The following is a 57671-nucleotide window of genomic DNA, read 5'->3' as shown; positions in this document are numbered from 1 at the left end:
AATTATTAAAGCATTATTTTTTGCATCTACTGAAACTGTTCCTGGAAAATCGGCATGAACAGAATCGTTTCTTAAAAGAGAAGCTCTTTTTTCTAACACCGTTTGATCTATTTCTCCGCGTGTTACTATGGCTCTTAAACGAAGTTGATTACCTGCTCCTGTTCGAGTCATGAGTTCTCTAGCGACTAGACGGCCAATTCTACCAAAACCATAAAGCACAACGTCTTTAGGGGTAATAGTTCCATTTTTTTTAGCATTTTTAAGCTTATTAACAATGAATGCAGTCGCATTAAGTTCCTTTAAATCATTAGACTGAAATTCGTAAGTTAATTTTCCGATATCTAACTTTGCAGGTGGTAAATCTAATTTCTTAATCGCTTGAGCAATATCTACAGAATCGAAAATAGAAATTGGTTTTTGTACAAATTTACCAGCATATTCGTGTAAGTTTAGAATCTGACTTACGTTTCGATCTATCAATTGATTTCTAAACAGGACCAGTTCTATGGCTTTATCGTACCAAAGGTCGCTTACAATTTTAATAAATTTTACAGTAGCTCTTCTTCTATCGGCTTGGAAGGCTAGTTCTTTTTCATAAGTTTCGTTAAAACTCATTAGTTATAGTTTTAGTTTGTAAAACCAAAAGTAATAGATTTCAAACGTTTTCGTAGTCTGTTTTTTAAAAAAAAATAAAACCCTCAAGAATATCTAAAGGGTTTTATTAAAATTGTTTAAAGATGTTTATGTTTTATCTAAAGTTATAACGTTCTTTTTCACCTTTAGCATTAATTAATTCGATTTGTAAAGGTTCGTAAGGTGATTTTGTTTTAAGTATGTTTTGAACATCATCAATAGTGTTTACTTTTTGTGCGTTAATGGCCGTTATAATGGTCCCTTCTAAAATGCCGTTTTGTTTCCAATATTGAGCATATTCGTCATTAAGTCTTATAATTTTTACACCGTTATTTAAGTTAAATTTCTTTAAGTCTTTTTTATCTGTGTTTTTAATCACACCAACAAGAGGCATTGTGAATGTTTGATTTTTTATTAGAGTTACTGGGATTTCTTTTAAATCTCCATCTCTTAAAATGGTTATATTTACAACATCGTCTGGACGCTTTGTGTTTAAATGACCTCTTAGATCTGCAAATTTTCTAATTTTAACTTGATCTATTTTTTTTATAATATCACCTTTCTCAATACCCGCAACTTGTGCACCAGAGCCTTCTTCAACATTATCTACATAAAAACCTTCTGTATCTTGAATATTTAATTTTTCTGCGAAAGCATTATTTAAAGCACCCCCTGTAACGCCTAAAATACCATTTTGTACGTTACCGTATTCCATAATATCTTCAATTACTTTTCTTGCTATATTACTAGGTACAGCAAAAGAATACCCTATGTAAGAACCCGTTTGAGAAGATATTGCTGTATTTATTCCTATTAAATCTCCATTTGCATTTACTAGAGCACCACCAGAATTTCCAGGGTTTACAGCAGCATCTGTTTGTATAAACGATTGGTAACTATCTCCTGATAAATCTCTGGATTTTGCACTTATAATACCTGCAGTTACTGTAGATGTTAGATTAAATGGATTACCTACAGCAAGTACCCATTCCCCAAGTTTGGCTTGATCACTATCACCAAAAGCAGTATACGGTAAATCTTCACCTGCTTCAATTTTTAATAAGGCGATATCAGTTTTTTCATCGCTACCAATAATTTTAGCATTAAATTCTCTATTATCATTTAAAGTAACTGTTAGTTCTTGAGAATCATCAATCACATGATTGTTCGTAATAATATATCCGTCTGGAGAAATAATTACTCCAGAACCTGTACCTACTTGTGGTCTTGCAGAACTTCTTCCGTAAAACAAGTCTTTATAGGTCATCTGTCCAGAAACAATAGATGTGTTTTTAACGTGAACAACGCTGTGAACTGTGTTTTCTGCTGCGGTTGTAAAGTCGGGCGCGTTGTTAATAGCGTTAGCGACGTTAGATGTTGGTATAAAATTAGTAGGAGTTTGTGTTTTAGTAATTACTAAAGCATTATTGCTTTCTAAAAACATTTTATAAGTGCCAAGAGTTAACATACCTCCTAAGGCAGAAACAAGGACTAAGGTTAATATTTTTTTCATGTTAAAAGTAATTTAGGTTATTGTATAATGATGAATAAAATTACTTCTTTAATGGAATAGATGAAATAGTTTAACGCTATTTAACTTACTATTAAAGAGTTTTTAACACTCGGAATAATAGCTAATATTCCTATATTTGCTCCTAATTATGAAACATACATTTTATAAATATCAAGGAACAGGGAATGATTTTGTGATGATAGATAATCGTCAAAATACATTCAATAAACAAGATACAGCTCTTATTAATCGCTTATGTGATAGACGATTTGGAATTGGCGCAGATGGATTAATTTTACTCGAAAATCATCCAGAAGTCGATTTTAAAATGGTGTATTATAACGCTGATGGTAATGAAAGTACCATGTGCGGAAATGGAGGACGCTGTTTATCTCAGTTTGCAAAAGATTTAAAAGTAATCGATAAAAAAGCCTCTTTTGAAGCTATAGATGGTATGCACCATGTTGTGTTCGATGGTGAATTAATACAATTGCAAATGCAAGATGTGTTGACTGTAGAGAACCATGGATCGTATGTGTTTTTAAATACAGGATCCCCTCATCATGTTCAGTTTGAGGATAATATTGAAACATTCGATATAAAAACCTTAGGACAAACAATTAGAAATGGTGCTCCTTATTATAAGGAAGGAACTAATGTAAATTTTGTTAAGAAAATGTCTAGTGATTCTTTTGAAGTTAGAACTTACGAAAGAGGCGTAGAAGACGAAACTTTATCTTGTGGTACAGGTGTAACTGCTGTTGCTATTGCTATGAATTATTTAGGGGAAACTCCTGGTAATACAGTGCGTTTAAAAGTTAAAGGCGGAGATTTAAAAGTGTCTTTTACTAAAACAGAACAAGGTTATAACAATGTTTGGCTAATTGGTCCTGCAAAACAAGTGTTTAAAGGAGAAATAGAATGGTAACCTTAAAAGGCAAACATATTTATTTACGAGGTTTAGAACCTGAAGATTTAGATTATATTCATAAAGTTGAAAATGATGAATCTATCTGGGAACTAAGCAACACCCAAACACCGTATTCTCGCTATTTAATTAAACAGTATTTAGAGCAGGCACATCTTGATATTTACGAAGTTAAGCAATTACGTTTAGTGATTTCAGATTATGATAATAATACGATTGGTTTAATAGATATTTTCGATTTCGATTTTAAAAATAGAAAAGCCGGTATAGGTATATTAATAAACGATGTCGAGAAACGTGATAAAGGCTATGGTAGCGAAGCATTGTCTTTATTAATAAATTATTGTTTTATTCAACTTCAATTACATCAAGTGTATTGTAATATATCTGAAGACAATAAGGCTAGTCTTAAACTATTTACTAATCAAGGTTTCCAAAATGTTGGGTTAAAAAAAGACTGGAACCTTGTAAACGGAACATATAAAAACGAATTTCTTTTTCAACTAATTAATAACTAATGTATATTAAAAAAATTATTGTAGCCATAGTGCTAATTGGACTTGTAGTTGCTGCATTTTTTGCAAACTATGTATATTCAGCCATGTTTAAGCCAAATACGGCTTTTAATAATGAAAGTGCATACATTTATGTTGCTACCGGAGCATCTTATCAAGATGTACGAGAACAATTAAAACCTCTTTTAAAAGATATTGATAAGTTTGATGCTTTGGCAGAACGTAAACAATATACTACTCATATTAAAGCTGGAAAGTTCCGTATTGCGAAAGATATGAATAATAACGATATTATAAATTCTATACGTATTAATAATATCCCAATTCAAGTTGCTTTTAATAATCAAGAAAATATAGAGAAATTAGCAGGTCGTATCTCAACTCAAATTGAAGCAGATAGTTTAGAGCTATTAACCGCTATGAGAGATACCTTATTTTTAAAAGATAACACATTTAATAAAGCAACGCTGTTAGGGATGTATATTCCTAATAGTTATGAGTTTTTCTGGAATACTTCTGGAGAAGAATTTAGAGACCGTATGCTTACGGAATATAAACGATTTTGGAATGAAACCAGATTAGCAAAAGCAAAAGCAATTGGATTGACTCAAAACGAAGTCATTACTTTAGCCTCTATTGTACATGAAGAATCTAAAGCCGCCGACGAACAGCCTAGAATTGCGGGAGTGTATTTAAACAGATTAAAAGTTGGTATGCCTTTGCAAGCAGATCCTACTTTAAAATTTGCAGCTTATCAATTACCTGAATATAAAAATACTATTATAAAGCGTGTTTTAAATATTCATAAAGCAATTGAATCTCCTTATAATACATATTTAAATGGCGGATTGCCTCCTGGACCAATAGCAATGGCAGATCTTACAGCTATTAAAGCAGTTTTAAATGCAGAGAAGCATGATTATTATTATTTTGCAGCAGATGCAGAGCGTATCGGATATCATAGATTTGCTAAGAATTTAAGTCAACATAACGCCAATGCAAGAGCATATCAAAGCTACTTAAATCGTCAAGGAATCACGCATTAGGTTCCTAAAATAGAATTTTAACAAAAGTTTATGTAATATTTTTCCTTCGCGAAAAGAAACTAAAACACCATCTAAACTCGGTTAAAACGTACGTTTGTAGCATAATAGAAGCACTATATTTCTGTTAATCAATTAGTTTTCAGATTAATAAAAATGTTGTATATTTGCAAGCTGAAATTTTCAGGTAAACATCTATTACCCACCTGAAGAAATTAAATCGTATGATAAAAAATATTGGAAGTTACTTATTCGTAATTCTTGCAATATGTTCTTTGGCTTTCTTTTCGTTTTCAACAGATGAAACTTTTAAAGTCGGGGACAGTTATTTGACAAAAGGCTTGGCCTTAAATTATAACATGGTTAATGATAGTATTAGCTATAACAATGCAGAAGCATTAAAAACAGATATTGCAAGTTCGTTTTCACCTTCTTTAGGAAAAACGTATGTAGGTTTTAAAGAAGCTTTAGGTTTTAAAGAATCTAGAGGTAATTATTTTACAGTGAATACATTGGGGTATTTAGGAAAATACCAATTTGGAAAAGAAACTTTAAAAATTATCGGTATTCATAATCCGGTACAGTTTCTAAAGAATCCAGAGTTACAAGAAAAAGCATTTTTAGCAAATGCAGAACGTAATAAATGGATTTTAAGACGTGACATTAAAAATTATGTAGGTAAAAAAATAAATGGTGTTGTTATTACCGAATCAGGGATATTAGCAGCAGCACATTTATCTGGGCCTGGAAGTGTTAAGAAATATCTGAGAAGTCATGGATCTATCAGTTTTTCTGATGCTTATGGAACAACAATTGAGCATTATATGAAGAAGTTTTCTGGATATGATACATCTTTTGTAAAGCCAAACAAAAAAGCTAAAGTGAATAAAGCTTAAGTTTTAACTTTTATGAATTATAAATATTGAAGGCCTCTTATGGAGGTCTTCAGTGTTTTTAGACCATTCTGAAGCTGGTTTTGTTTTAATAAACTCTGTTGGTAATGTAATATCACATGCTACACAAACCATAGTACCTTTACTTAAGGTGTTAGAAATGTCTTCAAGCATCTTATTATTTCTGTAAGGTGTTTCAATAAAAATTTGTGACTGATTGTGTTCTAAAGATAAACGCTCTAAACGTTTTAATTCATGTTTTCTCTCGCTTTTATCTATAGGTAAATAGCCATTAAAAGAAAACCCTTGACCATTCATTCCAGAACTCATAAGTGCAAGTAGGATGGAAGATGGTCCTACTAAAGGCACAACTTGTATGCCTTGCTGATGAGCGATATTTACAACATCAGAACCTGGATCTGCTACACTTGGGCAACCTGCTTCAGAAAGTAAACCAACATTAGTTCCGTTTAAACACGCTTCTAAAAAGCTTGGTAAATCACTTTCTGAAGTAAATTTATTTAAATGAAAAAAATCTAAATCAGATTGTATCGTTTCAGGACAAATTCGTTTTATAAAACGTCTTGCTGTTTTTTCATTTTCAACAATAAATATATTGGTATTTTCAATGATGGTTTTAACAGAAATAGGAAGTACTTCTAAGGGATCGTTATCGCCTAAAGTGGTTGGAATAAGATAAAGTTTTCCTAAAGAAGTTTTCATAATTGTATAGATTAATTCAGCTTTTAAAGTTAAACTGAATGGTATTATTTTAATTTTTCAGCAATAATATCGCAAGCTTCATCTAGCATTTTGTATACATTTTCAAAACCGTGAGTTCCGCCGTGATACGGATCTGGAACATCGTAATTTTGATCGGGGTAGACTTCATTTAAAATCATCTTCACTTTAGCTTTGTCAGCTTCGTGCCGTGCTAAACGTATAATGTTGTCGAAATTAGAACCATCCATGGCGTATATTATATCAAAATCATCAAAATCGCGAACAGAAAATTGGCGTCCCATTAATTTTGAAATATTGATACCGTATTTATTACCAACAGTTATAGATCTGTTATCAGGATTAGAACCGGTGTGATAATTTGCCGTTCCTGCAGAATCTATAACAAAATCTTCGTAAGGTAATTTAGATCGTAAAATACCTTCTGCCAATGGAGATCGGCAGATGTTGCCTAGGCAAACCATAAGTATTTTAGTCATTGTAAGTGTGTTTTAAACCGAAAGCTTTTTAGTAATATCTTCAACGTACTTTTTAAATTGTTTGTCTGTAGTCGATAAATTATCAACCGTTTTACAGGCATGAAGTACTGTAGCGTGATCACGTTTTCCAATTTGCGATCCAATACTGGCTAGAGATGCTTTGGTGTATTTCTTAGCAAAAAACATAGCCAATTGTCTTGCTTGTACAATATGACGTTTTCTTGTTTTAGATTGAAGTGTGTCTACATTCATTTGGAAATAATCAGACACTACTTTTTGTATGTAATCTATTGATACTTCGCGTTTTGTGTTTTTGACAAATTTTTCAACAATTTGTTTTGCAAGGTCTAAAGTGATTTCTTTTTTATTGAAAGACGATTGTGCGATTAAAGAAATAATGGCACCTTCTAATTCTCTCACATTTGTTTTAATGTGTTTTGCAACATATTCAACAATCTCTTCTGGCATGTCTACACCATCGCGATATAATTTGTTGTTAACAATAGAAACACGAGTTTCAAAATCTGGACTTTGCATTTCTGCAGATAATCCCCATTTAAAACGTGATAATAAACGTTGTTCAATATCCTGCATGTCTACAGGTGCTTTATCACTCGTTAAAATAACTTGCTTACCGTTTTGGTGTAAGTGGTTAAAAATGTGAAAAAACACATCCTGTGTTCCTGTTTTACCAGATAAGAATTGTACATCGTCAATAATTAAAACATCTATTATTTGATAGAAGTGAATAAAGTCATTTCTATTATTTTTCTTAACAGAGTCTATGTATTGTTGCGTAAACTTCTCGGCAGAGATATATAAAACCGTTTTTTCAGGATATTTGTCTTTTATTTCAACACCAATAGCGTGCGCTAAGTGTGTTTTTCCAAGACCAACACCACCAAAAATTAATAACGGATTAAACGATGTTCCTCCCGGTTTTGCAGAAACAGCTAAACCAGCGCTTCGTGCTAAACGGTTAGAATCTCCTTCTAAAAAGTTGTCGAAACTGTAATTTGGATTAAGTTGAGATTCGATCTTAACATTTCTAATACCAGGAATAATAAACGGATTACGTAATTCTGGGTTTTTGTTATTAAGAGGTATATCTACATCTTGTGCTTTTACAGCAGATCTGCTTGAACTAGGAATACGTTCTGTAAACGGTTGCTTATTGCCATAAGTGTTTTCCATTTTAATAATGTAAACCAATTTGGCTTTTTCACCTAATTCTTTAGTTAAAGCTACTTTTAAAATTTTAACATAGTGTTCTTCCAGCCACTCGTAGAAAAATTTGCTCGGTACTTGTATGCTTAAAGCATTGTCCGTTAACTTAACTGCGGCAATAGGTTCAAACCATGTTTTATATGCTTGCGGTTGGATATTATCTTTTATAAATTCGAGACAGTTACTCCATACCGATTGCGCAGTTACACTCATTATAATTTAAAAGATTTTTTAGTTAAAGTTAATGAGAGATATTGAAAATTTCTCTCGTTTTTTGGTTTGACAAATATGTGAACAAAAATCTTAAAAAAAAAATGCTTTGCTATTGAATTTTAAGATTTTTTTCCTCATGTTTATCAGGCATTGTAAGCTACGAAAAAATAATGAAATTTAAGCATGATAATTAACGAAATAGAAATAAGAGTAAGATATGGAGAAACCGATCAAATGGGGGTTGTCCATCATGGTAATTATGCGTTGTACCTAGAAATGGCGCGGACTGAGTGGTTAAGGTCGTTAGGTGTGTCTTATAAAGAGATGGAAGCGCAAGGTATAATGTTACCAGTAATATCAATGACTTTAAATTACAAAAAATCAGCTTTTTACGATGAGGTAATTAAAGTAAAAACAATACTAAAAAAGCAACCAAGTGTTAAGATTGATTTTGACTTTGAAATCACTAATCAAGAGGGGGAATTACTGGTTTTAGCAAATACTGTTTTGGCTTTTATAAATATGGAAACCAGACGTCCTATGAAATGTCCGAAATATATATTAGATCTTATACCCGAATAATCTTACAGTTCTTTTATATCAACTTCAAATAAGATGCTGAAACTATTAAACACAGCTTCAGCATCTTTTTTTCTAACAGAAATGGTGAGCTCGCAATTCAGTTCTAATTTCTGATTAATAACATTTAAATTTTTCTCCTTAATAATACGCATCACCTTATTCATGTTTTTGTAATCAAAAATAATAAGGTAATCTATATTTATGGTGCGTTCTACAATGTTTGATGCTTCTAAACTTAATTGGGCAGATGTTCGGTATGCGCTAATTAATCCTCCAACTCCTAATTTTACACCTCCAAAATATCGAACGACAATAATTAGAACGTTTGTAACATCGAAAGACTGAATTTGCCCATAAATAGGCATGCCTGCAGAATTATTAGGTTCGCCATCGTCGTTTGCACGATATGCAATGTTTTCTGTCCCTAATTGATATGCATAACACCAATGCCTAGCAGAATGATGTTGTTTCTTTATGGCTTCTAGATGTTCTTTTACGTCGTCTTCTGTCTTTACCGGAAAAGCATATCCAAAAAACTTACTGTTTTTTTCTTTAAAGAGTGTTTCTTCAGACGGTTTTAAAATCGTTTTGTATGTGTCTTGTACTTCCAAAAATTAGCTAAATAGTTCTTTTTTAGTTTCAAAAAGGGTTGTGACGTCTTCTTTAGCTGGGTTGATATTCCAAGTGTGGATTCCTAGTTTTTCTGCAGCGGTGGTGTTTTCTTTAAGATCGTCTACAAATAATGTTTCAGAAGCTACAAGGTTGTTTTGCTTTAAAACATATTCGTAGATATCTGGGTTCGGTTTTCTTAAGTTGATTTCATGTGATAGGTAGAACACATCAAAATAACTTTGAAACTCATTAAAAAATGGTACATAACTTTTTACAAATTCGATATGTAAATCGTTAGTATTGCTTAATAATATCAACTTGTATTTCTTACTTTCTGAAAGTGCTTTTAAAAATTCTAACCGATGATGTGGGAAATCTTTTAAGATTGAGTTCCATATTTCTAGAATTTTATCGGACTTTACATCTGGAAAAGACGATTCGTAAAACTCTACAAATTCAGAGGTATCCATCAGGCCCATTTCATATAGACTGTTAATATGAGTTAAGTCTTCAGGAATGCTGTCTAGTTTAAAATTAAGTAAAGCATTTTCAAGAGCACCGACTTTATCTAGGTTGATAAATACGTCTCCAAAATCGAATATTATTGTTTTAATCATTGATGTAATATTTTAAAGTATCGTTTAATAGTTTGGTTTCAGAAGTTAAGCATTCTTTTATTTCAGGTGCTTTTGTGCCTTCTAAAAACTGATTTGTGCCGTAAAAGACACGGGCTTCGTCCCAAAGGTTTTCATTTATAAAGGTTTGAAGGGTTTTGCTTCCGCCTTCAATAATTACAGACGTGATATTGTGCTCGTGTAAACGTTCACAGATTTGAGACGCTAAAGGTTGTGAGGTATTTAATTCAGCATCTGTCAACCTTATGGTTTTAGCTGTAGTATTAAATACGGCAGCTTCTTCCGGTAAGTTATTATGTGTATCAACTACAATGCGTGTAGGGGGTAGTCCCACCCAATCGCGAACGGTTAAACTCGGATTGTCTTGTAAAATGGTGTTTCCTCCAACTAAAATGGCTTGCTCTTCGGCGCGCCATTTATGCACCAGTTGTCTAGAATATATGTTGGTAATCCATACCGGTTTTTGTTCCTTTTTAGTTTTAGGAGCTATAAAGCCATCGACAGATTGTGCCCATTTTAAAATAATATATGGTCGCTTTTTATTGTGAAATGTAAAAAAACGTTTGTGAAGGTCTTTACATGCAGCTTCTAAAACACCAACAATAACCTCGCATCCCGAATTTTGTAATTTTTTTATGCCTTGTCCAGCAACTAACGAATTATCGTCTATAGTGCCAATAACAACTTTTGGAATATTATGTCTTATAATAAGGTCGCTACATGGTGGCGTTTTTCCAAAATGAGAACACGGTTCTAATGTTACATATAGTGTAGCATTTTTTAAAACTGATTTATCTGTAACCGATTGAATCGCATTTACTTCGGCATGAGGTCCGCCATATGGGCTTGTAAATCCTTCACTAATAATGGCGTTGTTAACTACAATTACACAGCCTACCATTGGGTTTGGTCGTGTAGTTCCAAGTCCGTTTTTGGCAATTTCTATACAGCGATTTATGTATTTTTCATGTATCTTCACGGCACAAAAATAAGATTAAAATTGGGTATGAGCCATTTCGAGATCAGAGAAATTCAAACTAAAGATAATCAACAAGTCGCAGAGGTGATTCGAACCGTTTTAATTGGGGCTGGTGCACCAAAAGTTGGTACAGCTTACGAAGACAAAGCTTTAGATGATATGTTTGAGGCTTACAATAAGCCAAAATCGACTTATTTTGTGGTTATTAAAAATAATCGCGTTATTGGAGGTGCAGGAATAGGACCAATAGATGATGAATTGGAAGTATGTGAATTACAAAAAATGTATTTCTTAGATGAAGCTAGAGGGTGTGGTATAGGTAAAACAATGATGGAGATGTGTTTGCAAAAAGGCAGAGATTATGGCTTTAAGCACTGTTATTTAGAAACGTTGCCTTATTTAAAATCGGCAATCCATTTATATGATAAAATCGGATTTAAAAATTTAGATGAACCGATGGGGACAACCGGACATTATTCTTGTAATGTTTGGATGATAAAAGAATTATGAAGTTAAAAGCAATTCAACAGACATTTCACGAAGCTTTAGATGCCGAATATGATAAACGAGAAGTCGATCATTTCTTTTTCATGATATGTGAATATTATTTCAATTTTAAACGTATTACTTTAGCCTTAGAACCAGATTATAGTATTTCAGAAACAGAAGCTATTTCTGTTTTAGATGCTTTAGAATCTTTAAAACAACATAAACCTATTCAGTATGTTTTAAAAACGACTGAGTTTTTTGGGTTAGAATTTCAGGTGAATAATTCGGTGTTAATCCCTAGGCCTGAAACAGAAGAATTGGTGGCATGGATTATTGAGTCTGATTTAGATAAAATTAAAAAACCATTACGTATTTTAGATATTGGAACAGGGAGTGGTTGTATCGCAATTTCTTTAGCAAATAAATTTACAAATGCAGAAGTTTTTGCAGTCGACGTGAGTGAAGATGCTATAATAGTTGCAAAGCAAAATGCAGAAGGTAATAAGGTTAATGTTAGTTTTATACAAGCCGATATCTTATCTGTAGACACATATAAGAATGCTAATTTTAATTTGCCTTTCGATATTATTGTTTCAAACCCGCCGTATGTTCGCGAATTAGAAAAACTTCAAATGAAATCCAATGTCTTAAATCACGAACCGCATTTGGCTTTGTTTGTAGAAGACCATGATCCGCTTAAATTTTATAAGGCCATCACAAAATTGGCTAAAAAGCATTTAGTAAATGACGGTTTGTTGTTTTTTGAAATCAATGAGTTTTTAGGAAATGAAATGGTCGATTTATTGCAAGAACATACATTTACACATGTAGAATTGCGACAAGATATGTTTAAAAGAAATAGAATGATTAAAGGCATAAAAAAACTATGAAATCTATAGCTGTGTTTTGTGGGTCGAGTACAGGTACCGATTCAAAAATAAAATCTGAAGCTTATCAACTTGGTAAAACTTTAGGAGAACAACATATTACATTAGTTTACGGAGCTGCAAAAATTGGAATCATGGGCGAAGTTGCTCGTGGAGTAATAGATCAGGAAGGTGACGTTTTGGGTATTATTCCTGGGTTTTTAGAAACTAAGGAAATTGTACATCCAAAATTATCAGAACTTATTGTTACCGATAATATGCACGAGCGTAAAGTGATTATGTATGAAAAATCGGATGGGTTTATGGTGCTTCCTGGCGGATTTGGAACCATGGACGAATTTTTTGAAATCACGACTTGGGGGCAATTGGGGCTTCATATAAAACCTATTGGGATTTTAAATATTAATGGTTTTTTTGATAATTTATTAGCGCAGTGTAAAACCATGGTAGAGCGTGGTTTTTTAAAACAAGAAAATTTAGAAGCTGTTGTTGTAGATGATACTATAGATGGTTTATTAGAACAGATGAATAATTACAAACCATTGCCTGCCCCGAAATGGTTAAATAAAGATAGATTGTAAGCATGACAATTGAAGCACAAATTCAGCAATTAAGAGACGAATTAAACGATTATAATTATAAATATTACGTTTTAGATCAAAGTGAAATTAGTGATTTTGAGTTCGATATGAAACTAAAATCGCTTCAAGATTTAGAGGCTAAGCATCCCGAATTTCATGATGAAAATTCGCCTACAAATCGAGTTGGAGGTACAATCACTAAAAATTTTAATACTGTAGTTCACGATTACCGCATGTATTCTTTAGATAATTCATATTCTAAAGACGATTTGCTGGCTTGGGAACAACGTGTTAAAAAAATGGTAGATGGCGATGTGTTTTATACGTGTGAATTAAAATACGATGGTGCTTCAATAAGTCTGACTTATGAAAAAGGGGTATTAACTAAGGCTGTAACTCGAGGAGATGGAGTACAAGGCGATGAGGTTACAGCAAATATAAAAACCATTAAGTCGGTGCCTTTAACTTTAAAAGGTGATTTTCCTGAAAAATTCGATATTCGAGGAGAAATTGTATTACCGTTTGAGGGGTTTAATAAAATGAATGAAGATAGAATTGAGATTGGAGAAGAACCTTATCGAAATCCGAGAAATACTGCTTCTGGAAGTTTAAAATTACAAGATAGTAGTGAAGTTGCTAAACGTCCTTTAGAATGTTTATTATATACTATAATAGGACGAAATTTAAATATTCAGTCGCAAATTGAAGGTTTACAAAAAGCACGAGATTGGGGGTTTAAAGTGCCAAGTGCAGCTAAATTGGTTCATTCTATAGATGACGTTTTTGAATTTATAGAATACTGGGATGTACACAGACACGATTTACCTTACGAAACAGATGGTGTTGTTATTAAGGTAAATAGTTTTCAGCATCAAGAGGAGTTAGGGTATACGGCAAAAGCACCACGTTGGGCCATTGCTTATAAATTTAAAGCAGAACGCGTGTCTACCCGATTAAATGAAATTACTTACCAAGTGGGGAGAACGGGGGCAATTACGCCTGTCGCTAATTTAGAACCAGTGGAGTTGGCGGGAACCACTGTTAAACGTGCGTCTTTACATAATGCCGACCAAATAGCAAAGCTCGATATTCGTGAAGGCGATGAAGTGTTTGTTGAAAAGGGAGGCGAGATTATCCCTAAAATTATTGCAGTCGATTTAACGCAACGACCTGCAGATTCTAAACCTACTGAATATATTACGCATTGTCCAGAATGTAATACGGAATTGGTAAGACAAGAAGGTGAAGCACAGCATTATTGTCCGAATTATAACGGTTGTAATCCTCAAATTATTGGTCGTATTCAACATTTTATTTCAAGAAAAGCGATGGATATTGATGGGTTAGGAGGAGAGACAGTTGCGTTGTTGGTAAATAAGGGGTTAATTCATAATTATTCAGATTTATATGAATTAACAAAAGAAATAGTACTTCCGCTAGAGCGTATGGCAGAAAAAAGTGCAGATAATTTAATTAACGGAATAGAGCTATCTAAACAGGTGCCATTTGAACGTGTGTTATATGCGTTAGGAATTCGTTATGTAGGAGAAACAGTTGCTAAAAAACTAGTTAAACATTTTAAATATATAGATGCAATTGCACAAGCTACGGAAGAAACATTAGTTAATGTAGATGAAATTGGCGTGAAAATTGCTAAAAGTGTAGTTGCCTTTTTTCAGTCAGAACAAAATAAGGCTATTATCGATCGTTTGAAAGCGTTTGGGGTTTCTTTAGAGATTTCAGAACAAGTATTAGCCAATCAAACAGATACACTGGCAGGAAAAGTATTTGTAGTGTCAGGTGTATTTACTACAGTTTCTAGAGACGAGCTTAAAAAAATAATTGAAGATAATGGAGGGAAAGTAGGAAGTTCAATTTCTTCAAAAACCAGTTATGTCGTTGCTGGAGATAAAATGGGACCAAGTAAACGTACCAAAGCGGAGCAGTTAGGAATTGAGATTTTGTCGGAAAGTGATTTCTTATTATTGTTAAATGTTTAGTGATTTTTTTAAATTTCAGGTGTTCTTGCTCCAAGTCTGCAAGTTTAATTATTAATAATTACATTTGTTAGCTTGTCTATTATAGATTTATGAGAAAAACATATTTTATATTAATTATATTATTCATTTTAAGTGTATCATATTTGTTTTTACAGTATGCTGAGTTTTATAGTATTTCAAATGTTATTATGGCGTTAGTAGTGCCTTTTATTTGTGTTTTTTATTTGTTAACTCATAAAAATCAACTGTTATATTTTACTGCATTTTTAGTGTTGTTTTCTTTGGCTCATCTTTTAGCCTTTTTTAGTGAAACTAAATATTTGTATGAGAATTTAGTTTACTTTTTAGCAAATTTTTTATATATATCAGCTTATGTGTCTTTAATTTTTGGGATTTTTAAAAGTATGCGTTTTAGAGATATTGTTCCCCGATTTAATGTTACTATAATTATTTTGTTATTGTTAAATTCTTATGTGTTATACTCTTTAATAAATGGTGATTTTTCAATTAATTCTCCTTCTACAGAAACGGTAATAGGGGTTAGTGAAGTTTCTGAATTTATAGGGGCTGCTACTTTAGAGGAAGAAATTATCCCTTTAGGGGATACAATACCATCTATTGTTTTAGAATTTGTATACAATCTGGTAATTTTAATTCTATTAAATGTATCGTTTATTAACTATTTGTATAGAGAAAACACAAGATCTTTGTTTTTGTTTGTTGGATCGATTTGTGTTGTGTTTTCTGAAGTTATTCAATACGCAGTATTGTATCCTTCAGAGAAAGTTGAGTTAAATATTATCTGTTATCTTTTGTTGGTTTCTGGATTTTCTCTCTTTTATTTCTTTGCTATTCAAAGTCCTGATAAGGAATTTAAAGCAATTGAATTGTAAAAAAGATATTTTCGCCTTTTTTTTATATTGCTTTCAGAATGTGTTTCATCGAATTATTACTTTTTTTTCGATAAAGTGTATGATTAATACGATGTATAGTTGTATGTTTGTGAAACCTACTTATGATTGTTTATTTTGAAGAACTGGATTAAATTTAATTATAGTAAGATCTTTGTATCGGTCTTATTTCTTCTTATAGGCGTTAATGTTTTTGCAACTGTGTTTCGTCATGAATTTCTGTTACAATGCGTTAAACCCCTATTTATACCTGTGTTTGTTGTATTCTACTTCTCTAGATGCGACTACATTAACGGGTATCTTATATCGTTTTTTTGTTTTTCTTTTCTTGGAGATTTTTCATCTGTAATCTTTGATCCAAATTCTATTTTAAAATTCAGTAATTTGTTTTATCTGGCGGCACATTTAAGCTTATTAAGTTTAGTGATAACAAAGTTTAAAGGCGTGAAATTTGGAGCTTTCTTGGGTACGTATTTAATAGTAGTGTTTGTTATAAATACATACTTGTTATATCAGTTATACACCGTTTTAGATGATATTATAACGAGTCCTACAGAAGTCTTGTTTTTTGGTTTGCGTAGTGTAACCTTAATAGTACTTGCTTTTGTGTCTTTCGCTGTCTATTTAAATTCAGATACCAAATCGTCTATTTTATATTTAGTAATGGCTTTATGTTTTATCTTTTCTGAAGTATTGTTCTATATTCGGAATTATTATATTTACGATTGGAGTTTAGTACTTGTAGAGCGCTTGTTGTATAGTGGTGGATTGGTTTTTCTTTTTTATTATATGGTCACTAAAAATAAAGCTAAAAAAAGAGCGTTAAAAATACGCTCTTATAATTTTGTGTTTACAAAACATAGAGAAGAACATCTTAAACAAGAATAGAAGTTCCTTCTGCAGCTCTGTTTTTAGTATTATCAAAATAGAAATCTATTTTTCCAAGATTAATACCGTAACATCCTACTTGATTTACAAGCATGTTTTTTCCTTCAATATTCTTTACTATAGTGGGTTTTGCTAGGAAGGTATGAGTGTGTCCTCCGATAATTAAATCTATATCTTTGGTTGTCGCTGCAAGTTTTAAATCATCAATTTTATCTTCAGAATTATATTTATAACCTAAGTGAGATAGGCAAATAATTAAATCACAGTGTTCTTGCTCTTTTAATATGCGAGTCATTTCTTGAGAGGCTTCAACCGGGTCTAAATATTTTGTTTCTTTATACATTGCCGGATCAACTAAGCCTTTTAATTCTATTCCAACTCCAAATACGCCAATTTTTATTCCATCTTTTACAAAAACTTTATAAGGTTTTGTATGGGTATCCATTACTGTATTAGAGAAATCGTAATTAGAAATTAAAAACGGAAATTCTGCATGAGGTAATTGTGCATATAACCCATCTACGCTATTATCGAAATCATGATTTCCTATAGTTGCAGCATCATATTTAAGTTTACTCATTAGTTTAAATTCCAATTCACCTCCATAAAAATTAAAGTATGGTGTGCCTTGAAAAATATCTCCAGCATCTAAAAGTAAGGTGTTTGGGTTATTTAGACGTATAGAGTCTATTAAAGTAGCACGTTTGGCAACACCTCCAAGGTTAGCATTTTTGCCTTCGTTAGGTCCGAAAGGATCTATATGGCTATGCACATCGTTAGTGTGTAAAATGGTTATTTTTTTTGTTTTTGTAGCAGTAGTAAAAGAGGTTAAACCTAGTCCTCCTAAAGCAACTAAAGATGTTGCAACTGTAGATTGTTGTATAAAGTCTCTACGTTTCATAACACGTTAAATTTATTTTATTTGGATAAATCTGTCGTCTATCACCGGGTTAATAGTATCTACTTTAGAAAAGTGATCGATAAGTGCATTTCTTAATTTATAATTTAAAACGTAAACACTATCGCTAGGTTTAAAAAACGTCATATTATCTCCTCCATTATAAAGATAATCGTTTGTAGCTACGTAATACGTTTTGTTCTCGTTTATAGGTTGTCCTTTAACTAAAGCTTCAATAATATTAAAATTAGAATTAATTACGAGTTTTAATCTAGAAATAGGATGTGCTGTTTTAGCCTTACTTAAATATGTTATAGCTTCATTTACATTTCTTCCTTTTATAGCTGCTACAACGATGCTGTTTTCAAAAGGCATAATTTCGTAAGCAGTATTTAATGTAATATTGCCTTTAGCTATTTGAGCTCTAATTCCTCCTTTATTAAGCAAAACAAAATCTATATCATGTCCAGTTCTGCTTTTAAAGATAGGATTAGATTCTTCATAAATAGCATCTGCCATAAAGTTACCTATGGCTGTATTATACTCCCCATTGCTTTTGTTATAAGTGTCTGGAGCGTAAGCTAAAATGCTGTCTAAGGATTTTATAACGTGATCGTGATATGGTTTTATGAAGTTGGATATATCTTCATCAGGTTTTATTGCTTCTGAAATAGGTATTTCTTTACCCTCAATTTTAGCTAAACTAACAGGAGGAGTTTTGCAACTTGCCAAAAATAAAAGGCACATGCAAACAATTAATTGTTTAAAAATCATAATTAAACTTAAAAAAATTACTGAAGTATGGTTATACTTTTTCTACATTTGCAAAAAGGATAAAGATAAATGATTTTAAAAGGTTTTAGGGAAAAATCTAATAAAAAGTATTTTAATAAAATGTTGGTAAATCGTAAGGTTTCTAACACCTCAAAAACTATTGAAAGTTTGGGGGTTATATTAAATATTGACGAGGTTTCTAACATAGAGGCCATAAAATCTATATCTAAACTTTTAAATATTAGACCTAATAGTTTTAAAATAATAACCTATTCAGAGGCAGATCAAGGCATAGAGGCTAGTGAATTTCCATGTTATTCGCCTAAAGATATAGGCTGGAGTGGTAAAATTAAGAATGTAGAATTAGAGATGTTTTTAAACACAAAGTTTGATGCCTTAATTAGTTATTATTTTACAGATAATTTAGATCTAAAAGTCCTTACCGCAGCTGCTAATGTAGATTTTAAAATAGGGGTTTTACAAGAAGAACAACGGTTAAACGATTTAATAATTAATGTAAATCCAGAGGCCATAGAAGTATTTAAAAAGGAACTTTTAAAGTACTTAAGTATATTAAAAAGAATTTAAAAAGATGAATAGTAAATTAATAGGTACTGGAGTTGCTCTTGTTACACCTTTTAAAGCAGATCTTAGTGTAGATCATGATGCTTTAACCCAAATTGTTAATTTCAATATAGAAAACGGTACCAATTATTTAGTTGTAATGGGAACTACTGGAGAGAGTGTAACCGTTACCAAAACCGAAAAAGAGGCTATAATAAAAACTATTACCGAAGCGAACAAAGGACGTGTGCCTTTAGTCTTAGGTATAGGAGGGAATAATACAGCAGCTGTAATAGAAGAAATAAAATCTACAGATTTAAGTCCTTTTGAAGCCATACTTTCTGTGTCTCCATACTATAGTAAGCCAACTCAAGAGGGGGTTTATCAGCATTTTAAGGCGATATCTAAAGTTTGTCCTATTTCTATTATTTTATATAATGTACCAGGAAGAACTGCTTCTAATATGTTACCAGAAACCACATTGAGACTTGCAAACGATTTTAAAAATATTGTAGCAGTTAAAGAAGCCGGTAATAATATTAGTCAATATTTAAAGTTATTAAAAGATAAACCAGAAGACTTTTTAATTATTTCTGGGGACGATGATTTAGCTTTAGGTGTTGTTTTAGCAGGAGGAGCTGGCGTTATTTCTGTAATTGGTCAGGCTGTTCCTGCTCAGTTTTCTAAAATGATTCAGTTAGGTTTAGAAGGGAAAGCTAAAGAGGCTTATGATATTCATTATAAATTAATGGACGTTGTTGGGTATATTTTTGAAGAAAATAATCCGTCAGGAATTAAAGCTGTTTATGAGGCTTTAGGTTTATGTCGCGCAGATGTTAGATTACCGTTGGTAGAGGCTACGACTGGATTAAAGGAGAAAATTAAAGTGTTTGTAGAAGCGTTTTAATGTGTTTGAATACGCATGTATTTGCCTATTAAGTAACTGCATGTTTTTTAGTAACCGTTTTAAAAGTTAAAATATACTTAAAGCTAATTGTAACCTAATTACATCCTTTAATTTAGCTGAAAAATATTATTTTTAAAATCAATTAGAATAGCTTAATTTTGCATTCTGTTAAAAAACTATGGGGAAATATTTATACATTTTATTCGCGTTTATTGTTTTAAGTTCATGTAGTGAATATCAAAAAACACTTAAAGCGACAGATATTGGGAAAAAATTTAAAATGGGAGAGGAGCTTTACGATCAAGGTGAGTTCGCTAAAGCCAATAAATTGTTCTCTCAGATCGTTCCAAGTTACCGAGGAAAACCGCAAGCAGAGAAGTTAATGTACATGTATGCGCAATCGTACTACGGACTGAAAGACTATTTTGTTTCAGGGTACCAATTTGAGCGTTTTGCAGATTCATACCCGAAAAGTGAGAAATTAGAAGAAGCTTCGTTTTTAGCAGCTAAGAGTTACTATAAATTGTCTCCTGTGTATAGTAAAGATCAGTCAGACACAAAAGAAGCAATGGAGAAATTACAATTGTTTATAAATAGATTTCCTAAATCAGAATACGTAAGTGAAGCTAGTGGTTACATTAGAGAATTAGATGAAAAATTAGAACGTAAAGCATTCGAAATTGCAAAACAATATAATACAATTCAAGATTATCAAGCTTCTATTAAATCGTTCGATAATTTTCTATTCGAATTTCCTGGATCTTCTTTAAGAGAAGAGGCTATGTATTATAGATTTGATGCATCTTATAAATTAGCAATATATAGTATTGAACGTAAAAAAGAAGAACGATTGCAATCTGCAGATAGTTATTATAAAGATTTAATGAAAGGGTTCTCTGAAACTCAGTTTTCAGAATCTGCAGTTAAAATGCATGAAGAAATAGTAGAAGGATTAAAAAAATACAGCACTAAAAGTTAATATAATGGATTTAAAAAAAATCAATGCCCCTGTAAATACGATTACGTATAACAAAAATAAAGTTGACGAACCAACAGGAAATATTTATGAAGCAATTTCTATTATTTCTAGACGTGCAGATCAAATTAACACTGAGATTAAAAAGGAACTAATTGAAAAATTAGAGGAATTTGCAACTTATAATGATAGTTTAGAAGAGATTTTTGAAAACAAAGAACAAATTGAAGTTTCAAAATTCTACGAAAAATTACCTAAGCCACACGCTTTAGCAGTACAAGAGTGGTTAGATAACAAAGTATATTACAGAAACACTGACGAAGACGTTCAGTAAATAACATAAGCTATGTCAATATTAAGCGGCAAGAACATACTGTTAGGCATTAGTGCAGGTATAGCTGCTTACAAGACAGCTTCATTAGTAAGATTATTTGTAAAAGCAGGTGCAGACGTAAAAGTTGTCATGTCACCTGCTTCTATAGGTTTTGTTACCCCTTTAACTTTATCTACACTTTCAAAACATCCTGTTGTATCTTCGTTTTATAATGAAGAAGATGAGAGTGCTGTTTGGAATAGTCATGTAGAATTAGGCCTTTGGGCCGATCTTTTAATAATTGCTCCTGCAACAGCAAATACCATGTCTAAAATGGCAAATGGTACCTGTGATAATTTATTACTAGCAACTTATTTGTCGGCTAAATGCCCCGTATATTTTGCTCCTGCAATGGATTTGGATATGTTTAAACATCCATCTACTTCAGAATCTTTTAAAACATTACAAGACTTTGGTAATATTATGATTCCTGCAACATCTGGCGAATTAGCTAGTGGTTTAGTAGGAGAAGGTCGTATGGCTGAACCAGAAGATATTGTAACATTTATAGAACATCATATTTTAGGTAATTTGCCTTTGTATGGTAAAAAAGTAATGATTACTGCCGGACCAACTTATGAAGCTATAGACCCTGTGCGTTTTATAGGAAATCATTCTAGTGGTAAAATGGGATTTGAGTTGGCTAAAACAGCAGCTAACCTTGGTGCTGAGGTAACTTTAATTTCTGGACCAACAAATCAAACACTTCATCATAGTTTCGTTAAAATTATACCTGTTGTTAGTGCTCAAGACATGTACAATCAGGCTCATTTATATTTTAAAGATTCAGATATTGTTATATGTGCTGCAGCAGTAGCCGATTATAAACCAAAAGAAGTTGCAACTCAGAAAATAAAAAAGGACGATAGTACGTTAACATTAGAGTTAGAGAAAACTAAAGATGTTTTAGCATCTTTAGGAGCTATTAAAACAAATCAGTTTTTAGTTGGCTTTGCATTAGAAACGAATAATGAGTTAGAACATGCCAAAGGAAAATTAAAGCGTAAAAATTTAAATTTAATTGTTTTAAATTCTCTTAACGATAAAGGTGCCGGTTTTAAAGAAGATACTAATAAAATTACACTTATCGACACCGAAGAACATATTATAGAATTTAATTTAAAATCTAAAGCAGTCGTTGCTCAAGATATATTCAATGAAATATTAAATCAACTACATGCGTAATATCTTTTTTGCTCTATTTTTTTGTATTTCAATGGGGTATTCTGCTCAAGAATTAAACTGTAAAGTTGTTGTTAATGCAGAACAAACAGGAAGTGAAAATATTCAAGTATTCAAAACTTTAGAGACACAACTTACCGAGTTTGTAAATAATAAGAGGTGGACAACTAGAGGCTTTAAGTTAAATGAACGTATTAATTGTAGTATGTTTATTATTATTAATGAATACGATAATGATAGCTTTAGTGCAAGCATTCAAGTGCAGTCTTCTAGACCTGTTTATGGCTCATCTTATTCCACTCCAATTTATAATTTTAACGATAAGTATTTCACGTTTAAATATGCAGAATTCGAGAATTTAAATTTTAGTGAAACACAATACGAGTCTAATTTAATTTCAGTTATAGCATTTCACGTTTATATGATACTTGGTTTAGATGCAGATTCTTTTGAGTTGAATGGTGGAGACGAATATTTAAATCAAGCACAAACCATTGTTAATTATTCGCAACAAGAAGGTTATAAAGGTTGGAAATTATCAGACGGTTCTCAATCTAGATATGTTTTAATAGACAATATGTTATCGCCTACATATAAAGAATATCGTGAAGTTATGTATGCTTATCACAGAGAAGGTTTAGATAAAATGAGTACAAACGTAAAGGCAGCTAAAGAGGCTTTGGCCTCTTCTGTAACTTCGTTTCAGACCATGAATAATAGGAGACCAAATTCTTTTCTCTTACGTGTTTTTTTCGATGCTAAAAGTGATGAAATAGAAAGTGTATTTTCTGACGGACCAAGTGTTAATGTTTCCAATCTTTTAGACGTATTAAGTAATATTGCTCCTACATATTCTAGTAAATGGAGAAATATTAAGTTTTAATTGATTACAACTTAAATCTAAATTATCTTTGATTTACAAATCTAAAGCACTTAATTACATTGCTAACATCTCTATCTATAAAAAACTATGCCTTAATCGACGATTTACAGGCAGATTTTAACACTGGTTTTACCATAATTACCGGAGAAACCGGAGCAGGTAAATCTATTTTATTAGGTGCATTATCTTTAATTTTAGGTAAGCGCGCCGATTTATCTTCTTTAAAAGACGATTCTCAAAAATGTATTATTGAAGCTGTTTTCGATGTTTCAAACTATAATTTGAAATCAATTTACGAACAAGAAGATTTCGATTACGAAACACAAACTATAATTAGACGTGAGATTTTACCTTCCGGTAAATCGCGTGCCTTTGTAAATGATTCCCCTGTAACCGTAAGTAGTTTACAGGTATTGGGAGAACGTTTAATAGACATTCATTCCCAACATCAAACCATGCAACTTACAGACGATGCGTTTCAGTTTCAAGTTATAGATGCATTGGCTAATATTGACGACCCTTTAGTTGAATATAAAGCCTACTTAAAAACATATAAGTCCCTTCAGAAAGAATTAAAAAAATTAAAAGCTTTTCAAGCCGAAGCAAATAAAGAACACGAGTACAATTCTTTTTTATTACAAGAATTAATCGATGCTAAATTAGTTGAGGGTGAGTTTGAATCTTTAGAAGAAGAATATGAAACTCTTGATAATATTGAAGCGATTAAAGAAAAAATTGCAGCTTCTCATCAATTATTAAATGATGAGCAAATAGGAGGTCTAGCTATACTTACCGAAATAAAATCTAATTTTAATAAGATAGCTTCATTCTCTCAGAAATACAAAGATTTATACGACAGAATTGATAGTAATTTAATTGAATTATACGATATTTTTACTGAAATAGAAGCTTCTGAAGATGCTCTTGAAGCCGATCCTGGCCGATTGGAGGTTGTAAACTTAAGATTACAATTACTTCATAATTTAAAGAATAAACATTTGGTCTCAACGATATCAGAACTAATAGACATTCAGAATACTTTAGACGAAAAAGTAGGGGTAACCGAAAATTTAGATAAAAATATTAAGAAGTTAAATACTGAAATTAATAAACAAGAAAAAGCTTTAAATGCATTAGCAAAAACTATTCATGCAAAACGCATAGAAGTGATACCTTCATTAAAATCACAATTAGAAACATTATTAGCAGATTTAGGTATGCCAAATGCACAGTTTGAAATTACATTAAAAGTAGCTTCAGAATTTCATACGAATGGTAAAGACGATTTACAATTTCTGTTTTCAGCAAATAAAGGCGGTACATTTAAAGCCTTAAATAAAGCAGCTTCTGGAGGAGAATTATCTAGAATTATGTTGGCTATAAAGTCTGTACTTTCAAAATATATGCATTTACCAACTATAATGTTCGATGAGATTGATACAGGTGTATCTGGAGAGATTTCGAATAAAATGGGGGGAATCATGAAACATATGAGTGAAAGCATGCAAGTGTTTGCTATTACGCATTTACCTCAAGTAGCAGCAAAAGGAGATAAACATTTAAAAGTTTACAAAGAAGATGTAAATCAAGTTACTACAACTAATTTAGTGGTTATAAAAGGAGAAGATCGTGTTATAGAAATTGCGCAAATGCTTGGAGGATTAGAATTATCTAGTTCGGCAATTGCACATGCGAAACAACTATTACATTAATAACACTCTTTTATAATTAAGTATTTAATTCCACTCTTAATCATTTTCAATTCATTTCTCACGGTATAAAGTGCAGTTTAAGATTATGATTTTTTATAGGAATTATAACCGAAAATAATATGTATTCTAGATTATATATTTCCTTTAAAAACAAGTATAAAAGTGCTGAGATTATAAATAACAATGAATTATTAATAGAATAAAAAGTTTTCATAACTTTGGCGATTCTAGGAATTTGCCCTAGGCATAGTTAACATAAGAATTAAAAAGATGTCATACAATTTACTAAAAGGAAAAAAAGGAATCATTTTTGGAGCATTAGATGAAAACTCTATAGCTTGGAAAACAGCAGAGCGCGTTCATGAAGAAGGCGGAACGTTTGTTTTAACCAATGCACCAGTTGCAATGCGTATGGGACAAATTAATGAACTTGCAGAAAAAACGGGTTCTCAAATTATTCCTGCTGATGCAACTTCTGTTGAAGATTTACAAAATTTAGTTGAAAAATCTATGGAGATTTTAGGCGGAAAAATTGATTTTGTATTACATTCTATCGGGATGTCTATAAATGTTAGAAAAGGAAATCACTATACGGATCAAAATTACGAATTCACTAAAAAAGGAACAGACGTTTCTGCAATGTCTTTTCATAAAGTAATGCAAACGCTTTACAAAGCAGATGCTATGAATGAGTGGGGAAGTATTGTAGGTTTATCTTATATGGCAGCACAACGTGTGTTTCCAGATTATAACGATATGGCAGACAATAAAGCGTATTTAGAAAGTGTTGCTCGTAGTTTTGGATATTTCTTCGGAAAAGATAAAAAAGTAAGAGTGAATACTATTTCTCAATCTCCAACACCAACAACAGCAGGTAGTGGTGTAAAAGGATTTGATGGTTTTATTGCTTATGCAGATAAAATGTCACCTCTTGGTAATGCAACAGCAGCAGATTGTGCAAATTATACAGTTGCTATGTTTAGTGATTTAACTAAACGCGTTACGTTACAAAATTTATATAACGATGGTGGATTTAGTAATATGGGTGTAAGTAACGAAGTTATGGAAGCCTTTGTTGAATCTGAGAAAAAATAATTTTAGACCTTTATAAGTCTTTTAAAAGCTGCCTTAAATGGCGGCTTTTTTTATGCAATTAATTACATTTGTATATGCATTTACAGTATTCATTTATTATTCCTGTTTATAATCGTCCCGAGGAGATTGAGGAACTTCTAGTTAGTTTTGTAAATTTAAAAACGACTTTAAATTTTGAAATTGTAATTGTAGAAGATGGGTCTTCTAAAACTTCAGAAACTGTTGTAAATACATTTAAAGACCGGTTAAATATTGCTTATTTCTTTAAGATAAATTCAGGGCCTGGAGATTCTAGAAATTTTGGTATGCAAAACGCGAAAGGAAATTATTTTATTATTCTCGATTCTGATTGTGTATTGCCTTCAAATTATTTAAATGAAGTAGATGCTAGTTTAACTTCTGAATTTGTAGATTGTTTTGGCGGTCCAGATGCAGCAGAACAATCGTTTACTAATCTTCAAAAAGCAATTAACTTTTCTATGACGTCTTTTGTTACCACAGGAGGTATTCGTGGACATAAGAATCAGATAGGTAAATTTCAACCCAGAAGTTTTAATATGGGCTTATCTAAAAAAGCTTTTGAAGCCTCTAAAGGATTTGGAACAATTCATCCAGGTGAAGATCCTGATTTATCGATTAGATTATGGGGATTAGGTTTCAAAACAAAATTAATTTCAAAAGCATTTGTTTATCATAAACGTCGTATTTCGTGGTCTAAATTTTATACTCAAGTGAATAAATTTGGAATGGTTCGTCCTATTTTAAATTTATGGCATCCACAAACTGCTAAAATTACGTATTGGTTTCCTACACTTTTTATACTAGGTTTATTATTTTCTATTATAGTTTATATATTTCAGTTTAAATGGTTTTTAATGGGTTACGTTTTGTACTTTATAGTGGCATTTTTATTGTCGTTAATTCAGTCTAAAAATGTAATAGTTGCAGTATTATCTATACCTGCAATTTTTATCCAATTTATAGGGTATGGATATGGCTTTTTAAAATCTTTTATAAAAATTCATGTCTTTAAAAAAGATGCAGAGCGGGTGTTTCCTAAATTATTTTTTAAATTATCTAAATGAAAGATATTAAATCAAGATTTTTAAAATTTGTAAAGAGTAAGAAAATAAATATTTTCACACTGTTTCTTTTACTGTCTTTTACCATTTTAGTATTAAATAAACTGTCTAGAACATTTACTAATACCATTACATTTTCTGTAAAAACTATTAATCTTCCAGAAACATATGTTGTTTTAAACGATAGCAATCAGAAATTAAATATTACGTTTAAAACTTATGGGTTTAAGTTTTTAAGATATTACATCTCAAAGCCAGATTTAATTTTAGATTATAATGATAAACTTCATTTAACAGATTCTTCTTTTGCTTGGAGTTCGCATAGATCATACTCTAAAATTAATGAACAGTTTGATAAAGATATTGATATTGTAAGTGTACTTCCTGATACATTAGTGTTTAAGTATGACGAAAATGCGACTAAAGATGTTCCGGTAGTATTACAGAAAAATATAAAATTTAGTCCTGGTTTTGATGTGTTAAATGGGGTTTCGATGACACCAGATACTGTTCATATTGTTGGTCCTGAAAAAATAGTTAATAATATAAAATCTATTAAAACCTTACCATTAGAACTTGAAGATGTACATTTAGATATAGATCAAAAAATAGGTTTAGAATTACCTAAAGCAAATAAATTAATTACATTCTCACATAATAAAGTACACTTAAGTGCCAAAGTTGAGAAATTTACAGAAGGTACTTTTAATATTCCGGTAACTATAAAAAATGTGCCTCCTAATCTGTCTTTAAAGTTTTATCCGAAATCTGTTTCTGTGTCTTTTTACACAAATTTAAGTGGATTTAACCAAGTGCAAGCCAAAGATTTTAAAGTAGAATGTGACTATGAAAAGCACGTCGATAATCAATCGTATTTAGTTCCCGAACTTGTAGCACAACCGGAAGCAGTTAAGAGTGCTAAAATTATTCATCAAAAAGTAGAATTTATAATTTCAGAATGATAGTAGTTGGTTTAACAGGAGGTATAGGAAGCGGTAAATCTACCGTAGCAAAAGCATTTCACGATGCATTCAATATTCCTACTTATATTTCAGACGACGAAGCGAAGTTGTTAATGGTAACGTCTGTTGAAATAAAATCGGAATTAATTAAATTGTTTGGAGCAGAAGCATATAAAAATAATGCTTTAAATAAACCTTTTATTTCTAATGCTATTTTTAATGATAAGGCATTATTAAAAGAAATGAATGGTATAGTACATCCCAGAGTTGCAACACATTTTAAAGCTTGGCTAAATAATCAAGATGCACCTTATGTTTTAAAGGAAGCTGCTATTTTATTTGAAAGTCATGCAGATGTATTATGTAATCAAATAATAACCGTAACTTTAGATAAAGCTACAAAAATAGAACGCCTTCTCAAACGAGATGAGACGACGATTGAAAAAATAGAATCGATCATGAAGCAACAATGGACAGATGATATGCGTATTGCAAAATCTGACTATGTTATTGTAAATGATACTATGGAGCATATGAAACAGCAAGTAAATGATATTCATAGTACAATACTTAATAAAATCAAATAAAATAGCAATTTTAACAATATTGTTAATGTAAGGTTAAATGTTAAAAATGCTAAATGTTAAAATGTTAATTTTGAACGATGAGCAAAAAGTTATTCATTTTGCTAGTACTTTTAATGAGCTTATCTCTGGTAGGAATCATATTTGTACAAGCAAAATATATTAGTGATTCTGTAAAGAATGAAGAGAGGCAATTTACTTTTAATGTAAAGAAAGCATTGAGTTTTGTTTCCAAAGATATAGAGAAACGCGAACTAGATAAGTACTTTAAAAAGTTTCAGCGTTTAGTTGATCAAAAAAAGGAAGCAGATACTATTGCGATCACGCAACTTTTATTAAATCAACAAAACGAAAGTACAAACGAAACTTTAATTTATAGAAGTGGTATTTTAGAGCAGAACTACAAGTTATCATCATCGATCTTTGACATTGGTTTAGATAGTATTAATATTAAACGTATTATAGGTCAGTCTGAAACTAAAGTGTACAGTAACAAAAGTGTTTTAGAAAATAATGTTAATGTAAATCCAGTTTTAAGTAGCATTAATATTGCACGATTTAGTGAAGCTGAAAAACAGAGTTTTGAAGAAGCATTTAAAGTACTTACAAGTAGAACTCCAATTTATAAACGTGTTAAAAGTGAAGAAATAAAACGATTATTATCGAAAAAACTTCATGAAGATAATATCGATATAGATTACGAATTTGCTATTTATAGTAACGATTTGGCTACTAAAGTACAAAGCGATGGTTTTGAATTGAAAGAAGATAAAACGTTTAGTGTACCTATTTTTCAAAACGATAATAGTCAAAATAATTTTAGATTATTGGTGAATTTTCCAGAACGTAACAAGTTTATCATGTCGTCAATTATAGGTATGATGGTGTTGTCTTTCATATTTACATCAATTATTATTATTGCATATACTAGTGCTTTATTTCAATTATTAAAGCAACGTAAGATTTCTGAAATTAAAAATGATTTCATTAATAATATGACGCATGAGTTTAAAACACCTATCGCTACTATTAATTTAGCTTTAGATGCAATAAAGAATCCTAAGATTATTGATGATAAAGAGAAAGTAATGCGTTACCTTAAGATGATTAAGGAAGAGAATAAGCGTATGCATGCACATGTAGAAAATGTGTTGAGAATATCTAAACTTGAAAAAAATGAACTAAACATTAGTAAGGATAGAGTAAACTTGCACGACTTAATAGAAGATGCTATTACTCACGTTGAATTAATAGTAGAAGATAGACAAGGTTTTATAAAGTTACATTTAGATGCCGATAAGTCTTCGGTATTAGCAAACGAAACCCATTTTACAAATGTTATAGTTAATATGCTAGATAATGCAATAAAGTATTCTCCCGATGCACCAAAAATAGATGTGTATACAGAGCATATAGGGAATAGTATTTTATTAAAAATAAAAGACCAAGGAAGCGGAATGAGTAAAGCCGCTCAAAAACGAGTTTTTGAAAAGTTTTATAGAGAACACACAGGAAACATACATAATGTAAAAGGACATGGTCTTGGCCTTGCATATGTTAAACGAATAGTAGATGATCATCAAGGTCATATTTCGGTGGAAAGTGAGAAAGGAAAAGGAAGCACATTTATTGTTAAACTTCCATTAATATCATAAAGTTATGAGCGAGCAACATAAGAAAATTTTATTAGTAGAGGATGATCCAAATTTTGGTACCGTTCTTAAAGATTATTTAACCATGAACGATTACGAGGTTACCCATGCTAAAAATGGTATGGAAGGCTTCGAAAAGTTTAAAAAGGACGATTTTGATTTGTGTATTCTTGATGTCATGATGCCATATAAAGATGGTTTTACTTTAGCTAAAGAAATTAGAGAGAAGAACACAGAAGTGCCTATCATCTTTTTAACTGCAAAAGCAATGAAGGAAGATGTGTTAAGAGGATATAAAGTAGGAGCAGACGACTATTTAAACAAGCCTTTTGATAGTGAAGTATTGTTAATGAAAATTCATGCAATCATTCAACGTAAGGCTTCAGAAACTGTTACAGATAGTAAACAATTCGAATTTAAGATTGGTAATTTTGATTTAAACTCTAAATTAAGATTCTTAAAATTGAATGACGAAGACCCTATTAAATTATCGCCTAAAGAAAACGAATTATTACGTTTGTTAGCTTTACATGAAAATGATTTAATGCCTAGGGAATTAGCTTTAACTAAAATATGGAGAGACGATAATTATTTCACATCTCGTAGTATGGATGTGTATATTGCTAAATTACGTAAGTATTTAAAAGGTGACCCTAATGTTGAAATTTTAAATATTCACGGTGAAGGTTTTCGTTTAGTCGTTAATATACAAAAGGCTTAATGTTACCATAAAGACATAAAAAAACCAGCTTTAAGCTGGTTTTTTTATGTCTTATATTTTTCTATTTACTTGTTTTAAACAAGTAAATAGATTCTTTATCTGTAAATTAAAAAATTAACCCTAATATTTGGGCACATATAATAAGTAGTACCATAGCAATAGGATAAACTGTTGCATAAGCTACAGAAGGCGCATCTGTTTTTGTCATTGTATCTACAGCAGCTAATCCAGGTGTGCTTGTCATAGAACCTGTTAATGTCCCTAATAAGGTTAGTATATTTATTTTGAAAAATAGACGTGCTGCTATTGTTGCTAAAACCATAGGAATAAATGTAATTAAGCCTCCTATTAGAAATAATTTAATTCCATATTGTGAATAGGTTTCAACTAAAGTTGCTCCTGCATTTGTTCCAACAACTGCTAAGAATAACATGAGTCCAAATTGTCTTAATAATTGGTTAGAGTTACCACTCATAACCCAAAGTACGTTTCCTGTTTTACCTAAACGTCCTAAAATCATGGCTACAATAAGTACCCCTCCTGTAAGACCTAGGTTAAAACTAAATGAATCTCCGAAAGAAATAGATACGCCTCCTACAAAAATACCAATAACAATACCTAAAGCTAATGGGAAAAAGTCTGTGTCTGAAAGTTTGCTTTTATTGTCCCCTATAAGTCTTGAAATTTGTGAAGTACAACTTTTTTGGCTAGAAATCATTAATTTATCCCCAATTTGAAGTCTTAATGTTGTGTTAGGAGATAAGTCAATACCACTTCTTCTTATTCTAGTAATTGTGGCATTAAAGTTATCTTTTATATTTAATTCTCCTAATGTTTTATTTACAAGTGAGGTTTTAGTCATTAAATAAGATTGTACTACAAAATCTTCACCTAAAGAGATTTGGATATCTGTTTTAGGACCAATTAATAACTCTACACGTCTTAAGGCTTCTTCTGTCCCCACAACTCTTATGTAATCTCCTTTATGTAAAATAGTAGATTTGGTAGGAACAAAAGCTTTGTTGTTGTGTTGTACTCTAGAGATAACTCCTTTAGTCATTGATCTTACTTTCAGTTCTGCTATGGTTTTATCTATGGCACCTTCATTTTCTACTTTAAAATTACATCTAGTAATCACATCAAAATGTCCGTTTACTTTTTCTTCATAATCGGCTTCTTCTTTAGATAGATTTATTCTGAAAAGTTTAGGGTATAATTTTACAAATAATATAACTCCAATAACTCCAAAAGGATATGCTATACCATAGCCAATAGAAGCTAAAGGTGAATGTGTAACATCTATAGCGGTTGCTAAACCAGGAGTACTTGTTAAAGCACCAGCCATTAAGCCTATAGCAATAGATTTATCAATACCTAAAAACTGAATAGATAAGAATGTAATAAATGCTGCAGTAAAAATAACAATGGCAGCAAGGACAACAAGATTTTTACCTTGCTCTTTAAAAGATTCAAAAAATCCAGGTCCTGCCTGTAAACCTATGGTGTAGATAAATAAGATTAATCCTATTTTTTGTAGAATATTTGGTAGTTCAACTCCAAAATGACCAAAAAGTAAAGCAACAAAAATAATTGCAGATACATCTAGAGAGATCCCTTTAATTTTAATATTACCGATAATAAAACCGATACAAATTATTACGAAAAGGGCTAAGTAAGTAGCGTTTAAAAATTCCATTTAATAGATTTTAATAAGTTGCAAATGTAATTTATATAAAAAATACAGTTAATGACTTTTATCATTATATAAAACAAGAAAAAAACTGTAGTAAAATAGTTACGATATTTTATCAGAGATTAAAACTTTTCTTTTTTTAGTGATCTAAAAATTAGAACAGAACTTTAAATATGTGTTAAATTTAAAACTTTTTTACTAGCTGTTATAATTTCTTACACAGCATTTAAATATTTGTTTTTGAATAAGCACTTTATAAAAATGTTTAAAAAGAAAGACCGTTTATATTTATCATATTAAAATAAATAAATATTGTTTTTTAATTTTTAATTTGGCTTTCAATATCTTGAATAATACTTGTAATTGGGGTTTCGTAATCAAACCATAAAGTGTTTTCGTTACGTTTAAACCAAGTGAGTTGGCGCTTTGCAAAACGTCTGGTATTTTTCTTGATTTCTGAAATAGCAAAATCTAAAGTCCATTCATTATTTAAGTAATTAAATAGTTCTTTGTAGCCTACTGTATTTAGTGCGTTCAAATTCTGTTTGCCTACAAGTGATTTTACTTCGTTAAGCAAACCTAGTTCCATCATGATATCTACACGTCTGTTAATACGGTTGTAAATAATCTCCCGATCTGCTTTTATTCCGATAGTAATGGTTTTAAAGGGTCTCGCATCTTTATCTTTATTTAAAAATGAAGAATAAGGTTGTCCTGATCCAATACAAATTTCTAAAGCTCTAATTACACGATGCGGATTATCTATTGCAATTGTGTTAAACGATTTTGGGTCGTGTTTTTTTAGTAAGTCTTGTAAGCTTTGTAATCCTGCACTGTCTAGTTGTGCATTTAAAGAAATACGTATATTGGGGTCTACTTTTGGAAAATTATCTAAACCACGTGTTACAGCATCTAGATATAGTCCAGAGCCTCCAACCATAATAACTGTATTATGAGTTTTAAATAGTGTGTCTAAAGTTTGTAAAGCTTCTTTTTCGAAGGCACCAACATTATAGCTGTCATCTATAGATTTATGATGTATAAAATGATGAGGTGCTTCAGACAATTCTTCGGGAGTTGGAGCAGCCGTGCCAATTTGCATCTCTTTAAAAAATTGTCTTGAATCTGCTGAAATAATTTCAGTTTTAAAATGTTTTGCAAGTTTAAGACTTAAAGCTGTTTTTCCAATTGCAGTAGGACCAACTATAGATATAAGGTAATGGTTTGTGTTCAAAAGTTTAAGAATTGTGCAGTGATTCGCCGCAATTATAACAATATTCTGCTCCGTCTCTATGATCGCTTTTTAAGCAATTAGAGCAGGATTGTGAATTTAGATTAATATCGAGTTTAGGATCTACTTTTTTTTGAGTAGGTTCCAAATTAGTTCTGGTCTGATTACTATATTCGGCAGAAACGATTCCTGTAGGTACTGCAATTATACCATAACCCAGAATCATAATAAGAGAAGCAATAAGTTGTCCTAATGGAGTTTGTGGTGCAATGTCCCCAAAACCAACTGTTGTTAGTGTAACAATACACCAATAGACGCTTTTAGGAATGTTTGTGAAGCCATTTTCTTCGCCTTCTACTAAATACATAATGGTACCTAAAATAACAGCTAAGATAATCACTGCAAATAAAAACACAGAAATTTTAGCACGGCTTGCTTTTAAGGCTGACACTAAATTATTTGATGCACCTAAAAATCGGCCTAATTTTAAAATTCTAAATACACGTAATAATCTTAAAGCTCTTAGAGCCACTAAAGCATGTGTTCCAGCAAATAGAATAGAGAGGTATTTTGGTGCTGTAGATAATAAATCGATGACACCATAAAAACTGAAAATATATTTAAAAGGTTTTTTTACGGTTATAATTCTAGCAATATATTCTATTGTAAAAATAACTGTAATAATCCATTCCAGGACATTTAAAAGACTGTGATATTTTAAATCAATAGTTTTTACACTCTCTAGCATAACCAATATAATACTTGCTATAATAATAACAAGTAGTAGAACATCAAATAACTTACCGGCAGGTGTATCTGCTTCGTAAATTATTTCATGTAATTGGTCTTTCCAATTCTTTTTGTTTGTGGGTTTGCTCATGAAATCAAAAGTAAGAAAACTATTCTTAAATTGAATTTAAAACAATTATTGAATTTTTTTGAATGTTAATGAGTTGGCTAGACAATGCTTTCAAGCTATCATAATATTCGTGATTATATACAGGTTGATCGAGACTGAATTTTAAGTTGATTAGTATAAAATCTTCTTGCTGATTTACACTGAATTGTAACATTCCCGCTTTATTTGGCATTGCATACACTGCATTTTTAGGAACTTCTGCTACGGTATAATTTTTAATATTTAACTTCAAAATATAAGAAAATGTCTTTTTGTATCCGAAATCAATAGGGTAAGAGCGCTCTTGAAGTGTAAACGGATTTTTGTCAAATAATGTAAATAATATAGGATTAATATAAAGCGTGTTTTTAGTTACACCGTCTATTGTTTTAGTTATTGGATTTAGACAGGTATTTATTTTTATATCTTCTTGAAATAAAGGCATATTCCTGCCTGTTTCCTTAATAGTATGTTCTAAAACACTAAAAATAGGATGATTGTCTTGAAAGTTTTTTTTATAAATTTCTGGGTTCGAATTGAACTCTTTTTTAGAATCTATGGCAAAATACCCCGTTTTATTAGTTCCAACATTAATCTTTAAAGAATCGTTTATAATGTCCATCTCTAACCGATAAGCAAGTTGCGATGGTTTTTCCACTTCTATATCTACCCATTTGCTACCTTTCTTAAAATCAATTAATCTTCCATAACCATTTAAGCATCTAAAAGGTAAACTACCAAATGGTAAATTTGCTTCTGTTGCATCTAAAAAAAAGGTTTCATCTCCAATTTTAGCTTGAACAATTAAATAATTAAAATCAGACATAACAGGGTAAAGCTTAGTTGCAAATCCTTTGTTTCGGGTAGATAGTAGTACAGGTTTTACTTCAATATTACAGTCTCTTAAAAGGTTGTGAAGTAAAATATTTATACTAGATGTATTTCCAGATTTGTTTTTAATAAGTTCTTTTACAGAAGTGTCTGAAAATATTTTATAATCGCCATTCCATGTGTATTGATCTTGCACATAACTGTAAATGGCTTGGGCTTTGTTTAAGGGATCTTTATCTTTTATGATATTTGCAGATATAAAATCTTCAGCTTTCAAAGATTTTCTAATTTGCAGACCAATGTCTTTATCGCTTTTTAATTCATGATCGACATCTTTCCATGTTTTTGTAATTTGGTCAACACTACCATCAAAATGTTTAATAGTTTTTAATTCAAAGTCTAATCTAGAGATAAAATTTAGTTTACTTGTCATGTAATCTTCCTCTATAAATGCAGGTAAATCTTTAATTACATAATTTGTAACACCACAATCGGCATAAGATCCGCTTCTTCCTTTTAGACACTGACCTTCAATTTTAGAAGTACTCTCAAAAAACTTATAATCACCAACTAATTTAATGTTGTAGTTGTAATTTCCTGGAATGCTTGTTACGAATTCACTATAAAGTTTGGGGATATCTTCTTGAAAGATCCATTCGTGATATTTGTATATATACGGTGAAGATAATTTGTAACTGTAGGTGATAACACTTCCTTCTTTTATATTTGGCAAAGTAAACCTTACTGTAGTGTGATTTTGGGTAACGTCTTCGTAATAGATATCAGATGGGTTTAGTCTTGTAGATGTTAATGCCCCATTTTTAGAATTAAATGTTGTCGCAACAATATCGCTAATGGTTTCTTTGCTGTTTTTATTCTTGTAGAGCTCAATTTCAATAGTTGCATATTTAAATCCGTTTCTATTTAAAATTTTTACTTTTTTCTGATATTCTGTTTTAAGTAAGAAATCATTGGCGTCTATATAACTTTTACCGTATTCGTAAATCACTAAAGCATTTGCGGTAGAGTCTTTTATAAAGTTATTAATGTTTAAATCGTTTCGACTTACAGAAAATTCTTTACTGTTGTATGCTTGTGCAGATAAAGTGATGGTTGATAATAGTAGTAAGTTAATTAATAGCGTTTTCAATATATTAAGGTTTCAGTTCTATTGTTTTTAGAGTTTTATGACTTCGCAAATAACTCTGTATAATATGTTGTGCATCTCTGTTGTTTTCCATTTTGGTTATAATGGATTCTAGCACTTTAATATTATTTATTTGATAGTTTAGATTGAAGAAACCTAAGCCTTCAAACTGTCCGTCTTTTATATAAATAGCACTGCGTTCGTCTATGGCTCTACCACGATCTATAATAATCATGTTTTTGTAAGCATAACTATTTTTGTCAAGTAATTCCTGTACGCGTGCATTGTATTCTTCAGGAGATTCTTCGTTTATACAAGAACCATTACATGTTTTTATATTGTGGTTAAAACAAGGTTTTTCAGGAATATTAGATTCTAATCCTGTGAGTTGTAAACATAAATTATACGTTTCTACAGCACGTTCTATAAAGTGTTTAGCACTTTGCTTATTGCTAAATGTTGTAATTGGGCGTTTACGACCATCGGCAACATCAATTTTTAAATTGATATAACCATTTTTGTCTTTAAAAGAATAAAGCGCATGTGTAAATTGTGTGCGTTTTCTAGAACGATTGTATATTGGTTTCACGCGTTTTATTTCTTCACTCTCTTTAAGTAAAGCTATAAGTTCGCTTCCTGTTTCTTCATAAGTTACAGCTGTAACGTGAAGCTGAATTTTTTTAGATTTAGAATTAGGCGCCGTAAAATGTTGATTAACGCGACGTTTTATATTTCTACTTTTTCCGATATAAATAATGTCTCCACCTTCTTTATGTATATAATATACACCAGTAACAGCAGGAAGAGTGTCTACAATATCAATTAATTTGCTGTCTAATTTTTTAGGATTTTGAGCTTCTTTAATTGATGATTGAATAATTTGTTTACCTGTATCTTTGGTTTGAAGTAGTTTAAATAATTTTACTGTAGCTAATGCATCTCCGTTAGCACGATGCCTATCGGTTACGGGAATACCAAGAGATCTTACCAGTTTTCCTAAACTATAAGATGGCTGATCGGGGATTAAATCTTTAGATAATTCTACAGTACAAAGTGTTTGTCGCTTAAAGTCGTAGCCTAAACGTTTAAATTCTGTACGTAAAATACGGTAATCAAATTCCGAGTTATGTGCAACAACAATACAGTCTTCTGTAATTTCAATAATACGCTTTGCAACCTCGTAAAACTTGGGTGCATTTTTAAGCATATTGCTGTTAATTCCTGTAAGTTTAACTACAAATGGTTGAATGTCTCGTTCAGGATTTATTAATGAAATAAATTGATCTACAACGGTATGCCCGTCGTATTTGTAGATTGCAATTTCGGTAATACCTTCTTCATTAAATTTGCCTCCTGTGGTCTCTATGTCTAAAATTACGTAAATAATATACTCTTAAAAAATTAATAATTTCGTACTCCAAAAATACTACTTCCTATACGAACCATAGTACTTCCGCATGCAATTGCTAACGGGTAATCTCCACTCATTCCCATAGAAAGGGTTTTAAATTGAGTTGGATTTACATGGTGTTCTTTCAACGAATTAAAGATAGTTTTTAATTGGCTAAATTCGGTTTTTATTTGAGATTCATTCTCTGTAAAAGTTGCCATGCCCATAACGCCAACAATATTAATATGTTTTAGTTCTGAAAAAGTATCTGATTGAAGAATTTGTAAGGCTTCTGCTTCCGTCATTCCAAATTTAGAATCTTCGTCGGCAATTTTAATTTGAAGCAAACAATTAATAACACGTTCGTGTTTTGCCGCTTGTTTATTAATTTCGTTTAAAAGCTTTTTATTTTCTACACCATGAATTAAACTTACAAAAGGTGCCATATATTTTACCTTATTTCGCTGTACATGGCCAATCATATGCCATTCTATATCTTTTGGTAATAGCTCGTGTTTTTCGGCCATTTCCTGAATTTTATTTTCACCAAAGATGCGTTGTCCTGCGTCGTAAGCTTCTTGTAAATCGCTAACAGGTTTTGTTTTAGAAACCGCTACTAGTGTTACATGTTCAGGTAGTGTTTCTTTTATATGATTTAAATTTTCTTGAATAGACATGGTAAATAATTATACTTTTTTTTAAGAAGGATGTTTCTTTCTTGAATTCGTTTATTTTAAGAATTGCTTTGCAACTTGTTCTGCTTTTCTTGTTGTTGAGTAGTCATAGAAACCTTCGCCAGATTTTATTCCTAATTTTCCTGCTCTAACCATGTTAACTAATAGTGGACATGGTGCATATTTTGGATTTTTAAAGCCGTTGTACATTACATTTAAAATAGATAAACATACGTCTAATCCAATAAAGTCTGCTAATTGTAAAGGTCCCATTGGGTGAGCCATTCCTAATTTCATAACGGTGTCAATTTCTGTTACACCAGCAACGCCATTGTATAATGTCTCTATGGATTCGTTAAGCATAGGCATTAAAATTCTGTTGGCAACAAATCCGGGGTAATCGTTAACTTCTACAGGTTCTTTTCCTAATGTTTTAGAGAGTTCCATTATGGTTTTAGTAACCTCGTCGCTCGTGTTGTATCCGCGAATAATTTCAACCAATTTCATAATTGGAACAGGATTCATAAAATGCATACCAATTACTAATTCTGGACGATTTGTAATAGCTGCTATTTGCGTAATAGAAATGGATGAGGTATTTGTAGCTAAAATGGTGTTTTTAGTACAAACTGTACTTAATTGTTTAAATATATTAAGTTTTAAATCGATGTTTTCTGTAGCGGCTTCAACTACTAAATCTGCATTTTTTACACCTTCAGTAATATTTGTATATGTGGATATAAGATTTAGGGTTTCACTCTTTTGAGCTTCTGAAATAACTGCTTTAGAAATTAATCGGTCTAAATTTTTAGATATGGTTGCCACTCCTTTTTTTAAGGAATCTTCACTAATATCTATTAACTGAACATGAAATCCACTTTGGGCGAATGTGTGTGCGATACCATTTCCCATGGTTCCTGCACCTATAACGGCAATGTTTTTCATGATTATTTTATTTTAGAGTGTGATTGTTGAGGTCCTAAAGTCTGTTTTATACCGCTTTAAAACTGATCGATAATCATATTAGCAACACGTAATGCCTCGGTACCATCGTGTAAGGTTACCACAGGTTGAGTGTCGTTATTTATTGCGTTTGCAAATGTTTCTAGTTCGTCTAAAATGGCATTGTTATTTTCAACGTCAGGATTTGCAAAGTAAATTTGTTTCTTAACACCTTCTGCATTTTGTAAAATCATATCGAAATCTCCAGGTGTTTCAGGAGCATCTTTCATTCTTACAACTTCACATTTCTTTTCAAGAAAATCTACAGAAATATAGGCATCACGCTGAAAAAAACGTGTTTTACGCATGTTTTTTAACGAAATTCTACTTGCGGTAAGATTGGCAACACAACCATTTACAAATTCAATTCTGGCATTTGCAATATCGGGTGTGTCACTAATTACAGAAACACCACTCGCACTAATATGTTTTACTTTAGATTGTACAACACTTAAAATAATATCTATATCGTGAATCATTAAATCTAAAACTACAGGAACATCAGTTCCTCTAGGATTAAATTCGGCTAGACGGTGTGCCTCAATAAACATAGGTTTGTCAAGTAAATCTTTTATAGCAGAAAAAGCAGGGTTGAAACGTTCTACATGACCAACTTGGCCTTTTACATGGTGTTCTGCAACAAGTGTTCTTAAAGCTTCTGCTTCTTGAACGGTGTTTGTAATTGGTTTTTCGACAAATATATGTTTGTTCTTAGCGATGGCTAATTTAGCACAATCGTAATGCGAAAGTGTAGGAGTAACAATATCAACTACCTCTACGGCGTCAATTAATTCTTCAACAGTTTCAAAAAATTTATAACCAAATTCTGCTTCTACTTTTTTAGCATTTTCTATATCGGCATCATGAAAACCTACAAGTTGGTATTTTTCAGATTGATTAAGTAGTCTTAAATGAATTTTTCCAAGGTGACCAGCACCAAGAACTCCGGCTTTTAACATTTTATAGGGTTTTAAACAAAAATAAGATTTTTATGAGTTTTAAATGGTAATTAAAATTTAAAAATTTAATAAAAGATTTACTTTTGCAAAACTTATAATTTGACTAAACTTATATAATACACGGACTCTTGAACGATACTTTTAAACATAAAGGATTAAGACAACAATTAGTAAATATATTAAAAAACAAAGGTATAACAGATGCCGCTGTGCTTAAAACAATAGGTAATATACCTAGGCATTTGTTTATGGATTCTAGTTTTTTAGATCATGCTTATCAAGATAAAGCTTTCCCAATTGCTGCCGATCAAACCATTTCCCAGCCTTATACTGTTGCTTTTCAGACCGAATTGTTAAAACTTTCTCGAGATTCACAAATTTTAGAAATAGGAACGGGTAGTGGTTACCAAACAGCTGTATTATGTGAATTAGGAGCTAAAGTATACAGTATAGAGCGCCAGTTAGAGTTGTTTAAGAAAACGAGTAAATTTCTTCCTAAATTAGGGTATCGTCCTAGAAAATTAATTTTTGGAGATGGTTATAAAGGAATGCCTGAAGAAGCACCGTTTGATGGTATTATTGTGACTGCCGGAGCGCCTTATGTGCCAACACCATTACTAAGTCAATTAAAAATTGGTGGACGTTTAGTGATTCCTGTAGGTGTAGATGTTCAAATCATGACCTTATTTGTTAGAAAAGGACTTAAAGAATTTGAAAAACATGAGTTTGGCGAATGTCGTTTTGTTCCGTTATTAGAAGATAAAAACTAATTTTCATCTTTTTGAAGGAATTCTGAGGGGATTGGTTTATCCTTAGTTTCGTTGGCCCATAATAAATTAATAATCCACCATCTGTTTCCATCGAATAGCAGTTGAATACTATTAATACCTTTCATGAATGGTTCTTTGTCTTCTTCAGAATGGTAGGCTTCAAACGTACTAAATACTTGTGTAATGTTTCCGAATGTATGTACAATACGGTGTATTTCTTTTTCGTGAAATCCGTTTTTTAGCATCCATGATTTTGAGGTTTTTACGTACTCGGCAGGTGTCATATATTTCGCTTGGAGTTTGTTTTCATAATCTACTCCTGTAGTTATTAATTTGGCATCTTCTTTAAATAAGTATTTAAATAAATCCCAATCACGTTTTTCTTTTTTATCACCAGAAAGCGATAGATATAGTGTGCCTATAGTGGTTTCTAAAGATTTTACTAGAGGCATATAGTCTGTTTTTTGTATTTCTACTTCTTTCTTCTTTTGTGCAATAGCTGGAGAAATGAATAAAATACTTAATCCAATTGCGAATAAAAACTGTTTCATTTTAAAGAATTTTAAAGGATTATTGGAGCCATCCATTTTGTTCTTAATTTTAATTGTTCAGCAGATGGTGATGCGTTCAAAGAAAAGGTTTTGTTTATAGGGTTGTAATCTACACCTATTTTATTGTAATACTCTTTAATTGGTAATGGGGTTGCATTAACAATATATTTATCTATAAAAGATTTAATTTCTGGATAGGTTTTTTGTGCAAAAGTTTTAAAAAATGTTGCATCATCAAACGGTTTATTTGGTCCGTATTCTTTTGCTAAATCATTAATTACATCAATATATCCTCGTTTTCCGTCAGATAATTCTAATAGTTTTATGTCTAAAAGTCCAGCTACTAAAGCGCCTCTCATGTAAATATTACCGTATTGCTTGCTGCCTTTTTTTGTGTAAGATGTTAGCGATAATTCTTCTAAACTTACTTTTTTATCAAAATAATTAGAGTCGATCATTATTTTTCTAGAAAGCATTTTAAAGTAATCCTCCGTAGATTTTAAACCTGAACGAAATAGCATCATATGCGAAGCCCATTCTGTTGTGCCTTCATATAACCATAAATGCCTAGATGGAACTGGGGTTATAAAATTAAACTGCTCTACAATTTCACTATGAATATTTAAAGGTGTTACTACATGGAAAAATTCGTGAGCAGCAACTTCTACAACTTGCTGTTCTAAGTTCTCCCATTTGTCTTCTCTATAAATGTATTCTGAGCTGTAAGAGTGTTCCCAAGCTCCGTTTGTAGAGTCTTCAAAATGGAATAAAAAGGTATAATTTTTTACAGGTAATCCATTAAGAAATCCACTAGCCGATAACAGCATATTTTTCATAGATTCTAAAACATCACTAGATGTTACTAAACCTGTTTTAGAATAGGTATAAATGTCTACATTGGTACCTTGAATGTTCATTGATGCTTTTGTAAGATTCCCTAGTAAAAAGGGGGAGTCTACAACTTTGTCGTAATCTTCGGCATAGTATAAACCGGCGGTGTTTTTTGTTAAAGGTGTGCCTACAGTCCAAGTTTCAGGATAGTCTAGTTTTATAGTAATAGGACTGTCTTGTTTTTCTTTAAAGTATCCGAATACGGCTTGACCGTTTATTAAAGTATGGTCATTTTCTATAGAAGTGCCACACATTAAATAAATCTTATTTTCTACAACAGGTGTATCCCATGTTTCTGAAATTTCATATTCTATTTTCGAAATATTTTCAGGAGACGTGAGCTGAAATTGATTTGTCGAAATCTGAGTTGTTTTTAATTCGTTACCATCTTTATCTAAAGCCTTAAAAGCTTTTACATAACGACCAATATCCATAACCTGATATGTTCCTGGTGCTGTAGAGGCAAATTGGTAAATAGAATTAACTTTGGTTAATGTTGGCGGAATAACGGTAACTTTATAAGTGTCGTTCGAGCGGTCTAAAAGGTTAATTTCAAACTTGATATTGTTAACTGCTTCTGTTGTAGATCTCTTTGTCCCTCCACAAGAATATAAAGCAATAGTAAATGTGAAAAATAGTATTCTGAAACTCGATCTCATAGTTTAAAAAAGGTAAGAATGGTAGACGTATTATTTGTAAATTTTCTTTACACGATCTAGATTACGTTTGTTATCTCGGTCTTTAATAGTCTCACGTTTATCGTATAGTTTTTTACCTTTAGCTAAAGCAATATTTAATTTCGCATACCCATTATCATTTATAAAAAGTTTTAATGGAACAATAGTTAATCCGCTATTTTTAACTTCTTTTTCAAGTTTTTTAAGTTCGCGTTTATTTAAAAGTAATTTGCGTTCTGCTTTTGGCCTATGGTTATAGTAATTGCCATATTTGTATTCTTCAACCGTCATATTAATAACAAATAATTCGCCTTGTTCATTAAATTCGCAAAAACTTTCGGCAATAGAAGCTTTACTACTTCTAATCGATTTAATTTCGGTACCAGAAAGTACTATACCCGCTGTATATTTATCTAGGATTTCGTATAGAAAACGAGCCTTTTTATTTTGTATGTTTATTTTGTTTTGCATAGATGTCAAAGGTAAATAATTAAATATAATTTTTAATAAGCTTAGGCTTCAATAACTTCAATTACAGATTAATTTAAAGTTTTAGAATGTATTTTGTATCATTTTATCTAAAATTAAGTTTATTTTTTATGGCATAGAATTTATTTCTGAAAATAATTCTGATTGTTTGATGAATGATTTATTTTTTAATAACTTAATTTATAATTAATGTGCAATATTGGTGATGCTTTCTAGTTTTGAACTATATAAAACTATTGAATATTTCTGGTTTTAATTAATTTTTTAAAGCTATGATTATTCTTGATAGAGTTAATAATTATGCTGAAAATAGTATAAATTTGCCCTTTCAATAATCAAATTATTTAATTATATATTATGAAGAAAATAACATTATTATTTGCATTTGCTTTGATGTTTAGTGTGGCAAATGTTTTCGGACAAGCAAGAGAAGAATTAAATTTTGGACTTGTAGGTGTTAATTATGAAATTCCTGTTCATGAAGATATAACAATTGCTCCTGGAATAGGTACAGATTTTGATTTAGATTGGATTACAGTAGGTGTAAAAGCAAATTATTATTTCGACAATATTTTTGGAATTACAGATGATGCTTGGGATGTTTACGGAGGAGCTAACGCGGGATATGCTATTTATGCAGGAGATAACAACTCTAATGACAGCGGATTAAATATAGGCTTACAAGTGGGAGGAAGATGGTTTTGGAATGATAAATGGGGTGTGTATGTTGAACTTGCCGGAGGCGTACTTACTAAAAGTACTCCTTCTATAGGTGTAACAATGAAATTATAGAAAAACAGGCCTAATAAAATTTAAAAGCATTTTGATATATGTCAAAATGCTTTTTTTATGTCTTGTCATCAAACCGTTTATTTTGCTCATAAAAAAAGCAACGTTCATCGTTTTCAGACTTACATTGCTTTTTTATTAACCAACCTAAACTTTAAACGCGTTTAAGTTTATTCTATTATCTATTAAATTGGGTTTAACATAATTTTAATTAATTATGAGGTACTAAACTTTCTTGATTTCTAAACACTAGTTTATCGTCGAAATTGTCTAGTAATATAATACTGTCTGTTGTAACTTTACCAGATAATATTTCTTTACTCAATTCATTTAAAACATCTTTCTGTATCACACGTTTTACAGGTCTAGCTCCATATTCTGGATTGTATCCTTTATTCGCTAAATAATTAATAGCTTCTTGTGTTGCATCGAAAGTAATACCTTGTTGCGCAATCATTTTAGAGACGCTCTTAAGTTGTAATCCTACAATCTCTTTAATGTTTTCTTTTGTTAAAGGCGTAAACATAATGGTATCGTCAATTCTATTTAAAAACTCAGGTCTAACCGTTTGTTTTAATAGTGCAAGCACATCAATTCTTGCGGTTTCAATAGCGCTTTCAATATCTTTAGTGGCTTCAAAACGTTCTTGTATAATCTGACTTCCCATGTTAGATGTCATAATTATTATCGTGTTTTTAAAGTCGGCTACACGTCCTTTGTTATCTGTTAGTCGTCCTTCGTCTAAAACTTGTAATAAAATATTAAAGGTGTCTGGATGTGCTTTTTCAATTTCATCTAAAAGCACTACAGAATATGGTTTACGTCTTACGGCTTCTGTTAATTGTCCGCCTTCATCGTAACCTACGTATCCCGGAGGCGCTCCTACTAATCTACTAACCGAGTGACGTTCTTGGTATTCACTCATGTCAATACGCGTCATTGAGTTCTCGTCGTCGAATAGGTAAGCGGCTAAGGCTTTTGCGAGTTCTGTTTTACCAACTCCAGTTGTTCCTAAGAATAAAAAGGTTCCTATAGGTTTTTGTGGATTTTGTAAACCAGCGCGGCTTCGTCTTACTGCATCACTTACTGCGGTAATTGCTTCTTCTTGACCAACAACACGTTTGTGTAATTCGTCTTCTAAATGCAATAGTTTTTCACGCTCGCTTTGTAGCATTTTAGTAACAGGAATTCCGGTCCATTTTGCTACAACTTCAGCAATATCGTCGTAAGTAACTTCTTCTTTAATTAAAGAACTTTCAGATTTGTTTTCATTTAATTCTTTTTGAAGTTTGTCCAAACGTTCTTGAGCAGTCTTAATTTTTCCGTAACGAATTTCTGCTACTTTACCATAATCGCCTTCACGTTCTGCGCGTTCTGCTTCTAGTTTAAAGTTTTCAATGTCTGCTTTAGCGGCTTGAATATTGTCTACAACTTCTTTTTCGCATTTCCATTTTGCGTTTATAGTGTTGCGTTCTTCTTTTAAATTCGCTAAATCTGATTTCAGACTTTTTAGTTTTACCTCGTCTTTTTCACGTTTTATGGCTTCAATTTCAATTTCTAACTGCATTACTTTTCTGTCTAAGACATCAAGTTCTTCTGGTTTAGAATTAATTTCCATACGTAGTTTCGCAGCAGCTTCGTCCATTAAATCAATAGCTTTATCAGGTAAAAAACGATTTGTAATGTAACGTTCAGATAATTCTACTGCACCAATTATGGCTTCATCTTTAATACGTACTTTATGGTGAGTTTCGTATTTTTCTTTAATACCACGCAATATTGAAATCGCACTTTCTGTATCAGGCTCGTTAACTATTACTTTTTGGAAACGACGCTCTAAAGCTTTATCTTTTTCAAAGTATTTTTGATATTCGTCTAAAGTAGTTGCACCAATTGCTCTAAGTTCTCCTCTGGCTAAAGCTGGTTTTAAAATATTTGCAGCATCCATAGCACCTTGACCACCACCTGCACCGACAAGTGTGTGAATTTCGTCTATAAATAATACCACATCTCCCTCGCTAGAAGTTACTTCTTTAATAACGGCTTTTAATCGTTCTTCAAATTCTCCTTTATATTTAGCGCCGGCAATAAGTGCTCCCATATCTAAAGCAAAAATTTGTTTGTCTTTTAGATTGTCTGGAACATCGCCGTCTACAATTCTGTGAGCTAAACCTTCAGCTATAGCTGTTTTACCAGTACCCGGTTCACCAATTAAAATGGGATTGTTTTTTGTTCGTCTTGATAAAATCTGAAGAATTCTTCTTATTTCTTCATCACGACCAATTACAGGGTCAAGCTTTCCGTTTTTTGCTAATTCATTTAAATTTTTAGAATATTTATTAAGTGCATTATATGTTTCTTCTTGACTTTGAGACGTTACACGATCTCCTTTACGTAGTTCTTCAATGGCGGCTGTAAGTGCCTTTTCGGTTACACCTTGATCTTTCAGCATTTGAGAAATCTTGCTTTTCGATTTAAAAATAGCAATGATTAAATGTTCTACAGAAACATATTCGTCATTCATCTTTTTAGCAATACTAGAGGCTTCATTTAGAGCTGTTCCAAGTTCTCGGGACGCCATAATTTCACCACCAGAAACTTTAGGAAAACTTTCAATTTGTTTGTCTAAAGCCTGTGCTAAAATATTGATATTAACATTCAGTTTTTTTAGAATAAACGGTAACACATTTTCATCTACTTCAGAAATAGCTTTAAAGACATGTTCGTTCTCTAAACTTTGTTGTCCATATTCTTGTGCAATTTGTTGTGCACGTTGTATGGCTTCTTGAGATTTTATTGTATAATTGTTAAAGTTCATTGTATGTTTGTTTTTCAATGAATAATCAATTTTCTTACCATTTAGAAAATTAAGACAAAATGTCTCTTTTTGAAGTGTTTAAGCTGACTAATTGTCTTTCTTGTAGAAAAGAAGTAAGACTTAAAATTAATAAAAATATGGGGTTTTTTGATAAAATATTTAATAATTCTTCTCCAAACGAGAAGGTGGAAAGTGCTATAGTTTGGAGACCTTTGGTTGGTGAAAATCAGTTAGATACTATTGTAGAAGCGTCGCACGATAAAGCGCAAGCTATTTTTAAACATTCTACACGATGTGGAATTAGTAGAATGGTGTTAAGTCAGTTTGAAAAATCATTCAAATCTGAATTTAATTTAGATATGTATTTTTTAGATTTGTTGCAAAATAAAGCGCTTTCTGGTGCAATTGCAGATAGGTTTAAAGTGTATCATGAGTCTCCACAAATTTTAATTATAAAGAATGGAGAAGTGGTTAAGTATGCTTCTCACGGAGAAATTAACTCTATAGATTTATCTGTATACTAGGTTAACTGTAGGGGTGAAACTATAATCCAAAATAAAAATCCGCTTAAAACAATTGTTCTAAGCGGATTTTATTAAGTTTTATTTTAAGATATTAGATACTTAAAGAAGTAAATAATTCTTTTAATTTAGAATCTGAAGGTCTAGGTGCGCTAGGGTCTACAATATTTCCAGCAGGATCGATTAAGATAAATCTAGGGATACCGTTAACTTTGTAATCTCTTACAAAATCAGATTGCCATCCTTCAGGAGACATAACTTGTACGCCACCTAATTTTTCCTCGGTAACCATTGCTAGCCAATCTGCTTTTGCTTTGTCCCAAGACCCCCCGTGTGTTCTATCGTCATCAACAGAAACGCTTACAAACGTAATATTCTTGTCGTGATATTCTTTTTCTAGCGCTTTTAAAGCTGGAATTTCAGCTTTACAAGGTGCGCACCAGGTTGCCCATACATCTATATAAACGTATTTTCCTTTTAAACTTTCTAAAGACGTTGTAGAACCGTCTGCATTTGCGTAATCTACAAATACAGGAGATGGTTTACCTGTCATCTCTTGTTTTAATATAATGTTATTAGCGTAATATTTTTTATTACCTTCTAACATTGGTGATAAACTTTTTGATGCTGAGGTTGTAATTATAGAATCAAGACCTTGTTTAGAGTTATAAAATGTAGTTAGCTCTGTTTCTATGTTTTTAAACGTAGCATCTAAAGTTTCTAAATCCATAGATGAAAAATCTTGATCTAATAATTTCTCTTCTGTTAAAGATTTTTCAGCTAAGAAGTTATTGTTTTCAGAACCTTCGCCGGTGTATGCAATTGTTTCGTCAAATGCTTTTGTGTCTAGAGACATGTTTAAATCGTAACCGTTTTTTAAAAAAATAGTAGACGATTCTCCTCCATCATAAAAGTTGTATAATCCTGCTTCTACTTTTAATGTGTCGCTAAAAGTTCCGTCTGCATTTACCTTGATGGTTTTACTGTATTTACGGCTTCTAATGATAATAGAATCGCTATTTTGATCTGTTATTTTTCCAGAAAGCGTTACGTAATCTTTTTTTGGAGTTTCTTGACAGGCGAACATGGTTAAGGCGCCAATAGCAATAAAAATTTTTTTCATAGTGTATTTTTTGAGTGTTTCAAAAATAAGAGAATAGAATGATATATTATAATTAATTATAATAGTTTAAAGCGGTTAAAAATTAAAACAAAAATGTCCGAAGTGTTAACAACGGACATTTGATTTATAAACGTTAATCTTTTTAAGATTCTGTAGGCTTTTCTTGTTTTTCAATTGTAATAACAAGTTCTTGATTTGTTTCATCTAAATCCATAAGAATAACATCGCCTTCATGAATTTTTGATGTAATAATCTTTTCGGCTAAAGCGTCTTCAACATATTTCTGAATCGCTCTTTTTAGAGGTCGCGCTCCGTATTGTTTATCGAATCCTTTTTCAGCTATAAAACTTGTCGCTTTTTCACTTAACTGTAAATCATAACCTAGGTCTTTAATTCTTAGTAATAATTTATCAAGTTCTATTTTGATGATACTGTTAAGATCTTCTTTTTCTAAAGTGTTGAATACAATAACATCATCAATTCTATTTAAAAATTCTGGAGCAAATGCTTTCTTAAGAGCGCTTTCAATAACACTTCTTGTATTGGCTGCTTCTTGTGATTTTTGTGAAGCCGTACCAAAACCAATTCCTGTTCCGAAATCTTTCAATTTACGTGCACCGATATTAGAAGTCATAATAATTATGGTGTTTCTAAAATCAATTTTACGCCCTAAACTATCTGTTAAGAATCCATCGTCTAAAACTTGAAGCATCATGTTAAAAACATCTGGATGCGCCTTTTCAATTTCATCTAAAAGGACAACAGCGTAAGGTTTTCTACGAATTTTTTCAGTTAATTGTCCGCCTTCTTCATAGCCTACGTATCCTGGAGGTGCTCCAACTAATCTAGAGATGGCGAATTTTTCCATGTATTCACTCATGTCTATTCTAACCAAAGCATCTTCACTGTCGAATAGTTGCTTAGCTAGTACTTTTGCTAATTGTGTTTTACCAACACCTGTTTGACCTAAAAAGATAAATGAACCAATTGGCTTGTTGGGATCTTTAAGTCCTGCACGATTACGTTGAATTGCTTTTACAACTTTAGAAACAGCTTCGTCTTGACCAATTACTTTTCCTTTAATAAGTTCAGGTAATAAGGCTAGTTTATTGCTTTCTGTTTGCGCAATTCTGTTAACAGGAATACCTGTCATCATGGAAACAACATCTGCAACATTGTCTTCTGTAACCATCTCGCGATGTTGCTTGGTATCTTCTTCCCATTTTTCTTGCGCAACAGCTAACTCTTTTTCAAGGCGTTTTTCGTCGTCTCTTAATTTAGCAGCTTCCTCGTATTTTTGTTTTTTAACAACAGAAGTTTTTGTTTCTCTAACAGTTTCTAGTTCTTTTTCAAGTTCTATAATTTGTTTAGGTACATTAATGTTAGTAATGTGTACACGAGATCCTGCTTCGTCTAAAGCATCAATAGCCTTGTCTGGTAAAAATCTATCGGTCATATAACGATTGGTTAATTTTACACAAGCTTCTATAGCTTCTGGTGTATAATTTACATTATGATGACTTTCGTATTTGTCTTTAATATTGTTTAAAATTTCTATAGTTTCTTCAACCGTAGTTGGTTCTACAATAACCTTTTGGAAACGACGTTCTAAGGCACCGTCTTTTTCAATATACTGTCTATATTCATCTAAAGTTGTAGCACCGACACATTGTATTTCTCCTCTTGCTAAAGCAGGTTTAAACATATTAGATGCATCTAGGCTTCCTGTAGCGCCACCAGCACCAACAATGGTGTGAATTTCATCTATAAAAAGAATAATATCGTCGTTCTTTTCAAGTTCATTCATAACGGCTTTCATGCGTTCTTCGAACTGCCCTCTGTATTTTGTTCCGGCAACTAAACTTGCTAAATCTAAGGTTACAACACGTTTGTTAAAAAGAATTCTAGAAACCTTACGTTTTGTAATTCTAATTGCTAAACCTTCAGCAATGGCAGATTTACCAACACCAGGTTCACCAATTAAAAGCGGGTTGTTTTTTTTACGTCTACTTAAAATTTGAGACACACGCTCAATTTCTTTTTCACGACCAACAACAGGATCTAACTTACCTTCTTCAGCCATTGCAGTCAAGTCGCGACCAAAATTATCTAGAACAGGTGTTTTAGATTTTTTATTGGTTTTACCTGTTGGAGTACTGAACAAATTGTCTTTCGCCGCATCGTCTTCACCGATACCATCGTCTTGGAACGATTCTGCTTTTGGGTCTATATAATTATCATCGTTTGTAATCATAAATTTGAATTGTTCTTTAACGTTATCATAATCTACTTTCAGCTTATTTAAAAGCTTCGTTGTAGGATCGTTTTCATTCCTTAATATGCACAATAGTAAATGTGCTGTGTTAATGGAATTACTTTGAAATAGTTTCGCTTCTAAAAACGTTGTTTTTAAAGCACGCTCAGCTTGTCTTGTGAGATGTAAATTTTTTTTCTCGTTAGATATAGCCGTTAATGTTGGGCTTGCGGGACTTAATATTTCAACTTTTCTCCTTAAATGATTTAAATCAATATCTAAGGCATTTAAAATATTTATTGCTTTTCCGTTCCCATCTCTTAATAAACCAAGCATAAGGTGTTCTGTTCCAATAAAATCGTGTCCTAAACGTAGGGCTTCTTCTTTACTGTAAGCAATTACATCTTTTACTCTTGGTGAAAAATTATCATCCATAAATTAATTCCTTTCTGCATTAAAATTACTAAAACATATTATCAAAGACAAAAAGTATACCCTAATTATATGATTTATGCTAATAGAAAAAAAATCTTTATAAAATCAAAATATTTGATGTCTTACTTATTAACTAAACCCCTAGTATGAGTTGTTAATAAAAACTGTTAAAAACCGTGTTAAAACCCCTATGTTGACACGGGAAATGGTTATATTAGCGCGATTTGAAACACACAAGATAACTAAATTATTTTTATAGATGGCAGAAGGAGAAAAGCTTATTCCAATTAATATCGAAGACGAAATGAAAACGGCTTACATTGATTACTCAATGTCAGTTATTGTATCACGTGCGCTTCCAGATGTTAGAGATGGTTTAAAACCTGTACACAGACGTGTTTTATACGGAATGTACGAATTGGGAGTTAGAGCGACTGGAGCGCATAAAAAGTCAGCAAGAATTGTTGGTGAAGTTTTAGGGAAGTATCACCCACACGGAGATACTTCGGTTTATGATGCAATGGTACGTATGGCTCAAGAGTGGAGTTTACGTTATATGCTAGTAGACGGACAAGGTAACTTTGGTTCTATTGACGGCGATAGTCCGGCAGCAATGCGTTATACAGAAGCGCGTATGCGAAAGATTTCTGAAGACATGTTGGCAGATATTGACAAGGAGACAGTAGATCATAAATTAAATTTTGATGATACATTACAGGAACCTACAGTATTACCAACACGTATTCCTGGATTATTAATTAATGGTGCTTCTGGTATTGCCGTAGGTATGGCTACCAATATGCCACCGCATAACTTAAGTGAAGTTGTCGATGGGATTAGAGCATACATAGAGAATAAAGATATTGAAATAGACGAGCTTATTAAGTACATAAAAGCTCCAGATTTCCCTACAGGAGGAACAATATATGGTTACGATGGCGTAAAAGAAGCGTTTCATACTGGTCGTGGACGTATTATTATGCGTGCTAAAGCCAATATAGAGGAAGTTCATGGTCGTGAATGTGTTATTGTAACAGAAATTCCGTACCAAGTGAACAAGGCAGAAATGATTAAAAAAACTGCCGATTTAGTGAATGATAAAAAACTAGACGGTATTGCAACCATTAGAGATGAATCTGATAGAAATGGTATGCGTATTGTTTATGTTTTAAAACGTGATGCTATTCCTAATATCGTTTTAAATAAATTATTTAAGTACACTCAACTACAGACTTCTTTTAGTGTAAATAATATTGCATTAGTAAATGGACGTCCAGAGTTATTAAACTTAAAAGATTTAATCCATCACTTTGTTGAACACAGACACGAAGTAGTTGTAAGACGTACAACTTACGAATTACGTAAAGCAGAAGAACGTGCTCATATTTTAGAAGGATTAATTATAGCTTCAGATAATATTGATGAAGTTATCGCTATTATTCGTGGATCTTCTAATGCAGATGAAGCTCGTACACGTTTAATAGAACGTTTTAAACTTTCTGAAATCCAAGCGAAAGCGATTGTAGAAATGCGTTTGCGCCAACTTACCGGTCTAGAGCAAGACAAATTACATTCGGAATACGAAGACATCATGAAAACTATCGAAGACTTAAAAGATATCTTAGATAAGAAAGAGCGTCGTATGCAGATTATAGAAGATGAACTTCAAGTGATTAAAGATAAATACGGAGATGAACGTCGTTCTATTATAGAATATGCTGGTGGAGATTTAAGTATTGAAGATATGATTCCAGACGAGCAAGTAGTCATTACTATTTCTCATGCAGGTTATATTAAACGTACATCTTTAACAGAATACAAAACACAACATAGAGGCGGGGTTGGACAAAAAGCATCAACAACTCGTAACGAAGATTTCTTAGAACATTTATTTGTGGGTACTAACCACCAATATATGTTATTCTTTACACAAAAAGGAAAATGTTTCTGGATGCGTGTTTACGAAGTCCCTGAAGGAAGTAAAACCTCTAAAGGTAGAGCAATTCAGAATTTAATAAACATAGAGCAAGACGATAAAGTCATGGCATTTATTTGTACTCAAGATCTTAAAGATGAAGAGTACATTAACAGTCATTATGTTATTATGGCAACTAAAAACGGTCAAGTTAAAAAAACGTCTTTAGAGCAATATTCACGTCCTAGAACAAATGGTATTAACGCCATTACAATTAAGGAAGACGATGTGCTTTTAGAAGCTAAACTTACCACAGGAACAAGTCAAGTAATGTTAGCCTTAAAATCCGGTAAAGCAATCCGATTTGAAGAAGCAAAAACACGACCTATGGGTAGAGGTGCTTCTGGAGTTCGCGGTATTACTTTAGGACAAGAAGATGATGAGGTAATAGGTATGATTACTGTAGAAAATCCTCAAGAAGAATCTGTATTAGTGGTTTCTGAAAATGGATATGGAAAACGTACTTATATTGATGATCCAGAAGATGGAGAACCTGTTTATAGAGTAACTAACCGTGGAGGAAAAGGTGTGAAAACCATTTCTATTACAGAAAAAACAGGAAAATTAGTATCTATTAAAACGGTATCAGATTCAGATGATCTTATGATTATTAATAAATCGGGTATTGCTATTAGAATTGCAGTTCAAGATTTAAGAGTTATGGGCCGTGCTACGCAAGGTGTTAAACTTATAAACTTACGTGCTGGAGATTCTATCGCAGCTGTTGCTAAAGTAATGCATGAAGACGAAGTAATAGAAGACATTGAAAATATTGAAAACATTGATGGAGAGGATGCACCTGTAGATGGTGAAGATTCAACAACAGAAAATAACAACTTAGAAAACAATTAATTAACAATTAACTTTATTACAATGAAAAAACAGGTTATAGTTGCTTTAGCTTTATCCGTTAGTGCATTTTCTTTTGCACAAAAAAAAGAACTGAAGGCAGCGGAGAAGGCAATCAAAGGGAATAATTATGCAGAAGCAAAAGCATCTTTAAATCAAGTAACTCCTATGTTGTCTACAATAGACGACAAATACAAAGCAAAATATTATTTTTTACAAGCTGAAGCATTATATGCTAAAGGAGCAGGGTCTGCATCAGATGTTACTAAAGCTCTTGAAAGCTTAGATAAGGTAGACGACTCCATGAAAAGTGAAGTTGCTGAGTTTAAAAATAATATGCAAAACACTTATTTAGTTAAAGCAAACGACAATTTTAAAGAAAAAAAGTATGCTATAGCTAGTCAACAGTTTGAGCAGTTATATAATATTGTACCTACAGATACAACCTATTTGTATTATGCAGCAGTAAGTGCAGTAAGTGATCAAGATTATGATACAGCATTAAGACAGTATGTAAAATTAGATGAATTAGGATACACTGGTATCGAAACTCAATACTATGCTACAAATGTTGCAACTGGAGAAGAAGAAGTTATGGCTCAAAGTCAAAGAGATTTATTTGTGAAAGCAAAATCTCATAACAATCCAGGAATGCGTAAAACAGAATCTAAGCAAGCTGAAATTACTAAGAATATTGCATTAATATATGTATCTCAAGGTAAAACAGACGAAGCTTTAGCAGCTGCTAAAAAAGCTAGATTACAAGATCCAGAAAATTTAGATTTAATTCTTACTGAAGCTAATTTATATTTAGAGTTAGAAGAAACAGATAAATTTAAAGATTTAATGGAAGAAGCTGTGAAGCAACAACCTGAAAATCCTAATTTACATTATAACATTGGTGTAATTTCTTTAAAGAATCAAGATTTTGAAGGCGCAAGAACATCTTTTGAAAAAGCTTTAGAATTAAAGCCTGATTATGCTGATGCAGCTTTAAACGAGTCTACAACTTATATTGATGAAGGAAACTCTTTAATTGAAGAAATGAACAGCTTAGGTACAAGTAAAGCAGATAACGCGCGTTATGATGAACTACGTGCTAAAAAAACAAGTTTATTCGATCAAGGAGCAGATGTTTTAGTTAAATACATTGCCAATAACCCTAACCCAGTACCTAATATTTACCAACAATTAATAAATATTTATAACGCTACTGGAGAAACAAGTAAAGCTAAAGAAATACAAGCTAAATTAGATGCAGCTCAATAATTAGTAGCTCATATATTCTATATTTTAAAACCTGTGAATAACAATTCACAGGTTTTTTTATGTTCTAAAAGTATTGAAAGCATATAGTAATCAGATTTTATTAGGGTATCTTATAAACCTTGTTAGTTTTTTTAATCTTAGGTTACGTTTTAATTTAAGATTTCTAATTACATATAGTTTTGAATCCGATAGTCTGTTTAAAAAGTGCTTTTAAGGATGTTTAAGAGCGTATAAGAGTTAGACTTTCTACTATTGAATAATTATAAAAAAAGAGATGTTTAGAGGCTTTATAATGTAGAGTTTATAAACTTTAAAAACGTATAGTAATCCATGTTTGTTATGTTTATACAAAATAGAAATAGCCTTTGATTACAATTGAAAGTGAATTAGTGATAGAGAATAGTAAATACGAATTAAGTTTTTTTCGTATAATTTTAAGAATTAATGATAATATTATTGAAGTTATTATGACTTTGTAACACGAGTTCTTGAACGTGATTTATCTTATGGTTTAGAGGTTTGGTTTTTAGACTTATTGCGAATTACATTTTATTAGTAAGAGTATTTAACTTGCTAACTTATATAAAAATTATGAGTAAGATATGAGTTATTAAATAAAGGGTTTTTAAGCTTTTGGATAAGCCTCTAAATCAATTTTTAGTAGAAAAGGCACTTACAGAACTAGAGAGCGTTAAGATGGTTTCACAGAGCAATAATTTTTCTGTAAACATTAATAATGTAAAAATATGTGTGGAAATTAAGAAGTGTTTTTATTCGAGATAATAAGTAGTATCTCTACACTTATTATATAATGTAATGTTAAAGCTGTTTTAAATATAAATAGACAAGCTATTAGGTGTTCGTTTAGACTTAACAGTATACTTTAATTAGCTTTTATATTTATTCAATAAGCTCTATAAAACAAAATATAGAAATACACTATAATTAGATTTCAGTGTATACCTGTCTAAGTTGTTGTGTAATTTCTATGTCTAACGATTATAAATAGACATAAAATAATAGTATTAATTTTGTATTAGCTCTTTAACTTTGAAAACATATATTGAAGATTATTTTTTTTATAAAGTATGTATTCAGTTGTATATTAATACTAAGTGGTTATAAATGTAGAATAGGGAAGTACTGGAATAAGTCTATATATGATGTATAAAAAAAGCCGCTTAATAGCGGCTTTTTTATATTATAATGAGTCGTAAATTATTCTTTAACTTCTTCTACAGTTGGAGTCTCAGTTTGTTCCATAACTTCAGTTTCAACTTGTTCTGCAGTTGGAGCTTCAATTTGTTCCTCAACTTCAGTC

53 protein-coding genes (1 of these 53 running past the window's edge) are annotated in these 57671 nt (G+C 31.6%); 29 read left to right on the top strand and 24 right to left on the bottom strand.

The genetic code is table 11. The annotated features are described in order from the left end of the window. Both Q1B05_RS17625 and Q1B05_RS17620 read right to left on the bottom strand, forming a co-directional pair. Nucleotides 1–615 carry the start of a glyceraldehyde-3-phosphate dehydrogenase gene (locus Q1B05_RS17625; RefSeq protein WP_299782596.1) on the bottom strand. Its footprint begins 834 nt before the window's first position, so only the first 615 of its 1449 coding nucleotides appear in the window; its start codon is at nt 613–615; the stop codon falls past the left edge of the window. A 133-nt stretch (nt 616–748) separates the two neighbouring features. After that, nucleotides 749–2146, bottom strand: a complete 1398-nt coding sequence (locus Q1B05_RS17620) for a trypsin-like peptidase domain-containing protein (RefSeq protein WP_299782594.1) — start codon at nt 2144–2146, stop codon at nt 749–751. A gap of 148 nt (nt 2147–2294) precedes the next feature. Between Q1B05_RS17620 and dapF the strand changes: the two genes are divergently transcribed. From dapF to Q1B05_RS17600, 4 genes are all read left to right on the top strand, one after another. Continuing rightward, nucleotides 2295–3074, top strand: a complete 780-nt coding sequence (dapF, locus tag Q1B05_RS17615; RefSeq protein ID WP_299782592.1) for a diaminopimelate epimerase — start codon at nt 2295–2297, stop codon at nt 3072–3074. After that, a complete protein-coding gene (locus Q1B05_RS17610; protein ID WP_299782590.1) occupies nt 3068–3592 on the top strand; it encodes a GNAT family protein in 525 nt (174 codons plus the stop codon). The genes dapF and Q1B05_RS17610 overlap by 7 nt, the downstream gene beginning before the upstream one ends. Continuing rightward, nucleotides 3592–4635 (top strand): endolytic transglycosylase MltG, encoded by a 1044-nt coding sequence (gene mltG, locus Q1B05_RS17605; protein WP_299782588.1) that lies wholly within the window; start codon nt 3592–3594, stop codon nt 4633–4635. The genes Q1B05_RS17610 and mltG overlap by 1 nt, the downstream gene beginning before the upstream one ends. 221 nt (nt 4636–4856) lie before the next feature. Continuing rightward, the gene (locus tag Q1B05_RS17600) at nt 4857–5528 is read left to right on the top strand and encodes a peptidoglycan-binding protein LysM (protein ID WP_299782586.1); all 672 of its coding nucleotides are present in this window, start codon (nt 4857–4859) and stop codon (nt 5526–5528) included. A 3-nt stretch (nt 5529–5531) separates the two neighbouring features. Here Q1B05_RS17600 and Q1B05_RS17595 read toward each other — a convergent pair whose 3' ends face one another. From Q1B05_RS17595 to dnaA, 3 genes are read right to left on the bottom strand one after another with little or no spacing between them, the layout of a single operon-like run. Continuing rightward, on the bottom strand, nt 5532–6248 hold the full coding sequence (locus Q1B05_RS17595; protein WP_299782585.1) for an SAM-dependent methyltransferase: 717 nt from the start codon (nt 6246–6248) through the stop codon (nt 5532–5534). A 44-nt stretch (nt 6249–6292) separates the two neighbouring features. Continuing rightward, entirely contained in the window at nt 6293–6745 is a 453-nt protein-coding gene (locus tag Q1B05_RS17590; RefSeq protein ID WP_299782583.1) for a low molecular weight protein-tyrosine-phosphatase, read from the bottom strand. Nucleotides 6746–6757: 12 nt separating this feature from the next. After that, nucleotides 6758–8185, bottom strand: a complete 1428-nt coding sequence (gene dnaA, locus Q1B05_RS17585) for a chromosomal replication initiator protein DnaA (RefSeq protein ID WP_299782580.1) — start codon at nt 8183–8185, stop codon at nt 6758–6760. A 183-nt stretch (nt 8186–8368) separates the two neighbouring features. On the opposite strand from dnaA, the gene Q1B05_RS17580 reads away from it, so the two are divergent. Further along, entirely contained in the window at nt 8369–8767 is a 399-nt protein-coding gene (locus Q1B05_RS17580) for a thioesterase family protein (RefSeq protein WP_299782578.1), read from the top strand. 2 nt (nt 8768–8769) lie between these two features. On the opposite strand, the gene Q1B05_RS17575 is transcribed toward Q1B05_RS17580, so the two are convergent. From Q1B05_RS17575 to ribD, 3 genes are read right to left on the bottom strand one after another with little or no spacing between them, the layout of a single operon-like run. Next, the gene (locus tag Q1B05_RS17575; RefSeq protein ID WP_299782576.1) at nt 8770–9378 is read right to left on the bottom strand and encodes a YigZ family protein; all 609 of its coding nucleotides are present in this window, start codon (nt 9376–9378) and stop codon (nt 8770–8772) included. Between the two features lie 3 nt (nt 9379–9381). Beyond that, a complete protein-coding gene (locus Q1B05_RS17570; protein ID WP_299782575.1) occupies nt 9382–9996 on the bottom strand; it encodes an HAD family phosphatase in 615 nt (204 codons plus the stop codon). Then, entirely contained in the window at nt 9989–10993 is a 1005-nt protein-coding gene (gene ribD, locus Q1B05_RS17565; protein ID WP_299782573.1) for a bifunctional diaminohydroxyphosphoribosylaminopyrimidine deaminase/5-amino-6-(5-phosphoribosylamino)uracil reductase RibD, read from the bottom strand. The genes Q1B05_RS17570 and ribD overlap by 8 nt, the downstream gene beginning before the upstream one ends. A 27-nt stretch (nt 10994–11020) precedes the next feature. Here ribD and Q1B05_RS17560 point away from each other — a divergent pair, with 27 nt between their 5' ends. From Q1B05_RS17560 to Q1B05_RS17535, 6 genes are all read left to right on the top strand, one after another. After that, complete coding sequence (locus tag Q1B05_RS17560) at nt 11021–11503, top strand: GNAT family N-acetyltransferase (protein WP_299782571.1); 483 nt, start codon at nt 11021–11023, stop codon at nt 11501–11503. Beyond that, nucleotides 11500–12372, top strand: coding sequence for a peptide chain release factor N(5)-glutamine methyltransferase (gene prmC, locus Q1B05_RS17555; RefSeq protein WP_299782570.1), 873 nt, complete (start codon nt 11500–11502; stop codon nt 12370–12372). The genes Q1B05_RS17560 and prmC overlap by 4 nt, the downstream gene beginning before the upstream one ends. Beyond that, nucleotides 12369–12950, top strand: a complete 582-nt coding sequence (locus tag Q1B05_RS17550) for a TIGR00730 family Rossman fold protein (RefSeq protein WP_299782567.1) — start codon at nt 12369–12371, stop codon at nt 12948–12950. Before prmC ends, Q1B05_RS17550 begins: the two co-directional genes overlap by 4 nt. A gap of 2 nt (nt 12951–12952) precedes the next feature. Beyond that, a complete protein-coding gene (ligA, locus tag Q1B05_RS17545) occupies nt 12953–14950 on the top strand; it encodes an NAD-dependent DNA ligase LigA (protein ID WP_299782565.1) in 1998 nt (665 codons plus the stop codon). Nucleotides 14951–15231: 281 nt separating this feature from the next. Continuing rightward, entirely contained in the window at nt 15232–15843 is a 612-nt protein-coding gene (locus tag Q1B05_RS17540; protein ID WP_299782563.1) for a hypothetical protein, read from the top strand. A gap of 441 nt (nt 15844–16284) precedes the next feature. Next, the gene (locus tag Q1B05_RS17535; RefSeq protein ID WP_299782561.1) at nt 16285–16749 is read left to right on the top strand and encodes a hypothetical protein; all 465 of its coding nucleotides are present in this window, start codon (nt 16285–16287) and stop codon (nt 16747–16749) included. On the opposite strand, the gene Q1B05_RS17530 is transcribed toward Q1B05_RS17535, so the two are convergent. Further along, a complete protein-coding gene (locus Q1B05_RS17530; RefSeq protein WP_299782559.1) occupies nt 16736–17650 on the bottom strand; it encodes a bifunctional UDP-sugar hydrolase/5'-nucleotidase in 915 nt (304 codons plus the stop codon). The genes Q1B05_RS17535 and Q1B05_RS17530 overlap by 14 nt on opposite strands. A gap of 12 nt (nt 17651–17662) precedes the next feature. Next, nucleotides 17663–18394: a 5'-nucleotidase gene (locus tag Q1B05_RS17525; RefSeq protein WP_299782557.1), complete on the bottom strand. Its 732-nt coding sequence runs from the start codon at nt 18392–18394 to the stop codon at nt 17663–17665. A gap of 96 nt (nt 18395–18490) precedes the next feature. Here Q1B05_RS17525 and Q1B05_RS17520 point away from each other — a divergent pair, with 96 nt between their 5' ends. From Q1B05_RS17520 to Q1B05_RS17460, 13 genes are all read left to right on the top strand, one after another. Next, entirely contained in the window at nt 18491–19009 is a 519-nt protein-coding gene (locus tag Q1B05_RS17520) for a hypothetical protein (RefSeq protein WP_299782555.1), read from the top strand. A 4-nt stretch (nt 19010–19013) separates the two neighbouring features. Continuing rightward, a complete protein-coding gene (dapA, locus tag Q1B05_RS17515; protein WP_299782553.1) occupies nt 19014–19892 on the top strand; it encodes a 4-hydroxy-tetrahydrodipicolinate synthase in 879 nt (292 codons plus the stop codon). A 178-nt stretch (nt 19893–20070) separates the two neighbouring features. Then, nucleotides 20071–20871, top strand: a complete 801-nt coding sequence (bamD, locus tag Q1B05_RS17510) for an outer membrane protein assembly factor BamD (protein WP_299782551.1) — start codon at nt 20071–20073, stop codon at nt 20869–20871. A gap of 4 nt (nt 20872–20875) precedes the next feature. Continuing rightward, a complete protein-coding gene (locus Q1B05_RS17505) occupies nt 20876–21202 on the top strand; it encodes a DNA-directed RNA polymerase subunit omega (protein WP_299782549.1) in 327 nt (108 codons plus the stop codon). Between the two features lie 12 nt (nt 21203–21214). After that, the gene (gene coaBC, locus Q1B05_RS17500) at nt 21215–22426 is read left to right on the top strand and encodes a bifunctional phosphopantothenoylcysteine decarboxylase/phosphopantothenate--cysteine ligase CoaBC (RefSeq protein WP_299782547.1); all 1212 of its coding nucleotides are present in this window, start codon (nt 21215–21217) and stop codon (nt 22424–22426) included. Further along, nucleotides 22419–23306 carry a DUF4835 family protein gene (locus tag Q1B05_RS17495; protein ID WP_299782545.1) on the top strand — a complete coding sequence of 296 codons (888 nt, stop codon included), beginning with the start codon at nt 22419–22421 and terminating at the stop codon, nt 23304–23306. Before coaBC ends, Q1B05_RS17495 begins: the two co-directional genes overlap by 8 nt. Before the next feature lie 59 nt (nt 23307–23365). Further along, complete coding sequence (gene recN, locus Q1B05_RS17490; RefSeq protein ID WP_299782543.1) at nt 23366–25018, top strand: DNA repair protein RecN; 1653 nt, start codon at nt 23366–23368, stop codon at nt 25016–25018. Between the two features lie 270 nt (nt 25019–25288). Next, nucleotides 25289–26113, top strand: coding sequence for an SDR family oxidoreductase (locus tag Q1B05_RS17485; RefSeq protein WP_299782541.1), 825 nt, complete (start codon nt 25289–25291; stop codon nt 26111–26113). 74 nt (nt 26114–26187) lie between these two features. After that, nucleotides 26188–27198: a glycosyltransferase gene (locus tag Q1B05_RS17480; RefSeq protein WP_299782539.1), complete on the top strand. Its 1011-nt coding sequence runs from the start codon at nt 26188–26190 to the stop codon at nt 27196–27198. Then, on the top strand, nt 27195–28157 hold the full coding sequence (locus tag Q1B05_RS17475) for a YbbR-like domain-containing protein (protein ID WP_299782537.1): 963 nt from the start codon (nt 27195–27197) through the stop codon (nt 28155–28157). Before Q1B05_RS17480 ends, Q1B05_RS17475 begins: the two co-directional genes overlap by 4 nt. Beyond that, a complete protein-coding gene (coaE, locus tag Q1B05_RS17470; protein ID WP_299782535.1) occupies nt 28154–28744 on the top strand; it encodes a dephospho-CoA kinase in 591 nt (196 codons plus the stop codon). The genes Q1B05_RS17475 and coaE overlap by 4 nt, the downstream gene beginning before the upstream one ends. Nucleotides 28745–28821: 77 nt before the next feature. Beyond that, nucleotides 28822–30396 (top strand): HAMP domain-containing sensor histidine kinase, encoded by a 1575-nt coding sequence (locus tag Q1B05_RS17465; protein WP_299782533.1) that lies wholly within the window; start codon nt 28822–28824, stop codon nt 30394–30396. A 4-nt stretch (nt 30397–30400) separates the two neighbouring features. Beyond that, nucleotides 30401–31114, top strand: a complete 714-nt coding sequence (locus Q1B05_RS17460) for a response regulator transcription factor (protein WP_299782531.1) — start codon at nt 30401–30403, stop codon at nt 31112–31114. Between the two features lie 106 nt (nt 31115–31220). On the opposite strand, the gene Q1B05_RS17455 is transcribed toward Q1B05_RS17460, so the two are convergent. From Q1B05_RS17455 to Q1B05_RS17420, 8 genes are all read right to left on the bottom strand, one after another. Then, the gene (locus Q1B05_RS17455) at nt 31221–32810 is read right to left on the bottom strand and encodes a TrkA C-terminal domain-containing protein (RefSeq protein WP_299782529.1); all 1590 of its coding nucleotides are present in this window, start codon (nt 32808–32810) and stop codon (nt 31221–31223) included. A 316-nt stretch (nt 32811–33126) separates the two neighbouring features. After that, nucleotides 33127–34041, bottom strand: a complete 915-nt coding sequence (gene miaA / locus Q1B05_RS17450; RefSeq protein ID WP_299782527.1) for a tRNA (adenosine(37)-N6)-dimethylallyltransferase MiaA — start codon at nt 34039–34041, stop codon at nt 33127–33129. A 4-nt stretch (nt 34042–34045) separates the two neighbouring features. Continuing rightward, entirely contained in the window at nt 34046–34918 is an 873-nt protein-coding gene (locus Q1B05_RS17445; protein WP_299782525.1) for an ion transporter, read from the bottom strand. A gap of 25 nt (nt 34919–34943) precedes the next feature. Continuing rightward, nucleotides 34944–36917, bottom strand: a complete 1974-nt coding sequence (locus Q1B05_RS17440) for a DUF3857 domain-containing protein (protein WP_299782523.1) — start codon at nt 36915–36917, stop codon at nt 34944–34946. Nucleotides 36918–36921: 4 nt separating this feature from the next. Then, on the bottom strand, nt 36922–38298 hold the full coding sequence (locus tag Q1B05_RS17435; RefSeq protein WP_299782609.1) for an exonuclease domain-containing protein: 1377 nt from the start codon (nt 38296–38298) through the stop codon (nt 36922–36924). A 17-nt stretch (nt 38299–38315) separates the two neighbouring features. Beyond that, entirely contained in the window at nt 38316–38981 is a 666-nt protein-coding gene (locus tag Q1B05_RS17430) for a YggS family pyridoxal phosphate-dependent enzyme (RefSeq protein ID WP_299782521.1), read from the bottom strand. A gap of 51 nt (nt 38982–39032) precedes the next feature. Continuing rightward, complete coding sequence (locus Q1B05_RS17425; protein WP_299782520.1) at nt 39033–39923, bottom strand: 3-hydroxybutyryl-CoA dehydrogenase; 891 nt, start codon at nt 39921–39923, stop codon at nt 39033–39035. A 56-nt stretch (nt 39924–39979) separates the two neighbouring features. Beyond that, entirely contained in the window at nt 39980–40939 is a 960-nt protein-coding gene (locus Q1B05_RS17420; RefSeq protein WP_299782518.1) for a Gfo/Idh/MocA family oxidoreductase, read from the bottom strand. Nucleotides 40940–41067: 128 nt separating this feature from the next. Here Q1B05_RS17420 and Q1B05_RS17415 point away from each other — a divergent pair, with 128 nt between their 5' ends. Beyond that, nucleotides 41068–41709, top strand: a complete 642-nt coding sequence (locus Q1B05_RS17415; protein ID WP_299782516.1) for a protein-L-isoaspartate(D-aspartate) O-methyltransferase — start codon at nt 41068–41070, stop codon at nt 41707–41709. Here Q1B05_RS17415 and Q1B05_RS17410 read toward each other — a convergent pair. The 3 genes from Q1B05_RS17410 to smpB are packed head-to-tail and all read right to left on the bottom strand — an operon-like array spanning nt 41706 to nt 44299. Continuing rightward, nucleotides 41706–42260, bottom strand: a complete 555-nt coding sequence (locus Q1B05_RS17410; RefSeq protein WP_299782514.1) for a hypothetical protein — start codon at nt 42258–42260, stop codon at nt 41706–41708. The genes Q1B05_RS17415 and Q1B05_RS17410 overlap by 4 nt on opposite strands. An 11-nt stretch (nt 42261–42271) precedes the next feature. Beyond that, entirely contained in the window at nt 42272–43810 is a 1539-nt protein-coding gene (locus tag Q1B05_RS17405; protein ID WP_299782512.1) for a hypothetical protein, read from the bottom strand. A gap of 30 nt (nt 43811–43840) precedes the next feature. Next, on the bottom strand, nt 43841–44299 hold the full coding sequence (gene smpB / locus Q1B05_RS17400) for an SsrA-binding protein SmpB (RefSeq protein ID WP_299782510.1): 459 nt from the start codon (nt 44297–44299) through the stop codon (nt 43841–43843). Nucleotides 44300–44674: 375 nt separating this feature from the next. Here smpB and Q1B05_RS17395 point away from each other — a divergent pair, with 375 nt between their 5' ends. Then, entirely contained in the window at nt 44675–45109 is a 435-nt protein-coding gene (locus Q1B05_RS17395; RefSeq protein ID WP_299782508.1) for a hypothetical protein, read from the top strand. Between the two features lie 208 nt (nt 45110–45317). On the opposite strand, the gene clpB is transcribed toward Q1B05_RS17395, so the two are convergent. Next, nucleotides 45318–47924, bottom strand: a complete 2607-nt coding sequence (gene clpB / locus Q1B05_RS17390) for an ATP-dependent chaperone ClpB (RefSeq protein ID WP_299782506.1) — start codon at nt 47922–47924, stop codon at nt 45318–45320. Nucleotides 47925–48061: 137 nt separating this feature from the next. Between clpB and ytxJ the strand changes: the two genes are divergently transcribed. Continuing rightward, entirely contained in the window at nt 48062–48448 is a 387-nt protein-coding gene (gene ytxJ / locus Q1B05_RS17385; protein ID WP_299782504.1) for a bacillithiol system redox-active protein YtxJ, read from the top strand. Between the two features lie 91 nt (nt 48449–48539). On the opposite strand, the gene Q1B05_RS17380 is transcribed toward ytxJ, so the two are convergent. Continuing rightward, nucleotides 48540–49568, bottom strand: coding sequence for a TlpA disulfide reductase family protein (locus Q1B05_RS17380; protein ID WP_299782502.1), 1029 nt, complete (start codon nt 49566–49568; stop codon nt 48540–48542). 142 nt (nt 49569–49710) lie between these two features. Then, entirely contained in the window at nt 49711–52257 is a 2547-nt protein-coding gene (locus tag Q1B05_RS17375; RefSeq protein WP_299782499.1) for an ATP-dependent Clp protease ATP-binding subunit, read from the bottom strand. Nucleotides 52258–52516: 259 nt separating this feature from the next. Between Q1B05_RS17375 and gyrA the strand changes: the two genes are divergently transcribed. Next, the gene (gene gyrA / locus Q1B05_RS17370) at nt 52517–55084 is read left to right on the top strand and encodes a DNA gyrase subunit A (RefSeq protein WP_299782497.1); all 2568 of its coding nucleotides are present in this window, start codon (nt 52517–52519) and stop codon (nt 55082–55084) included. A gap of 21 nt (nt 55085–55105) precedes the next feature. Next, nucleotides 55106–56350, top strand: coding sequence for a tetratricopeptide repeat protein (locus Q1B05_RS17365; protein WP_299782495.1), 1245 nt, complete (start codon nt 55106–55108; stop codon nt 56348–56350). The last annotated feature ends 1321 nt before the right edge of the window (nt 56351–57671 follow it).

The organism is uncultured Formosa sp. (assembly GCF_947500765.1).
Classification (GTDB): domain Bacteria; phylum Bacteroidota; class Bacteroidia; order Flavobacteriales; family Flavobacteriaceae; genus Formosa.
This window is presented reverse-complemented; position numbering and strand designations above follow the sequence as displayed.

What these genes read in the sequence shown, in the direction of transcription:
- Q1B05_RS17560 (WP_299782571.1), top strand. Translation starts at nt 11,021, where the DNA reads ATGAGCCATTTCGAGATCAGAGAAATTCAAACTAAAGATAATCAACAA.
- Q1B05_RS17365 (WP_299782495.1), top strand. Translation starts at nt 55,106, where the DNA reads ATGAAAAAACAGGTTATAGTTGCTTTAGCTTTATCCGTTAGTGCATTT.
- Q1B05_RS17465 (WP_299782533.1), top strand. Translation starts at nt 28,822, where the DNA reads ATGAGCAAAAAGTTATTCATTTTGCTAGTACTTTTAATGAGCTTATCT.
- Q1B05_RS17595 (WP_299782585.1), bottom strand. Translation starts at nt 6,248, where the DNA reads ATGAAAACTTCTTTAGGAAAACTTTATCTTATTCCAACCACTTTAGGC.
- gyrA (WP_299782497.1), top strand. Translation starts at nt 52,517, where the DNA reads ATGGCAGAAGGAGAAAAGCTTATTCCAATTAATATCGAAGACGAAATG.
- Q1B05_RS17580 (WP_299782578.1), top strand. Translation starts at nt 8,369, where the DNA reads ATGATAATTAACGAAATAGAAATAAGAGTAAGATATGGAGAAACCGAT.
- Q1B05_RS17445 (WP_299782525.1), bottom strand. Translation starts at nt 34,918, where the DNA reads ATGAGCAAACCCACAAACAAAAAGAATTGGAAAGACCAATTACATGAA.
- Q1B05_RS17480 (WP_299782539.1), top strand. Translation starts at nt 26,188, where the DNA reads ATGCATTTACAGTATTCATTTATTATTCCTGTTTATAATCGTCCCGAG.
- coaBC (WP_299782547.1), top strand. Translation starts at nt 21,215, where the DNA reads ATGTCAATATTAAGCGGCAAGAACATACTGTTAGGCATTAGTGCAGGT.
- Q1B05_RS17455 (WP_299782529.1), bottom strand. Translation starts at nt 32,810, where the DNA reads ATGGAATTTTTAAACGCTACTTACTTAGCCCTTTTCGTAATAATTTGT.
- Q1B05_RS17610 (WP_299782590.1), top strand. Translation starts at nt 3,068, where the DNA reads ATGGTAACCTTAAAAGGCAAACATATTTATTTACGAGGTTTAGAACCT.
- dnaA (WP_299782580.1), bottom strand. Translation starts at nt 8,185, where the DNA reads ATGAGTGTAACTGCGCAATCGGTATGGAGTAACTGTCTCGAATTTATA.
- Q1B05_RS17460 (WP_299782531.1), top strand. Translation starts at nt 30,401, where the DNA reads ATGAGCGAGCAACATAAGAAAATTTTATTAGTAGAGGATGATCCAAAT.
- Q1B05_RS17420 (WP_299782518.1), bottom strand. Translation starts at nt 40,939, where the DNA reads ATGTTAAAAGCCGGAGTTCTTGGTGCTGGTCACCTTGGAAAAATTCAT.
- ytxJ (WP_299782504.1), top strand. Translation starts at nt 48,062, where the DNA reads ATGGGGTTTTTTGATAAAATATTTAATAATTCTTCTCCAAACGAGAAG.
- Q1B05_RS17520 (WP_299782555.1), top strand. Translation starts at nt 18,491, where the DNA reads ATGATTTTAAAAGGTTTTAGGGAAAAATCTAATAAAAAGTATTTTAAT.
- Q1B05_RS17505 (WP_299782549.1), top strand. Translation starts at nt 20,876, where the DNA reads ATGGATTTAAAAAAAATCAATGCCCCTGTAAATACGATTACGTATAAC.
- clpB (WP_299782506.1), bottom strand. Translation starts at nt 47,924, where the DNA reads ATGAACTTTAACAATTATACAATAAAATCTCAAGAAGCCATACAACGT.
- prmC (WP_299782570.1), top strand. Translation starts at nt 11,500, where the DNA reads ATGAAGTTAAAAGCAATTCAACAGACATTTCACGAAGCTTTAGATGCC.
- Q1B05_RS17380 (WP_299782502.1), bottom strand. Translation starts at nt 49,568, where the DNA reads ATGAAAAAAATTTTTATTGCTATTGGCGCCTTAACCATGTTCGCCTGT.
- bamD (WP_299782551.1), top strand. Translation starts at nt 20,071, where the DNA reads ATGGGGAAATATTTATACATTTTATTCGCGTTTATTGTTTTAAGTTCA.
- Q1B05_RS17495 (WP_299782545.1), top strand. Translation starts at nt 22,419, where the DNA reads ATGCGTAATATCTTTTTTGCTCTATTTTTTTGTATTTCAATGGGGTAT.
- Q1B05_RS17485 (WP_299782541.1), top strand. Translation starts at nt 25,289, where the DNA reads ATGTCATACAATTTACTAAAAGGAAAAAAAGGAATCATTTTTGGAGCA.
- Q1B05_RS17430 (WP_299782521.1), bottom strand. Translation starts at nt 38,981, where the DNA reads ATGTCTATTCAAGAAAATTTAAATCATATAAAAGAAACACTACCTGAA.
- Q1B05_RS17395 (WP_299782508.1), top strand. Translation starts at nt 44,675, where the DNA reads ATGAAGAAAATAACATTATTATTTGCATTTGCTTTGATGTTTAGTGTG.
- ligA (WP_299782565.1), top strand. Translation starts at nt 12,953, where the DNA reads ATGACAATTGAAGCACAAATTCAGCAATTAAGAGACGAATTAAACGAT.
- mltG (WP_299782588.1), top strand. Translation starts at nt 3,592, where the DNA reads ATGTATATTAAAAAAATTATTGTAGCCATAGTGCTAATTGGACTTGTA.
- Q1B05_RS17525 (WP_299782557.1), bottom strand. Translation starts at nt 18,394, where the DNA reads ATGTGCCTTTTATTTTTGGCAAGTTGCAAAACTCCTCCTGTTAGTTTA.
- Q1B05_RS17405 (WP_299782512.1), bottom strand. Translation starts at nt 43,810, where the DNA reads ATGAGATCGAGTTTCAGAATACTATTTTTCACATTTACTATTGCTTTA.
- Q1B05_RS17530 (WP_299782559.1), bottom strand. Translation starts at nt 17,650, where the DNA reads ATGAAACGTAGAGACTTTATACAACAATCTACAGTTGCAACATCTTTA.
- smpB (WP_299782510.1), bottom strand. Translation starts at nt 44,299, where the DNA reads ATGCAAAACAAAATAAACATACAAAATAAAAAGGCTCGTTTTCTATAC.
- dapF (WP_299782592.1), top strand. Translation starts at nt 2,295, where the DNA reads ATGAAACATACATTTTATAAATATCAAGGAACAGGGAATGATTTTGTG.
- Q1B05_RS17425 (WP_299782520.1), bottom strand. Translation starts at nt 39,923, where the DNA reads ATGAAAAACATTGCCGTTATAGGTGCAGGAACCATGGGAAATGGTATC.
- Q1B05_RS17590 (WP_299782583.1), bottom strand. Translation starts at nt 6,745, where the DNA reads ATGACTAAAATACTTATGGTTTGCCTAGGCAACATCTGCCGATCTCCA.
- Q1B05_RS17375 (WP_299782499.1), bottom strand. Translation starts at nt 52,257, where the DNA reads ATGGATGATAATTTTTCACCAAGAGTAAAAGATGTAATTGCTTACAGT.
- Q1B05_RS17620 (WP_299782594.1), bottom strand. Translation starts at nt 2,146, where the DNA reads ATGAAAAAAATATTAACCTTAGTCCTTGTTTCTGCCTTAGGAGGTATG.
- dapA (WP_299782553.1), top strand. Translation starts at nt 19,014, where the DNA reads ATGAATAGTAAATTAATAGGTACTGGAGTTGCTCTTGTTACACCTTTT.
- Q1B05_RS17550 (WP_299782567.1), top strand. Translation starts at nt 12,369, where the DNA reads ATGAAATCTATAGCTGTGTTTTGTGGGTCGAGTACAGGTACCGATTCA.
- Q1B05_RS17410 (WP_299782514.1), bottom strand. Translation starts at nt 42,260, where the DNA reads ATGAAACAGTTTTTATTCGCAATTGGATTAAGTATTTTATTCATTTCT.
- Q1B05_RS17600 (WP_299782586.1), top strand. Translation starts at nt 4,857, where the DNA reads ATGATAAAAAATATTGGAAGTTACTTATTCGTAATTCTTGCAATATGT.
- Q1B05_RS17475 (WP_299782537.1), top strand. Translation starts at nt 27,195, where the DNA reads ATGAAAGATATTAAATCAAGATTTTTAAAATTTGTAAAGAGTAAGAAA.
- Q1B05_RS17570 (WP_299782575.1), bottom strand. Translation starts at nt 9,996, where the DNA reads ATGATTAAAACAATAATATTCGATTTTGGAGACGTATTTATCAACCTA.
- coaE (WP_299782535.1), top strand. Translation starts at nt 28,154, where the DNA reads ATGATAGTAGTTGGTTTAACAGGAGGTATAGGAAGCGGTAAATCTACC.